The sequence below is a fragment of the Algoriphagus sp. genome (assembly GCF_029254265.1).
GTDB lineage: Bacteria > Bacteroidota > Bacteroidia > Cytophagales > Cyclobacteriaceae > Algoriphagus.
Window position 1 is genome coordinate 57,672 of record NZ_JAQWXX010000099.1, and the last position, 57,671, is coordinate 115,342.

At 39.5% G+C, this 57,671-nt stretch carries 48 protein-coding genes (2 of these 48 cut by a window edge); 22 read left to right on the plus strand and 26 right to left on the minus strand.

Features of this window, described 5'->3' with window-relative positions:
• Positions 1 to 487, plus strand: the 3' portion of a protein-coding gene (locus P8O16_RS15255; RefSeq protein ID WP_300316302.1) for an AMP-binding protein. Its footprint begins 1,196 nt before the window's first position; 487 of the gene's 1,683 nt are visible here — the last part of the coding sequence; its start codon lies off the left edge, out of view; it ends in the stop codon at positions 485 to 487.
• Positions 488 to 615: 128 nt separating this feature from the next.
• On the opposite strand, the gene P8O16_RS15260 is transcribed toward P8O16_RS15255, so the two are convergent.
• Complete coding sequence (locus P8O16_RS15260; RefSeq protein ID WP_300316303.1) at positions 616 to 1,548, minus strand: UDP-glucuronic acid decarboxylase family protein; 933 nt, start codon at positions 1,546 to 1,548, stop codon at positions 616 to 618.
• A gap of 85 nt (positions 1,549 to 1,633) precedes the next feature.
• The gene (locus P8O16_RS15265; RefSeq protein ID WP_300316304.1) at positions 1,634 to 3,418 is read right to left on the minus strand and encodes an acyl-CoA dehydrogenase; all 1,785 of its coding nucleotides are present in this window, start codon (positions 3,416 to 3,418) and stop codon (positions 1,634 to 1,636) included.
• 155 nt (positions 3,419 to 3,573) lie between these two features.
• On the opposite strand from P8O16_RS15265, the gene P8O16_RS15270 reads away from it, so the two are divergent.
• Together P8O16_RS15270 and P8O16_RS20560 are read left to right on the plus strand one after the other, a co-directional pair.
• The gene (locus tag P8O16_RS15270) at positions 3,574 to 4,269 is read left to right on the plus strand and encodes an amidohydrolase family protein (protein WP_300316305.1); all 696 of its coding nucleotides are present in this window, start codon (positions 3,574 to 3,576) and stop codon (positions 4,267 to 4,269) included.
• Positions 4,266 to 4,379: a hypothetical protein gene (locus P8O16_RS20560; protein ID WP_367182820.1), complete on the plus strand. Its 114-nt coding sequence runs from the start codon at positions 4,266 to 4,268 to the stop codon at positions 4,377 to 4,379. Before P8O16_RS15270 ends, P8O16_RS20560 begins: the two co-directional genes overlap by 4 nt.
• 60 nt (positions 4,380 to 4,439) lie before the next feature.
• Here P8O16_RS20560 and P8O16_RS15275 read toward each other — a convergent pair whose 3' ends face one another.
• From P8O16_RS15275 to uxaC, 4 genes are all read right to left on the minus strand, one after another.
• Positions 4,440 to 4,997 carry a sugar O-acetyltransferase gene (locus tag P8O16_RS15275; RefSeq protein ID WP_300316306.1) on the minus strand — a complete coding sequence of 186 codons (558 nt, stop codon included), beginning with the start codon at positions 4,995 to 4,997 and terminating at the stop codon, positions 4,440 to 4,442.
• Positions 4,994 to 6,157: a mannonate dehydratase gene (gene uxuA / locus P8O16_RS15280; RefSeq protein WP_300316350.1), complete on the minus strand. Its 1,164-nt coding sequence runs from the start codon at positions 6,155 to 6,157 to the stop codon at positions 4,994 to 4,996. Before uxuA ends, P8O16_RS15275 begins: the two co-directional genes overlap by 4 nt.
• Before the next feature lie 94 nt (positions 6,158 to 6,251).
• Positions 6,252 to 7,070, minus strand: coding sequence for an SDR family oxidoreductase (locus tag P8O16_RS15285; RefSeq protein WP_300316307.1), 819 nt, complete (start codon positions 7,068 to 7,070; stop codon positions 6,252 to 6,254).
• Positions 7,071 to 7,072: 2 nt separating this feature from the next.
• Positions 7,073 to 8,512, minus strand: a complete 1,440-nt coding sequence (gene uxaC, locus P8O16_RS15290; RefSeq protein WP_300316308.1) for a glucuronate isomerase — start codon at positions 8,510 to 8,512, stop codon at positions 7,073 to 7,075.
• Positions 8,513 to 8,639: 127 nt separating this feature from the next.
• Between uxaC and P8O16_RS15295 the strand changes: the two genes are divergently transcribed.
• Positions 8,640 to 9,704, plus strand: a complete 1,065-nt coding sequence (locus P8O16_RS15295; RefSeq protein ID WP_300316309.1) for a LacI family DNA-binding transcriptional regulator — start codon at positions 8,640 to 8,642, stop codon at positions 9,702 to 9,704.
• A gap of 113 nt (positions 9,705 to 9,817) precedes the next feature.
• On the opposite strand, the gene P8O16_RS15300 is transcribed toward P8O16_RS15295, so the two are convergent.
• From P8O16_RS15300 to P8O16_RS15315, 4 genes are all read right to left on the minus strand, one after another.
• Entirely contained in the window at positions 9,818 to 11,488 is a 1,671-nt protein-coding gene (locus P8O16_RS15300; RefSeq protein WP_300316310.1) for a RagB/SusD family nutrient uptake outer membrane protein, read from the minus strand.
• Positions 11,489 to 11,494: 6 nt separating this feature from the next.
• The gene (locus P8O16_RS15305) at positions 11,495 to 14,512 is read right to left on the minus strand and encodes a TonB-dependent receptor (protein WP_300316311.1); all 3,018 of its coding nucleotides are present in this window, start codon (positions 14,510 to 14,512) and stop codon (positions 11,495 to 11,497) included.
• Positions 14,513 to 14,815: 303 nt separating this feature from the next.
• On the minus strand, positions 14,816 to 16,165 hold the full coding sequence (locus P8O16_RS15310; protein ID WP_300316312.1) for a Gfo/Idh/MocA family oxidoreductase: 1,350 nt from the start codon (positions 16,163 to 16,165) through the stop codon (positions 14,816 to 14,818).
• Positions 16,166 to 16,180: 15 nt separating this feature from the next.
• Entirely contained in the window at positions 16,181 to 17,563 is a 1,383-nt protein-coding gene (locus tag P8O16_RS15315; RefSeq protein ID WP_300316313.1) for a DUF1080 domain-containing protein, read from the minus strand.
• Between the two features lie 360 nt (positions 17,564 to 17,923).
• Here P8O16_RS15315 and P8O16_RS15320 point away from each other — a divergent pair, with 360 nt between their 5' ends.
• Positions 17,924 to 19,087: a class I SAM-dependent RNA methyltransferase gene (locus P8O16_RS15320; protein ID WP_300316314.1), complete on the plus strand. Its 1,164-nt coding sequence runs from the start codon at positions 17,924 to 17,926 to the stop codon at positions 19,085 to 19,087.
• A 63-nt stretch (positions 19,088 to 19,150) separates the two neighbouring features.
• On the opposite strand, the gene P8O16_RS15325 is transcribed toward P8O16_RS15320, so the two are convergent.
• The 9 genes from P8O16_RS15325 to P8O16_RS15365 all read right to left on the minus strand — a co-directional run bounded on the left by P8O16_RS15325 (position 19,151) and on the right by P8O16_RS15365 (position 28,618).
• Positions 19,151 to 20,662, minus strand: coding sequence for a DUF4301 family protein (locus P8O16_RS15325; RefSeq protein ID WP_300316315.1), 1,512 nt, complete (start codon positions 20,660 to 20,662; stop codon positions 19,151 to 19,153).
• 74 nt (positions 20,663 to 20,736) lie between these two features.
• Positions 20,737 to 21,615: a biotin-dependent carboxyltransferase family protein gene (locus P8O16_RS15330; RefSeq protein WP_300316316.1), complete on the minus strand. Its 879-nt coding sequence runs from the start codon at positions 21,613 to 21,615 to the stop codon at positions 20,737 to 20,739.
• Positions 21,608 to 22,306 (minus strand): carboxyltransferase domain-containing protein, encoded by a 699-nt coding sequence (locus tag P8O16_RS15335; RefSeq protein ID WP_300316317.1) that lies wholly within the window; start codon positions 22,304 to 22,306, stop codon positions 21,608 to 21,610. Before P8O16_RS15335 ends, P8O16_RS15330 begins: the two co-directional genes overlap by 8 nt.
• Positions 22,303 to 23,028: a LamB/YcsF family protein gene (locus tag P8O16_RS15340; protein WP_300316318.1), complete on the minus strand. Its 726-nt coding sequence runs from the start codon at positions 23,026 to 23,028 to the stop codon at positions 22,303 to 22,305. The genes P8O16_RS15335 and P8O16_RS15340 overlap by 4 nt, the downstream gene beginning before the upstream one ends.
• A 133-nt stretch (positions 23,029 to 23,161) precedes the next feature.
• Positions 23,162 to 23,581, minus strand: a complete 420-nt coding sequence (locus P8O16_RS15345) for a YdeI/OmpD-associated family protein (protein WP_300316319.1) — start codon at positions 23,579 to 23,581, stop codon at positions 23,162 to 23,164.
• A 94-nt stretch (positions 23,582 to 23,675) separates the two neighbouring features.
• The gene (locus P8O16_RS15350; protein WP_300316320.1) at positions 23,676 to 25,136 is read right to left on the minus strand and encodes a hypothetical protein; all 1,461 of its coding nucleotides are present in this window, start codon (positions 25,134 to 25,136) and stop codon (positions 23,676 to 23,678) included.
• A 97-nt stretch (positions 25,137 to 25,233) separates the two neighbouring features.
• Positions 25,234 to 26,694 (minus strand): hybrid sensor histidine kinase/response regulator, encoded by a 1,461-nt coding sequence (locus P8O16_RS15355; protein WP_300316321.1) that lies wholly within the window; start codon positions 26,692 to 26,694, stop codon positions 25,234 to 25,236.
• Positions 26,691 to 27,137 carry a response regulator gene (locus P8O16_RS15360; RefSeq protein ID WP_300316322.1) on the minus strand — a complete coding sequence of 149 codons (447 nt, stop codon included), beginning with the start codon at positions 27,135 to 27,137 and terminating at the stop codon, positions 26,691 to 26,693. Before P8O16_RS15360 ends, P8O16_RS15355 begins: the two co-directional genes overlap by 4 nt.
• A gap of 47 nt (positions 27,138 to 27,184) precedes the next feature.
• The gene (locus P8O16_RS15365; RefSeq protein ID WP_300316323.1) at positions 27,185 to 28,618 is read right to left on the minus strand and encodes a CHASE3 domain-containing protein; all 1,434 of its coding nucleotides are present in this window, start codon (positions 28,616 to 28,618) and stop codon (positions 27,185 to 27,187) included.
• Between the two features lie 187 nt (positions 28,619 to 28,805).
• Here P8O16_RS15365 and P8O16_RS15370 point away from each other — a divergent pair, with 187 nt between their 5' ends.
• The 6 genes from P8O16_RS15370 to P8O16_RS15395 all read left to right on the plus strand — a co-directional run bounded on the left by P8O16_RS15370 (position 28,806) and on the right by P8O16_RS15395 (position 32,119).
• Entirely contained in the window at positions 28,806 to 28,958 is a 153-nt protein-coding gene (locus tag P8O16_RS15370) for a lmo0937 family membrane protein (RefSeq protein ID WP_300316324.1), read from the plus strand.
• A gap of 59 nt (positions 28,959 to 29,017) precedes the next feature.
• Complete coding sequence (locus tag P8O16_RS15375) at positions 29,018 to 29,203, plus strand: CsbD family protein (RefSeq protein ID WP_300316325.1); 186 nt, start codon at positions 29,018 to 29,020, stop codon at positions 29,201 to 29,203.
• Between the two features lie 14 nt (positions 29,204 to 29,217).
• Positions 29,218 to 29,469, plus strand: a complete 252-nt coding sequence (locus P8O16_RS15380; RefSeq protein WP_300316326.1) for a hypothetical protein — start codon at positions 29,218 to 29,220, stop codon at positions 29,467 to 29,469.
• Positions 29,470 to 29,554: 85 nt separating this feature from the next.
• Positions 29,555 to 29,914 (plus strand): response regulator, encoded by a 360-nt coding sequence (locus P8O16_RS15385; protein WP_300316327.1) that lies wholly within the window; start codon positions 29,555 to 29,557, stop codon positions 29,912 to 29,914.
• 15 nt (positions 29,915 to 29,929) lie between these two features.
• Positions 29,930 to 31,333: a sigma-54 dependent transcriptional regulator gene (locus P8O16_RS15390; protein ID WP_300316328.1), complete on the plus strand. Its 1,404-nt coding sequence runs from the start codon at positions 29,930 to 29,932 to the stop codon at positions 31,331 to 31,333.
• Positions 31,334 to 31,627: 294 nt separating this feature from the next.
• Positions 31,628 to 32,119, plus strand: coding sequence for a DNA starvation/stationary phase protection protein (locus P8O16_RS15395; protein ID WP_300316329.1), 492 nt, complete (start codon positions 31,628 to 31,630; stop codon positions 32,117 to 32,119).
• A gap of 71 nt (positions 32,120 to 32,190) precedes the next feature.
• Here P8O16_RS15395 and P8O16_RS15400 read toward each other — a convergent pair whose 3' ends face one another.
• Positions 32,191 to 33,219 (minus strand): TIM barrel protein, encoded by a 1,029-nt coding sequence (locus tag P8O16_RS15400; RefSeq protein ID WP_300316330.1) that lies wholly within the window; start codon positions 33,217 to 33,219, stop codon positions 32,191 to 32,193.
• Between the two features lie 208 nt (positions 33,220 to 33,427).
• Here P8O16_RS15400 and arfB point away from each other — a divergent pair, with 208 nt between their 5' ends.
• The gene (gene arfB, locus P8O16_RS15405; RefSeq protein ID WP_300316331.1) at positions 33,428 to 33,859 is read left to right on the plus strand and encodes an alternative ribosome rescue aminoacyl-tRNA hydrolase ArfB; all 432 of its coding nucleotides are present in this window, start codon (positions 33,428 to 33,430) and stop codon (positions 33,857 to 33,859) included.
• A 147-nt stretch (positions 33,860 to 34,006) separates the two neighbouring features.
• Here arfB and P8O16_RS15410 read toward each other — a convergent pair whose 3' ends face one another.
• Complete coding sequence (locus tag P8O16_RS15410) at positions 34,007 to 34,732, minus strand: DoxX family protein (protein ID WP_300316332.1); 726 nt, start codon at positions 34,730 to 34,732, stop codon at positions 34,007 to 34,009.
• A gap of 230 nt (positions 34,733 to 34,962) precedes the next feature.
• On the opposite strand from P8O16_RS15410, the gene P8O16_RS15415 reads away from it, so the two are divergent.
• Positions 34,963 to 36,921, plus strand: coding sequence for a TlpA disulfide reductase family protein (locus P8O16_RS15415; protein WP_300316333.1), 1,959 nt, complete (start codon positions 34,963 to 34,965; stop codon positions 36,919 to 36,921).
• A gap of 44 nt (positions 36,922 to 36,965) precedes the next feature.
• On the opposite strand, the gene P8O16_RS15420 is transcribed toward P8O16_RS15415, so the two are convergent.
• The 3 genes from P8O16_RS15420 to P8O16_RS15430 form a co-directional block, all read right to left on the minus strand.
• Positions 36,966 to 37,784 carry a hypothetical protein gene (locus tag P8O16_RS15420; protein WP_300316334.1) on the minus strand — a complete coding sequence of 273 codons (819 nt, stop codon included), beginning with the start codon at positions 37,782 to 37,784 and terminating at the stop codon, positions 36,966 to 36,968.
• A gap of 10 nt (positions 37,785 to 37,794) precedes the next feature.
• Positions 37,795 to 38,406 (minus strand): DUF1080 domain-containing protein, encoded by a 612-nt coding sequence (locus tag P8O16_RS15425; protein ID WP_300316335.1) that lies wholly within the window; start codon positions 38,404 to 38,406, stop codon positions 37,795 to 37,797.
• A gap of 236 nt (positions 38,407 to 38,642) precedes the next feature.
• Complete coding sequence (locus P8O16_RS15430) at positions 38,643 to 39,305, minus strand: metal-dependent transcriptional regulator (protein WP_300316336.1); 663 nt, start codon at positions 39,303 to 39,305, stop codon at positions 38,643 to 38,645.
• A gap of 111 nt (positions 39,306 to 39,416) precedes the next feature.
• On the opposite strand from P8O16_RS15430, the gene P8O16_RS15435 reads away from it, so the two are divergent.
• Positions 39,417 to 41,684, plus strand: a complete 2,268-nt coding sequence (locus P8O16_RS15435; protein WP_300316337.1) for a TonB-dependent receptor — start codon at positions 39,417 to 39,419, stop codon at positions 41,682 to 41,684.
• Between the two features lie 110 nt (positions 41,685 to 41,794).
• Here P8O16_RS15435 and P8O16_RS15440 read toward each other — a convergent pair whose 3' ends face one another.
• On the minus strand, positions 41,795 to 42,916 hold the full coding sequence (locus P8O16_RS15440) for a hypothetical protein (RefSeq protein ID WP_300316338.1): 1,122 nt from the start codon (positions 42,914 to 42,916) through the stop codon (positions 41,795 to 41,797).
• Positions 42,917 to 43,134: 218 nt separating this feature from the next.
• Here P8O16_RS15440 and P8O16_RS15445 point away from each other — a divergent pair, with 218 nt between their 5' ends.
• From P8O16_RS15445 to P8O16_RS15475, 7 genes are all read left to right on the plus strand, one after another.
• A complete protein-coding gene (locus P8O16_RS15445; protein WP_300316339.1) occupies positions 43,135 to 46,368 on the plus strand; it encodes a SusC/RagA family TonB-linked outer membrane protein in 3,234 nt (1,077 codons plus the stop codon).
• Between the two features lie 20 nt (positions 46,369 to 46,388).
• Positions 46,389 to 47,828 carry a SusD/RagB family nutrient-binding outer membrane lipoprotein gene (locus tag P8O16_RS15450; protein WP_300316340.1) on the plus strand — a complete coding sequence of 480 codons (1,440 nt, stop codon included), beginning with the start codon at positions 46,389 to 46,391 and terminating at the stop codon, positions 47,826 to 47,828.
• Between the two features lie 10 nt (positions 47,829 to 47,838).
• Complete coding sequence (locus tag P8O16_RS15455) at positions 47,839 to 48,612, plus strand: DUF4886 domain-containing protein (RefSeq protein WP_300316341.1); 774 nt, start codon at positions 47,839 to 47,841, stop codon at positions 48,610 to 48,612.
• Complete coding sequence (locus tag P8O16_RS15460; RefSeq protein WP_300316342.1) at positions 48,609 to 50,084, plus strand: SLC13 family permease; 1,476 nt, start codon at positions 48,609 to 48,611, stop codon at positions 50,082 to 50,084. Before P8O16_RS15455 ends, P8O16_RS15460 begins: the two co-directional genes overlap by 4 nt.
• Before the next feature lie 40 nt (positions 50,085 to 50,124).
• The gene (locus P8O16_RS15465; RefSeq protein ID WP_300316343.1) at positions 50,125 to 51,912 is read left to right on the plus strand and encodes an Ig-like domain-containing protein; all 1,788 of its coding nucleotides are present in this window, start codon (positions 50,125 to 50,127) and stop codon (positions 51,910 to 51,912) included.
• A 94-nt stretch (positions 51,913 to 52,006) separates the two neighbouring features.
• Positions 52,007 to 53,332, plus strand: a complete 1,326-nt coding sequence (locus tag P8O16_RS15470) for a hypothetical protein (RefSeq protein ID WP_300316344.1) — start codon at positions 52,007 to 52,009, stop codon at positions 53,330 to 53,332.
• Positions 53,333 to 53,456: 124 nt separating this feature from the next.
• Positions 53,457 to 54,512: a tartrate dehydrogenase gene (locus P8O16_RS15475; protein ID WP_300316345.1), complete on the plus strand. Its 1,056-nt coding sequence runs from the start codon at positions 53,457 to 53,459 to the stop codon at positions 54,510 to 54,512.
• A 107-nt stretch (positions 54,513 to 54,619) separates the two neighbouring features.
• Here the strand turns inward: P8O16_RS15475 and P8O16_RS15480 are convergent, their stop codons facing one another.
• Positions 54,620 to 54,742 carry a hypothetical protein gene (locus tag P8O16_RS15480; RefSeq protein ID WP_300316346.1) on the minus strand — a complete coding sequence of 41 codons (123 nt, stop codon included), beginning with the start codon at positions 54,740 to 54,742 and terminating at the stop codon, positions 54,620 to 54,622.
• A gap of 543 nt (positions 54,743 to 55,285) precedes the next feature.
• On the opposite strand from P8O16_RS15480, the gene P8O16_RS15485 reads away from it, so the two are divergent.
• Positions 55,286 to 57,671, plus strand: partial view of a penicillin acylase family protein gene (locus P8O16_RS15485; RefSeq protein WP_300316347.1) — the 5' portion only. The gene runs 17 nt beyond the window's last position; the window shows 2,386 of its 2,403 coding nt (coding positions 1-2,386); the start codon lies at positions 55,286 to 55,288; its stop codon lies beyond the right edge, outside the window.

A 57,671-nucleotide genomic window follows, 5' to 3' on the forward strand; every position in this document is an offset into this window, starting at 1 on the left:
TCTTCCAAATGGAGAACGAGGGGAAATCTGTATTAAAGGTCCGCAGGTCATGAAAGGATATTGGAATCGACCTAAAGACACGGCAGAAGTGATGATGGGAGACTGGTTTAAGTCAGGAGACATTGGGATTATGGATAATGATGGATTTACCAAAATCGTAGATCGAAAAAAAGAAATGATCCTCGTTTCCGGATTCAATGTTTACCCAAATGAGGTGGAAGATGCAATTGCTTCTTGTCCGGGAGTTTTGGAAGTTGGAGTCATTGGCATGCCGGATCCAAAATCCACAGAAAAAGTGGTGGCCTATGTAGTGCCCAAAGATAAGTCACTCACGGATAAGGCTGTAATTGATCACTGTCACGAGCTTTTGACAAATTACAAATGTCCTAGAGAAGTCTACTTTATTGACGAATTACCAAAATCAAATGTGGGTAAAATACTGAGACGAAAAATCAAAGAAGCACATATTGAGAAAATCGGGGCTTAAATCAAAAGCAAGAAAAAAGGTTCAAGTCCGAAGACTTGAACCTTTTTTATGAATGAAAATGAAATTACTTAATTGATTGAAATCGTCGGATATTGGACATCCAACATCTGACTCCTTGCATCGGACATTTATATCACAGTCTCGAAATACGCTATAGTTTTTTCAAGTCCTTCCCGAAGTTCAATTTTGGGTTCCCAATCCAACTCCTTTTTAGCTAAATCAATCACTGGTCTTCGCTGCATTGGATCATCCTGAGGAAGTGGGAGGAAAATTAATTTACTCTTACTATTGGTAAGCTCGATTACCAACTCAGCGAGTTCAAGCATGGTGAATTCACCTGGATTGCCAATGTTTACTGGACCGGTAAAGCCGTCACGACTATTCATCAAGCGATACATTCCTTCTATATTATCATCTACATAACAGAAGGAACGGGTTTGCTTACCATCTCCGTATATAGTGATATCCTGACCTTTTAAGGCTTGTACGATAAAGTTACTCACCACACGGCCATCATTTGGATGCATTCTTGGTCCGTAAGTGTTGAAAATACGCATCACCTTGATCGCAACTTGATGCTGTCGGTAATAATCAAAAAATAGGGTTTCTGCGCATCGCTTTCCTTCATCATAGCAAGCTCGGATACCGAGTGTATTGACACTTCCTTTGTAGGATTCCGGTTGTGGATGAACTTCAGGATCCCCGTAAATCTCAGAAGTACTAGCTTGTAAGATTTTGATTTTCAATCGCTTTGCAAGCCCAAGCATATTCATTGCTCCGATTACAGACGTCTTAGTGGTCTGAACTGGATCAAACTGATAGTGCACAGGAGAAGCTGGGCAAGCAAGATTGTATATTTCATCAACTTCTACATAAAGTGGATGAGTGACATCGTGCCGTAGCAATTCAAAATTCCTATTATCGAGTAAATGATGAATGTTTCTTCGATTACCCGTAAAAAAGTTATCTACGCATAAGACTTCATTTCCTTCTTGTAAAAGACGGTCGCAAAGATGACTTCCTAGGAATCCCCCTCCGCCGCTCACTAATACTCTTTTCATGTTTTAATTGATGTGTTAAAATTACGCGTCGCCAAAAATAAGGAATTGTTTCAAATAAGAGGGATGATCTGAATCTTTCGCTGACTTAAAACCAATCTTCTTCCATTTTTAGGGTTGGGTAATTCGTAGAATTTAATCTTTCAGCAATTGATTTGATTTTTACCAGCTCATATTCCATAAAGTAGTTGGCGGTTTCTATTTTTCCTTGGTAAAAACTCTGATCTATACCTGGTCGAGCTAATTTTTCTCGTGCCGTTCGAGCTTGATTAAGCCACATCCAGCCCACAGTTAAGAATCCACAGAGTTCTAGGAATAGGGTAGCGTCAGCAAGGAAAATTTCAGGTCCCTCTTTTGACTTTCCCAAAAGGGTTGAGGCTACCTGATTTGAAATAGATAAATAGCTATTCAGAGTTTCAGCTAATGCTTCGCAACCGATCGTTAGTTTGGCTGACTTTATACTTTTTAGAATTTCCTGATTGAGGATTTTCCATCCAAGTCCTTCGTGAATCAAGACTTTTCTTCCCAATAAGTCCAAACCATGGATACCCGTAGTCCCCTCATGAATCGGGTGAATCCTTGCCTCCCGATAGTATTGTTCTACCGGAAAATCTGTGGTGTATCCAGCACCCCCTAACACTTGAACAGCGGCCGAGGTACTTTGTAAGCCCATTTCCGAAGGAAAGCTTTTTGCAATAGGAGTTAATAAATCCAGTAATACTTCTAATTTTTGTTTCTTTTCGGGTTCAGATTCTTGACTAATTTGATCTGAAAGCATAGCGCAATAGAGCAATAGTGCCAACGAACCTTCGGTGATACTTTTTTGAAATAAAAGCATGCGCTTGACATCTGCATGGGAAATGATTGGGACCTGTGGTTTACTGAGATCTTTTTCATTTATTTTTCTTCCCTGAGGGCGTTCTTTGGCATAAGCTAAGGAGGCTTGAAATGCTGCTGTCGCAATGGCTACTGCATTCATTCCTACTCCAAGTCTGGCTTCATTCATCATTTGAAACATGTATTTCAATCCATGATTGGCTTCCCCTAAAAGATACCCTTCGCAATTGTCATCCGACCCAAACATCAGATGGGCTATTGGAGCACCTTTATATCCCATCTTATGATATACTCCTTCCGTTAGCACATCATTTGACTGCCCAGAATCAAGTTTCTTTTGCGGAACCACAAAAAGTGAGATTCCTTTTGTACCAGCTGGAGCTCCTTCTATTCTTGCCAGCATCAAATGGATTATGTTCTCCACGGCATCGTGATCTCCGCAGGAAATATAGATTTTCTGGCCTTTGATTTTATAGATTCCAGGCTGATCAGTTGGATAAGCGGTGGAGGAAAGATCTGAAAGTGAACTGCCAGCATCGGGTTCTGTCAGAGCCATTGTTCCCTGCCAAAGGCCTGAATACATGTTTGGTGTAAATTTCTTTACCAAATCCTGATCGCCAAAAGTCCGAATTAGATTGGCTGCTCCAGTGGTCAAAAATGGAAAAACACTGGCTGAATAATTAGCTGCCTGAAGTATGAATCCAGCTGCAATATGAATCATCCATGGTAATTGCTGCCCACCTTCTTCGTAAGAAAATGTGGCATTGATCCAGCCATCATCCCCAAATTGTTTCACAATTTCCTGCATTCCTGGATGGATCTTGATTTTTCCATTTTCCAAAACAGGTTCATTTCGGTCCATTTCGGTAAGCAATGGATATAGATTTTTAGTCGCGATTTGATGTGCAGCATCCAAAACCATCTGGAAGGTTTCTTTGGAGTGGTCTGCGAAGTATGGGAGTTCGGTTAATTGGAGCGAATCAAGATTTTCAAAAAGCTGAAAAAAGAGATCTTTTCGAGAATAAAACTGAGGCATATTTTGAGTTTGGGTGAAATCAAATATCGGATTTTTTGGGTTAATCGAAGAAGCTTCTTAAAGGTAAAATGCAATTGATTGATTTTTTAAAAATAAGATTTAATTCATAGGTGAATTATAATTTGTATCTTCTCGATCGACCATAAAATTTAAATATGATTATAGACGTTCACACACACATTAATAATTACCATGAAGATCGAGTAGTTTCTTTGAAAGATTGTTTAGATAGACTGACTGAAACTATGGATAGTAATCAAGTGGATTATGCGCTTGTACTTACTTCTTATAAAGTCAATGAAAATCGACCCAGCACTCAAAAAGTGGTGGAGGCAATCGCAAACCGCAATAATCTCGGCGTGGTGGCAGGGATTAGCTACCTGAATTATAATCACCGAGACTTACGCGAGATTTCTGATTACCTAGAAGCTGGATTGATCAAAGGATTGAAATTCTATCCTGGATACGAGCCGTTTTATCCGAATGATACCCGGATGAAAGTTATATATGATATGGCTGTTGAATATGACGTTCCGGTTATGTTTCACTCTGGTGATACCTATGCTCCTACGGGTAGAGTAAAATATTCACACCCTATTCATCTGGATGATTTAGCTGTTGATTATCCGGAATTAAAGATTGTGATCTGTCATGTGGGAAATCCTTGGATCAAAGATTGCATGGAAGTCACATACAAAAATAAAAATGTGCATGCTGATTTTTCAGGTTTGGTATTAGGCGATTTTTCGGAAAAATTTGAGCGATTTATGAAAAACGAATTGGAGCAGATGATCATGCAGGTAACCCCAAATATTTATTGTACGGTACTGACTGGCCAATTTCCTCCATGAAATCATATTTGAATTTTATGAAAAATCTGGATTTGCCAGAAGACAAAAAAGAACTGATACTCTGGAAAAATGCTGCTGAGTTATTCAAAATTGATGTCACAAAATTCTGAGAAAAATAAGGTTGTGAATGATTGCTTATTCACTTGATTTTCTTTCAAATGATCAAGTGATTAAGCTTCAATTTTACGGATTATACGAGCTGGATTTCCCGCAATCACCACATCGGAGGGAAAACTTTTGGTTACCACTGAGCCTGCACCGATTACCACTCGATCACCAATAGTAACTCCTGGGCAAATGACCGAAGCCCCTCCAATCCACACATCATTGCCGATTGTGATCGCTTTCCCAAACTCCCAAAGTTCTCCCCTGATTTTAGCGTCTATCGGATGGGTGGCAGCATAAAACTGAACATTTGGAGCTACGAAAACCCGATCCCCAAGTCTTACCGGAGTGACATCAAGGACGACACAGTTGAAATTGAAAAAGACATCATCACCTACATGAATATTACTACCATAATCACAGTAAAAGGGAGGTTCAATCCAGATGTTTTTTCCTGAAGAACCCAAAAGCTTTCTGAGTAATGAAATCCTAAATTCAGAACCTTCAGGATCAGAGTTGTTAAAGGTTTTAATTAGCTTTCTAGCCTTCAGACGTTCTTTTACCAGCTCAGGATCTCCTGCCTGATAAAGTTGGCCAGATAGCATTTTTTCTTTCTCCGTCATTTCTTATTAGAATAAAGCAAACCAGCCTGAACTCCTCTGATTTCTGCTAATCCTTTTAACCGACCAATTGCCGAATATCCTGGGTTTGTTTTCTTTTTCAAATCATCCAACATAAGATGCCCGTGGTCGGGTCGCATCGGTAAGCTTTTACCTCGACGATCTTGTACTTTAAGGATTTCATCGATTACAGCTACCATTGGAACATCACCTTCAAGATGATTGTCTTCAAAGAAATTACCTTCGGCATCCCGTTTAGTACTTCTAAGGTGTATAAAGTGGATATGGTCCCCAAATTCTGCTACCATCGCAGGAAGGTCATTATCTGCTCTTACCCCAAAAGAACCTGTACAAAAAGTCAATCCATTAGAAGGACTTGGCTGATCCCTTAAAATTCTTCTTGCATCTGCAGCGGTACTCATGATCCGAGGTAGTCCAAACAATGGAAAAGGTGGATCATCTGGGTGGATCGCAACTGACACACCTACAGACTCAGCAACAGGCACGATCGAATCTAGAAATTGTCTCAAATGATCCGCAAGCTTAGGGGCATCAATCCCATCATAAGTTGCCAACATTGACTTGAATTCCTCCATAGTATATCCAATCTCTGACCCAGGGAGTCCCTTGAGGATATTATCTATGATCATCTGATGTTTTTCAGGTGTCAAAGACTCAAAATAAGCTTTCAATTCCTGATATTCTGATTCCGATAATTCGGCTTTTGCTTCAGGTCGTTTTAGGATAAAATGGTCGAAAGCCTGAACCGCTTTTTTCTCAAAAAGCAAAGCTTTTACGCCGTTGGCGAGTTCGTATTCCAAATCAGTTCTCGTCCAATCAAGGATAGGCATGAAATTATAACAAACTGTAAAAATCCCCTCAGCTGCTAGATTTCGTATGGTTTCCTGATAGTTTTCTATTTTTTGAAGGTATGCACCTGATCGGGTTTTGATTTCCTCATGGACAGGAACTGATTCCACCACAGACCAAATCAACCCAGCAGCCTCAATCATATCTTTCCGCTTTTTGATTTCTTCTCGAGTCCAAACTTCCCCATTCGGGATATGGTGTAGCGCTGTGACAATTCCAGATGCACCGGCTTGTAAAATGTCGCGAAGGCTGACAGGGTCGTTTGGACCATACCATCGCATCGTTTCTTGCATTTTTATCATGGTACTTGAAAGGTTATTAAAGGTTGAGATAATAGTGAAGGTATTCTATTAAGGATACCGTTGTTCAATATTAGATTTAGTGGAATTAAACTCCAGAATATGCACTAAACCCACCATCTACCGCAATTACGGTTCCCGTCACAAATGTGGAAGCATCAGAGCATAGCCAATGCAAAGCACCCAATAAATCTTCTGGGTTCCCAAAACGATTCATAGGAGTGTGAGAAATGATTTGATATCCCCGCTGAGTCAACCCCCCATCAGGCTCAGTTAATAGGGTTCGATTTTGTTCTGTAAGGAAAAACCCAGGTGCAATAGCATTCACTCTAAAGTCAGGACCATATTTTCCTGCAAATTCAACCGCTAGAAATTTGGTTAAATTATCAATTGCAGCTTTCGAGGAAGCATAGCCCATTACTCTAGTCATAGGTCTTGAGGCTGCCATTGAAGATATATTGATGATATTTCCCCTTCCATTTGCAAGCAACAAAGGCAGTAAGGCTTTGATGGGTAGGACAGTACCTAGGTAATTCAAGTCAATCACTTTTCGAAGGGCATTTGAATCAAGATCCAAGAAAGTTTGATCGGGCCGAATTACTGCTCCAGGCATATTTCCTCCAGCACCGTTAATTAGGATATCGATTGTGCCTTCTTCTGATTCAATTTTATCCTTGAGCTCTTTCAGTTTCGTTTCGTCGGTGACATCCACAGCAAATGCAGAAGCTTTTCCGCCAGCCCGTATGATTTCATCTCGGAGGTTATTGACTTTTTGTGCAGTTCTTCCAACTAGAATTACCATAGCCCCATTATCTGCTAGATAAAGGCACATAGTGCTACCCAAAACTCCTGCGGCTCCGGTAAAAACGATTTTTTTTCCCTTTAAGGAGAAAAGCGAATTAGACATAGTTAGATCTGAAAGTTTTCTGATTTGAAATCAAAATAGTTCTTTGCATTGAAATAGCAAATATCTGAAATCAATTTGCCAAGCCATTTTTCGTCCCAAGGAAGTTCCCCATTGGCGACATCTGTTCCGAAGATATTACAGAGGATTCTACGGAAATATTCGTGTCTCGGAAAGGAAAGGAAGCTTCTGGAATCTGTCAACATTCCAATAAAACAGCTCACTAAGCCCATATTCGAGAGCGTATTTAGCTGTTTTTCCATACCGTCTTTCTGATCCATATACCACCAGCCTGAACCAAACTGGATTTTCCCTTTTACCGAGCCATCATTGAAGTTTCCGATCATCGTGGCAAAAACCTCATTATCCCTTGGGTTTAAATTGTATAAGACGGTTTTGGTCAATTGATCAGTGGTGTCAAGTTCATTCAGGAAGCCTGCCAAAGCCTTTGCCTGGTCAAAATCTCCAATAGAATCAAATCCCGTATCTGGTCCCAATAATTGGAGTGATCTGGAGTTAGTATTTCGTAGCGCACCCAGATGAAACTGTTGTACCCAGCCTTTTGAATGGTACATCTTGGAAAGGGCAACTAGGGTTTTATATTTGAAAAAGTGGATTTCCTCAGGAATAAGCTCTTTTCCCTGCATCAAATGGTTGAAGAGTGTATCAATCGAATATTCATTGCCTTCAAAATGGTATAGTTTCTCTAGGCCATGGTCTGAAAGTCTACACCCGCGGCTGTGAAAGAAATCAACTCTATGTTGGAGTGCTTCAAGAAGCAAATCGAAAGAGTGGATTTTAATCTTTGCAGCATGCTCTAATTTCTCAAGGTAATTCCGATACGTTTTAGGATTTTCTACCGCAAAGGATTTATCTGGACGGAAGGCTGGATACATTCCGATTTCTTGATTTTTTAGGTGAAATTCAGAATGATCTAAAAGTGAATCAGCCGGGTCATCAGTAGAGCAGACAACCTCTACATTCATCTGGGACAACAGACCTAAGGTGGAATATTCATCCTGTCTCAGTTTTTGATTACAGAATGAATAGATCTCTTTAGAATTTCCTTCGTGGAGCTGATCCTCTATATCAAAATAACGTTTCAGTTCCAGATGAGTCCAATGGTAAAGCGGGTTTCTCATGGTGTAGGGTACGGTCATTCCCCATTTTTGAAATTTCTCTTCATCCGAGGCATCTCCCGTGATGTATTTTTCGGAGATGCCTAAGGTCCGCATTGCCCGCCATTTATAATGGTCTCCGGCCAGCCAAACTTTTGAAAGGTTTTCAAATTTTTTATTTTGGTTGATTTCGGAAGGCGAGAGGTGGTTATGGTAATCTATGATCGGAAGATTCTTGGCGTAAGTATGATAAAGAATTTTCGCGTATTCATTATTTAAAAGAAAATCTTCGGTGAGAAAGCTGGTGTTAACAGGGGCTAATGACATAAATCACAATTGAAGGGTATAGGCCAATAAGTTTAAAGTTAAATTTACCCTGATTCGGGGCTAAATTAGGATTAAAATACGGAAACGATTGCGAAATAATGAGAGCTAAATAATCAGAATAAGGTGAATGATTAGTATTTTGGAAGTACCCAAAAAATACCTAAACACTATGGCAGCAGGAATAAGCCTTAAAGAACTTGCTCTGGAGTTGAAATTAGCTCCTTCAACCGTATCCAGAGCATTGAATGATAGTTACGAAATCAGTGAAGAGACCAAGAAGAAGGTTATCCGAATGGCTGAAAAGCTGAATTATCACCCGAATCAGTTTGCGAGAAGCCTTCGTGAAAATAAAAGCAAGACTATTGCTGTGATTATTCCCGAGCGAATCAATAACTTTTTTGCTCAGGTAATGGATGGCATTGAAGAAATAGCTCAGGAACAAGGCTATCACTTACTAGTCTATAATACACATGAGGATGTCGATCGGGAAAAGAAAATCGTAAATCTGCTTTTGAATGGAAGGGCTGATGCTGTGGTGATGTCCGTTTCAAGTCAGACCAGCGATATATCTCATCTTCAAAAATTATATGAAAGGGGCCTCCCGTTACTGTTTTTTGATCGAATCTGCGCCGAGATTCCCACGACAAAGTTCATTACCAATGATTATGAAAGTGCTTATGATGGCACAAAGCATCTGATTCAGCAAGGCTGTAAAAAAATAGCTTTTCTAATGATCAGTAAAGAGCTTTCGATCACGAAGGAACGCTATAGAGGTTACCTTGATGCCATAAATGAAGCTGGACTTACCGCAGAACCTACCATGAGTTTAAACTGCTGTATGTCAGAAGAAGAGAATATTAAGTTGATTTCTGATATGCTTTGGTCAGATAATCGGCCTGATGGAATCATGGCCTCAGTTGAAAAATTGGCATTGGCTACTTACCAGGCGGTCAAACGCACCAAAATCCGGATCCCGGAAGATTTGAAAATTATCAGCTTTTCAAATACCGCAATAGCCGGATTGCTCAATCCTTCATTGACCACTATCACCCAACCCGCTCTGACTATAGGTCAGGAATGTGCCAAATTGCTAATCGGGAAATTGACGAAACCAAAACACTATGATCTGATTAATCAGGTGATTACGATTCCTTCCAAAATCACCATTCGGTCTTCCACCGTAGCAGAGTGAAAAAATCAGGATAGGGTTAAAAAGAAAAGGATTTTCGGATAAACAACAATCAAAAAAAGCTGCTCCAATCAAGAGCAGCTTTTTGTTTGTTTAACCAGATCTATATATGTCAATTAATACCCTGGGTTCTGCGGGAATGCGCTGGAAGTTCCTTCTGCCCGGTCGATTTGATTCTGAGGGATTGGTCTTAACTCATGGAAGTCTTGAATATTCGCAGCTGCTTGTGGATTATAAAGCTTCACTCTTTGCACTAAGATACCCCAACGCTTAAGATCCAGCCATCTGCTTTGCTCACCTAGCAATTCTCTTTCTCTTTCTTCTGTGATAAACTCAAATGTTAAATCAGATTCAGGTATTTCCATAGCGGCTTCTTTGCCAGGGAATGCAGCTCTTCTTCTTACTACATTGATGTTCTCAGTAGCAGCAGCCATTTTCCCTTGACGGAATTGAGATTCAGCAAGCATTAAATAAGTATCAGCTAATCTAAATGCTATATAATCTCTACCTCCTGCAAATTGAGTTCTGTCAGCTCTTCCTGGATCCATATGTTTCTTCATAGGAGGAAATAATCTTTCAGTGTACAATTCAGGAGTTAACACTTGATAAGGATATTTTGCTCTTTCCGAAGCAGGTATATTGTAACCAGGAAGCCACATGGTAGTGTCGCCTTGAGCAAAAGTTACTGTCTCTTTTGACTTATCAAATGTAGTATTGTAAGTACCTGGTCTATTTGAAAGGAAGACACTTACAAATGATTTAGAATAACGGGAATCATTTTCTCTATCAGCGAAAATAGTGTTTAAAGTATAGTCTGTTACTTTATATCTTTTAAATGGTCTTCCATTTTCAGTATCTCTAATCATACCTGGTTGAACATCATATTCCATCAAGAAGAAAACGTGTGCGTTATTTCCTCCACCGTTTGTCAAAGGATCTCTGGTATACTGTGTGGACCAAATTACCTCGTCATTGATTTCATTACCAAATGCGTGAACATCTCCGAAATCCGGTAGAAGGGCTAAACCATAGTTATTAATTACACTTTGCAAAGCAGCTTCAGCTTTACTATAATCGGATGCTTCACCAGCTTCTGAAGTAGCTTTAGTTAGATAAACTCTGCCTAACAAATGCTCTGCAGCAGGTCTTGTGGCTCTACCATAATCACTTGATTTTGCCTTTGCTTCCAAATTTGGAATTGCTTCCTCCAAGTCTTTAATAATCGCTGCATACACAGAAGCTACTGATGCTCTGGTTACTTCTTTTGTAGGCACTGAAGTCTCAGAAAGTTGCAAATCAATACCTCCGAATAATTGCACCATGATAAAATAATGGTGTGCCCGGATAAATTTAGCCTCTGAAATTCTTTGTAAAACAACTTCCTGTGACACTCCAGTCACATCGGCAGATCTGTCGATTACAGCATTGCAAGTATTTATACCTCTGTAAAATTCATCCCAAAGTTCACGTATATGACCATTTTGAGAATCAAATTGATTCGTATAAAAATTCATGAATTTCCAGGATCCATCCGCACCATTAGTATAGGTATCTGTTCCGAAAATCGTTAAATTATTTCCACGCTCAGTTCCGTACCAAGCTCGCATAGTGCTGTAAGCAGCATTGACACCATCATTTAGACCTTTTGGGGTAGTTAGGTAGTCATTACCGATTTGTGATACAACGTCTTCATCAAGAAATCCGCTACAGGAGGCCATCATTGAAATCCCTAGGATTAGGGCGGAAGACTTAGCCCATATGTTAAATTTTATTGCTAATTTTTTCATCTTTGATTAGAATTTTGCATTAATACCAAATGTGAAAGAAGTAACTGCAGGAGAAACGTTCGAATTAACAACTCCACCACCTACACCCTGCTCTCCGTCAATAAATACTTCCGGATCGATACCTTTATGCTCTGATCGATAATTTGCGAAAATGAAAGGCTGTTGAATACTGGTATATATTCTCAGGCTTGTGAAACCAATTTTTTCGACTGCAGCAGGAGTTAAATTATAACCCAAGTTGATGTTTCTGATTTTAATGAAGGTACCATCAAAATATTGCATTGAACTTGCATACTTCGCACTTTCCTGATTTACGTTAGGTCTTGGATAAGAATTGGTAGGGTTATCAGGAGTCCAATAATCAATGTCCAAATTATTATACCTTCCTGCCAGCGAGTTATTACTGGTATGGAACTGAGATCTAAGCATTGATCCAAATCTCCCATAAATGAAGAAAGAGAAGTCAAAGCCTTTGTAAGAGAATCTATTTGTCATACCCATCGCAAAATCAGCTACGGCAGAACCTAAGAATTGTCTATCATCTGCATTGATTTTGCCATCGCCATTAAAATCTTCAACTTTTATCTCTCCTGGTTTACTACCGAAAGCTTTTGCTTGATCTAATTCACTCGTCTGCCAGATTCCGATTTTCTTCAAGTCATAAAATATAGTCAGTGGCTGACCAATAAATCTTCCAGCAGAGATGTCATCACCATTTGGAAGTGAGATGATTTCCTCAGTGTTTTTAGTAAAAATCAAATCTGTGGTCCAAGTGAAATCACCTTTTTCAATATTCAAAGAAGAAAGTGTCAACTCAACGCCTCTATTCTGCGTCTCACCAATGTTTGTTGTAAACCCTCCAAATCCAGTAGAGTTTGGAAGTGGTTGGGGAGCTAACAAGTCAGAGGTGTTGGTAATGTAATATTCCAAAGCTCCAAATATTCTGTTTTCCAATATTGCAAAATCCAAACCTACATTGAATGTAGTAGAGGTTTCCCATCTTAAATCCGGATTTCCAATTGTATTTGGTCTGTATCCAAAAGCTGCAGAATTGTCAAATGCATAACTTGTTCTTCCTAAGAGTGCCTGTGTTTGATAGGGATTTATAGCTTGGTTTCCGATTTCACCATAGGATACTCTTAGCTTCAATTGGTCTATTAAGGAAGAGTTTTGCATGAAGCTTTCCGAATGAATATTCCATCCAACTGCAACCGATGGGAAATAACCAAATCTGTTGTTTTCACCGAATCTGGAACTGCCATCTGCTCTCAAAGTAGCAGTAAGTAAGAATTTATTTTTATAGTCATAGTTCAATCTTCCCATAAAGGACATCAATGACCACTCTACTAAATTGGTATTTGCTCCTGTAATCTGTGAAGCATCACCTAATCTATTGTAGAATTGCGACTCTGCTGGAATTCCTAGTACGGATACCGTTGTCTGTTCAAACTTATTCTGCTGAATAGATTGAAGAGCAGTTAAATTTAAATTATGAACTTCTTTAATTTTTTTATTGTAAGTAAGAATATTTTCTAAGGTGTAGTTGAAAGTGAATTGGTCATTTACACTACCAGTGGCAGCACCACCTCGTCTAGCATTGGTTTGCGAGCCTGTAAACCTACCGTTTCTACTTACTGTGATATCTGGACCGAATACCAATCTGTAATTCAAACCAGGGAGGATTTCATAATTCGCAAAAATACTGTTGAAGATTCTATAGTTTTTTGTTAGATCTTCTTGAGCACCCGGAACAATCTCTGCGAATGGATTGGTTCTTAAACCATCAGAAGTAGGTAAAAAGATGATATTTCCTTCATCATCATATGGCTTGCCTAGCGGGTTTTCAGCTAATGCTCCTCCAAGTGGATTAAAATTTTCTCCATTTCTCTCACTGAATGAAACTAAAGTAGATGTGCCAAATTTGATCTTTTTATTGATTTGATGATCAATATTTGCTCTGAAGGTATATCGGGTAAAATCTTGATTTTTGATAACACCCTTATCGTTAAAGTAGTTGGCAGAAACAAAGAATGTTGTTTTATCAGATCCTCCACTTATACCAATTTGATGACTTTGGATGGCTCCATTTCTTAACAAACCTCCTACATAATCCGTGCTTCTTCCTAAGGCTATACCTTCAAGTTCTACCGGTTCAAATAATGACTCATCTGCAGATGGGGTAGCCGGACCTGCGGGATACTCACCACTCGTGCGACGTGATTCTCTTTTATATTCAGCGAATTCTGCTCCATTGAAAACATCGATTCTTCCAAGTTCTCTATTCAAACCATAATAAGAGTCTAAAGATACGATTGTCTTTCCTTTAGTTCCTCTTTTGGTAGTAATCAAAACAACACCATTAGAACCTCTCGAGCCGTAGATAGCAGTTGCCGATGCATCTTTTAAGACTTCCATAGATGTGATGTCCTGTGGATTGATATCATCCAAACCTCCTACAAGAGGTATTCCATCGACCACATATAGTGGTTCATTTGATGCATTAAATGATCTTCGACCACGAATACGTACCTGAGGTGCTGAGCCTGGCTTAGATCCTGGTTGAGTTACATCGACTCCCGCAGCTCTACCTTGAAGGGCTTGTCTTGCATCTGTGATAGGTAATTCTTGTATTTCCTTGCTGCCTACAGAGGAAATCGCTCCCGTTAGCTGACTTTTCTTGGAAGTTCCATATCCCACGACGATTACTTCATCCAAATCTGCTAAATCCGGCTCTAGGCTAATATTGATTACGGACTGATTACCCACTTCCCGTTCAATCGGGGTATATCCAATAAAAGAGAATACTAAAATTCCGTTTGATGGTGAACTGATTGCATACTGACCATCTAGGTCAGTAGTGGTTCCGGTAGTGGTCCCTTTTACAAGGATGGTTACTCCTGGAAGGGGAGTATCCGTTTCATCAGACACGACTCCTCGTACCTGAACATTTTGAGCCCAAGCGCTTGAGGCGCAGAGCATCAAAAAGACCACCACCAATAGGTGTGTGTAAATTTTTGGACGCATAAATAGATTAGGGTTATTGATAAAATAAATTTATTTATCAAGCAGCTTTAATCATTAAAGTAACAATGACACTTGTGCTACTTGATTTCGTCAAGTTACTGGATAGCAAAATAATTCTCAAGATATTCCATCTATGACCTACGGAATCGATTGCGAGTCTAAAAAAATACCTTCCATCTATTTAGCTTTTAAAAACTCAACTGAATAAATGACTAAAACTTTTCCTGTCAAAAAATGCTAAGTAATAAATAGTCAAAAAAATACCGCTTTAGCAATTTTTCTAAAGCGGTAGATTTTTAATCCTTATACTTTCGGCGGTTCCCAGCCTTTTTCATATTCTCGGGACCAAAGGGCTTTTCCTTTTTCGGAATTTTGAATGTGACCATTTTTAGGATCACAAACCAAGGTTTCTCCTGTACGGTAAGCGATGTTGGCCAAATGACAGAGTAGGGTAGAGACGGCACCTTCCTCGATATTGGAGTTTTGCTTTTCAGTTCCTCTGACAGCATTAAAGAAATTGACAACGTGCATGGTGCTCATATCTCCTCCACCACCAAGCTGAGTTCCTCCTTCATTGCCTCCGCCTAGATTTTCTTTGACTAATTTTCCGCTTCGGTCATATTGCTTATAACCTCCTCGATTCACAAAAACTGTCCCATCTGTTCCATAAATTATGGTGCCTCGGTCAGACCCATAGGTATTGTATGCGTTTCTGCTTTTTCCATCCCATTCGATCACGGAGCCATTTTCGAATTTGAATTGGGCTTCCATTGTATCGTACATCGTCCAACCATCCTGAGGGAAATGACGCTTTGCAGCTTCTACTTCCACCATACTTGGATAATCTACTTGGAGCGCCCATCTAGCCACATCAAGCTCATGGGTGGCATTATTTCCGGTTTCAGCTGTTCCATATTCCCAGCCATACCAGTGCCAGTTGTAATCCCAAGTATCATGAGTATAGGCTCTTCGAGGAGCTGGACCTTGAAATAATTCCCAATCCAATCCTTCAGGTGCAGGTGCTACTTTTGGCAAAGGAACTTCACCTCGACCATTACTATAGAATGCAGTAGCCTTGTAGGCTGTTCCTATTACGCCCGCGTGGATGGCTGCTATTATTTCCCGACTTTCCGGAGCAGATCTCTGTTGGTTTCCCATTTGTACCACTTTCCCGTATTTCTTTTGGAGTGCGATCAACAATTCGCCTTCTCTGGGATTGTGGGAGCAGGGCTTTTCTACATAAACATGCTTTCCACGCTCCAGCGCTAGCCAAGTTCCGGGAGCATGCCAATGATCCGGAGTAGCGATGATCATTGCATCGACATCTTTGTCATCCATCACTTTCATAACATTCTGCTCAAGTTTTGGAGCATAATCGATATGTTTCGCAAAATTCTTTGCAGCTTTTGGCATTTGAGACTCCATGGCATCACAGAGGTACAAGAGATTGACATTACTGGATTTCATGCCGATCGGCTCATAATAAGCACCCAATCTTCTTCCTAATCCTGCTATCGCAACATTGATCCGATCGTTTGCTCCAATAATATTCCCGTAGGATTTTGCTGAAAAGGCCATCGAACCCAATGCTGAGAGTCCAAAGGTCGCAGCGGCGGATTTTTTAATGAATTGTCTTCTGGGGTTATTGCTCATGATAAATTCTATATTTTAGTTTAAGGTCTTGATTTTGATGTTCTTAAAGCTTACTTCATCTCCATGATCTTGAAGCAAGATATGGCCTTCAGCTGCTTCACCAAAATTTTCCCATATTTTGTATTTACTGATCGCTACCAAATCTTTGAATTCTTTGGATCCCCTTTGATATTCAACTACTTTGATGCCATTTAGGTAATGCTCCACTTTGTTGTCAGGATAGACCACAACTCTTCCTTTATTCCATTCGCCTATCGGTTTGATGAATCTTGGCTGCTTATCCGCCTTAATGAGGTCATATAAGGAAGCAAGAGTTCTGTTTCCTTCAATTCCCATCTTCGCATCCGGGTGTTTTTCATCATCCAGTATTTGATATTCCAGACCTATAGCTGAGCCTTTGTTCCCTTCGGTCAAGGTTACAAAGTATTTCAGACCGCTGTTAGCTCCTTCGGTAAGTTTGAAATCAAAAGCCAAGTCAAAGGAGCTGAACATCTCTTCTGTTACGATGTCTCCTGCATTAGTGGATTCGCCTCCATTTGACTTTGCAATAGTCAAAATACCATCATTGATACTCCAGCCAAAGTCTGGGAAAGTATCCTTATAAGCACCTCTCCATCCATCGCTGTTTTGGCCATTGAAAAGCAACCTCCATCCATTTGCTTTTTCATAATCAGTCAATGAGTTTAGGCTATTGTTGACTACGAAAATATCTTTGTTAAATGGTTTAGAGACAAGATTTTCCGTCTGAATTTTTACATTTTTAAATGAGGTCTTTCTTCCAGCATCTTCTGGTTTCTGAATGCTATGCACTTGTAGTCCAACAAAGCCTGTTTTGTCCATGTCATCTACTACATAGGCTACTTCCTGACCGTTTACCCAAGTTTTGATTTCATTACCGATTGCTTCGATTCGATAATGGTTGAATTCACCCATCTTGAAAGCAGATTTTGCATCGGGGTTCAGATCAAGAGGATATAACCAGCCTCTTCTTGCTTCATCATATAATCCACCTGACCAAGCTCTTTCGGAAGGATCTGCTTCTATTTGATAGCCAAATACAAGGCCTTTTCCGTCTCTGGCAGCTGGATCAAATTGCCCTCTGGCCATTATTCCTGAATTGCTGGAAAGATGTTCGATCTTGAGATCAAGCTCCAAAATAAAATCTCCATAAGTTTTCTCCGTGATCAGGAATGTATTTGGAGATCCTGCTACGGCTGACCCTACGATAGTTCCGTCAACTACTTCAAATGTGGCAGTACCTGCTACCGGCTTCCAACCTGTTAGGTCTTTTCCGTTGAATAAGTCTGTCCAGCCATCATCTGTTTTTTGTTCACCGGCACAGCTGAAAAGCAAGATGGATGAGAATATGACCGCTATTAGATTTCGGGTGTGTTTCATTTGTATATTATTTTTTTAGATGTCATATGGAATACCCTTGTTAATCATTCCTCTGTCTGAGAACTTTTCACATGGGCATTTCATATTTTTATAATTGTTTTTTAAGGGTAATCTCGATAGCTATCAGGAGAAATCTCTCAGGCTTATAATCATACCAGTGTGTGATTTTTCAATTCTGCTCGATTTCATAGAAATAAGATATTTTTGTTCATCATAAAATTCAAGATTTAGGGGCATTGCACCAAGGGGAATTCTTTTAAGTTACGCAATCGTTTGCGAGTATTCATTTGAAAAATTTATGAATAATGAAGCATTGGTGAAGAGCGGAAAAGAATCCCTTGATCTTTATTACTTTTGCACATGCTTGATTTTAATCTCAAAGGAAAGGTCTTTATCACCTGCAAAGACCGATCTGTTTCTTACCTAGAAAAGGAAGTTCGTGAACTTGGTTTTGTCCCAGAGGCTGTCAGTCGTACGGGAATAGAGTTGAAGGCATCCATGGAGGAATGTATGGATCTTAACCTTCATCTGCGAACTGCCTCACAAGTGCTTTATGAGATAAAGTCTTTTTACCTTCAAAATGCGGATGATATCTATCGCCGATTCAAAGCTATTCCTTGGGAAGAGTATATGGATGTGGATGGTTATTTTTCGGTAAGCTCTGTAGCAGAAAATGAAAGCATTACCACTCCGCTGATCGTCAATGTCAAGGTAAAGGATGCTATTGTAGATCGATTTCGGGATTTGAAAGGGAGGAGACCTGATTCCGGATCGGACTTCAATGGATTGGTTATACAAGTTTACTGGAAAGAGACACAGGCTTCGGTCTACATAAACACATCTGGCGAAACGCTAGCTAAACATGGTTATCGAAAAATCCCAGGGAAAGCTCCAATGATGGAGGCTTTGGCCGCAGCTACGATCTATGCCACAGAATGGAATACTCGAGTACCTTTTATCAATCCCATGTGTGGATCTGGTACGTTAGCAATAGAAGCTGCTTTGATGGCTACGAATCGCTACCCTGGACTCTTTCGGGATCATTATTCCTTTCAGCATGTAATCGGATATGATGAGCAGGCTTTTTTGGCCAAGAAGAAAAAGCTGGAAGATAAGATTCGGGAAATCCCTGAGTTGATAATTATAGCTTCTGATATTTCCCTTCAGGCAATTGCTTTTGCAAAGGAAAATGCGATCACCGCAGGAGTTGATCACATGATTGATTTTCAGGTTTGTGATTTCGAAGACACAGAAATCCCTGAAGGTCCAAGAGGAGTGATCATGTTCAATCCTGAATATGGAGAGCGTTTAGGAGAAAATGAAGAATTGGAGCTTACCTATAAGCGGATGGGAGATTTTATGAAGCAGAAATGCCCAGGCTATCGTGGTTATATTTTCACCGGAAATATGGAGTTAGCTAAAAAAATCGGGTTGAAAGCAAGCAGAAGAATTGAATTTTGGAATGGTACAATTGATTGCCGATTGCTTCGATACGATATGTACGAGGGGAAAAAGGAGGAATAAATTCAGAAATCTAAAGTCAGAAGTCTGAAATTTTCAAACTTCTGACTTTAGATTTCATACTTTTTATTGGTGTTCGTCCCGAAGAAGATCATTCACTGTTTTTACTGGATTGAAAGTGATCAATGGCACCTCTACAAATAGGGTATTCCAGCCTGACATGGCTCCATTCCAAAGTCCGGGAAGTTCTAAAGCTTTCAACTCACGACCATTTTTAGATTTCTCAGTGATGAATCCCGTTTTCATATCTCGGTATTCCATCAGGTCGAACGATTCTCCTTTATAGTTTCTGGTACCACAAACCAAATCCACAGGATTGAAGTGAGTGGCTGCATTCAAATGAGCAAGAGATTCAGGATCGCTCAAATCGATTTGAGCTGTTTCGAGGATTTGAAGGGATTGTGAACCGTCGGATTCTTTGATCCAGAATGGTCCTCCACCTGGTTCACCGGTGTTTTTCACCATTCCACAGACTCTGATTGGTCTATTTAATTTTGACTTTAAGTAAGCTCCTTGATATTCGATTGAATTAGAATCGAAGTTTTCCGGCAATTTAGCTCCTAACTCATTTGTGAAAACTGATTTTGCCAAGCTTACAGCATCTTTGGAATACGAATTTTCCAGAGTTTTCAAGGCATTAAAGACTTTGGATTGAATTTCCAGCAAGAGCCCTCCAATTGCCATTTTGTAGTTTTTGGTTTCCTCTTTCAATCGATCAGGCACAACATTGTCGATGTTTTTAATAAAGATCAAGTCGGCAGAAATGTCATTTAAATTGTCAAGCAAAGCTCCATGACCAGCTGGTCGGAATAGTATGCTTCCATCTTCTTCCAAGAATGGCTCATTTGAAGAATCTACTGCAATTGTATCGGTAGTTTTTTTCTGAGTGGAATAGCTGATATCAAAAGCTACCCCAGTCTTTTTGGAAAGGTCTGGTAAAATACTGTCAATTTCAGCTTTGGATTTGGGAAGATGTTCCGGTGAGACTGTGAAGTGTATTTTAACTTTATTTCCTTTCCCCAATGCATATTGAACCCCTTCGATCAAATGCTCATGCGCTGGAGTTCTACGCTTATCAGGATAGGAATGAAATCGTAAAAGCCCTTTTGGTAGATTTCCATAGCCCAGACCATCGTCTAATAGGAGTGCTGCCAAAATCTCTTTGTAATTTTTGGTGTCCAGCGCATGCGAAATACTACTTCCCCGACTTTTCAGAACTTCATCTAAATCATCATAGAAAGCAAATTTCTCAATGTTGTTCATGAATTTTTGAACAAAAGAACTTTTGCTCAAATCTCCATCACCATCTAGAAAGGAAAATAAGTCTTTAAACATCCTTGATGCAGCTCCACTTGCTGGGACAAATTTCACCACCTCAATGCTAGCAGCTTGCTTAGGATAAGTAGATATAAATTTATCCAACTCACTGGATTCTAAAACTTTGATTCCGTTTCCGGGAGTTGCAGGGCCAGTGATATTTAAAAAAGGAAATCCATTTTTGAAATTATTGATTTGCTCTGCAGCGATCTCAGGGTTCATTCCCTGCTTGATTATTTGTTCTTCTAGACTTGTATTCATGGTTATTGGGTTTCGAAAAGTTAAACTGTAATATAGCAGTCAAGTGCACTTTACTCAAGGCAAATCGACTTTTTTTATTCTATATTAGGTAAGTTTTTTAATTGAAATTGGATTTGCTGCCCAACCTTTTTCTGAGATACTATTGACAAAGCATCTTCCGAAAACTGTAAAATTCTCGGATAGCCACCGGTAACCTGTGCATCTCGCATCAAAATGATGATTTTACCACCGGAAGTGAGTTGGACTGTTCCTGGATAAACTGGGGCGGTCAATCGTTCGGAAATGGAGTTGGGCAAAAGCTCCTCCAATTGAAAAGCCATTCGATTGGCCAAGGTTGAAATTGTGAACCTAGAATCTAATAGCCGGTTTTGAATTTCTTTCGGAAGCTCTTCAAAGTCAGGTCCTGGATAGACTTCCAAAACCTCATTTTCAAACCATGATGTGTTTTTTTTCGCAGAAGAAAAGGTTGCCTCTCCAAAAGATTGATTCGTGAAAAAAGGGATTTCATCTCCTTTGGTTAGCATCTTAGAAGCCGTGATTCCAAGATAAAGACTTCTGGAAGTTAAAATCTTTTGGGTCTGAAAGCCCTGAGCGATCCCTAAATAGACAATGCTTCCTGATAGGAATTTGCCGATTTCCAATTCATCACCTGGCTGGATCCGAATAACCGTGGAGGAAATTAATTCACCATTTTTCCGAATTTCAGCATTTGCTCCTGCAACCCCAATGGTTGTATAGCTGTCAAAGCGACACTTGAACCCAGGTTGTGGGATTTCTAAAACTGCAGCGTCGGGATCGTTCTTAAGTAGGTGATTGATCCAATTGTAAGAACGACGGTCCATCACTCCTGAGATGGGGATGCCCCATTTAGCGAGCCCGATTCTACCTTGATCCTGGATACTAGTCCCAGGATTTGTTTTTAAAATTTCCAAATAGCCCACGTCCTTAATCATGGCTTTTTATTGGTTTAGGATCAGTGGAAAGCTGCTCAAATTCTTCCCGACTAATCGGGATAAATCGAATCTGTTCACCTGGTTTTGCAAAAACCGGAGGATTTAAATTCTGATCGAAAAGGGTAATGGGTGTTTTGCCAATCACATGCCAGCCTCCGGGACTTTCGGTCGGGTAGATTCCGGTTTGAGATCCTCCAATAGCGACAGATCCGGGTTCGATCTTTCGATCAGGAATACTTTTTCTGGGGAAATGTAAGGCTGGATCCAAGCCATTCAGATACATAAAGCCGGGTAAAAAGCCAAAAAAATGAATTCTATAGGTTTGTTCAGTATGTAAAGTGATTAGTTTTTGGATATCAAGTGATAAGGATTTGGAAAGTGAAATTAAATCTTTACCCAACTCAGGATCATAGCAAACCGGGATTTCCCAAAGTTTGGTTGGTAAGGGTGATAGATCAATACTGGTTTCAACAAAGCACTGCCAAGCCTTAAGATTGGATTGCTTCAGGTCATTTTTTAGTACACAAGAAAGTGTTTGAAACCCCTTTCTGACTTCGATGACTTCGCTCCCGAACTGAGAAAAAATAGCGTTCTCCCAACTTAAGAGATGATTTAGGAGGATGTCATTTGGTTTTTCATCCCAAAACAATTCTATTAAAACCGGACTGATTTGTCGAAGTTTTGGCTTCATTTCCAATACTTTTTTCGCAGAATTGGAAGGAAATCCATCAAACCAGGATTGTCCCCATGGAAGCAAAGCGTTTCAGCTTGAGCGGGTAGTTTTTTACCCGAATGGGTAAGGATTTGCTGATCCAGAATGATCGAATCGAGATGAACTTCGACTTCTTTCAGCGTAGTGAAAAGTGAGTTGGATTCAGATCTCGGCAGCAGTTGGTAATTGTCTTGATAAGCTCGATCTCCAAAAACTTCCAATCGAGTCTTTAGTCCAAATTGCTCCGCCCAAAATAGCATTTGGGAACCGGGAGAAACAAAGATTGGAGTTTGTTTGTGATGACCTGAAAGCCAACGACAGAGGTCTTGAGCTAACAAAGCATTGGACATCGCATCGTTGTAGAGTGCGCCGTGAAATTTGATATGATCTAGATTTATATCTTGATCTCGAGCTACAAGCATAAAAAGAGCAAGTTGCTCTTGGATCGAAGTTTTCAAAATTGAGAACTCCAGTTTCATGGATTTTCTTCCAAAATTAGCCCGATCAGGATAGGAGGGGTGTGCACCTGCTTTAACTTCGTTTTCCTTCGCCAATTTGAGACTTGCCAAAATACTGTTCTCATCTCCAAAATGACCTCCACAAGCAATGCTTGCACAGTCTATTAATGGAAATATTTTTTCCTCTTTTGGAATTCCCTCGCCGAGGTCACAATTGATTTTTGGAGTTTTATAGCTAGCCATAATAGAAAAGAAAATTACAGAATATTTCTAGGATTCAGATTCAAATCCCTTTTCATTGAAAAAATTCAACTCGATTTTGGAAAAAATCCCTGATTTGGAATTTGAAACAACAGGAATTTTAGATTTCTATATGCTATAAATTATTGTAATACTTTATAAGTTCATTCAGTTGTTTGCCGTCTATATTTCCTTTGCTCAAGCGCAAATGATGCATGATTGCTAGGGATTTTTTCATCCGACTGTCCGGGTTTTTGACTTTAGTTACCAAATAGACTAGGCTTCTTTGTTTTCCCGGGGTAAGCGCCCGAAATATGGTATTCGCTTCTTCATCCTGATCTAGCATTACTTGAAATTCTTCTGGTAGCTCATGACCAAACTCGCTAGGATCGCGTTCGATTTTAACATTAACATGATTTCCCTCCTCGATTTCCAATCTAGATCGGAGCTGTTGATTGATCAAAATGTACCAACAGGTTTTAGATTTAAACAAGGCCATGTGATAGGGACCTGTTAAGTCTAGCCAAACCAAAACCCTTCGATTGTTTTCATCCATTAATTTGGGGAGCAATTCATCTGGTACAGAGGAATATGATACTGCCAGTGATTGAAGTCAAACTTGCTTAAGATCCCTTTAAACTCTGTCATCGCTATTGTCTGATGATTCGAATGGCTTGTTCTCCTTCGATCAGATTTACGGTTAGGATAAAATCTGAAACGCTAATTTGCTGAACGCCAAGGTCTTTTATTTCACCCGTGATTGGACTAATCATTTGAATAGAATAGGAACCAGGTTTAATATTCATTTTGATGCGTGAATTGGCTTTTCCTGCGGCTATTAAATAAATCAGATAGCCTCCTGATCCATCATGAAGGGCAGATGAAAGAATCCCGGGTGAACCATAAATTAAATCTTTAGCAGGAGATACTTTCTTCAAATTCAGTGAATGAATAAGTTCGGACAGGATTTTTAATTGACTTCGAAAAGGAGTACTTCCTCCTCCGGGAGCTTCATTGATCCCAGTTCCATTTTCCTTTCCTACAAAAAAGGAATAATCAAGATTATTGTAAAGCCCTCCGCCAGCAAGCATAAATGCCCATGCCTGTCTTCGATAGACCAGATCTTCAGTTCCTGCAAATCCAGATTCGTCAAAGCCGATAACCCGATTGAGATGAAGATTCCATTCAGCTGATTCCGGCCAGTTGTAATGAAAATTCACTATCGAGATATGCTCAGAAACGTCGTAGAGCGGCGCTTTGAAATTGCTGTAATTTTGAGCGATTAGGTGTTTTTTGGGTAGATTCTTTTCCTCTGCAACGATTGTTGCTGCGATTTCCTCTTGCCAGTCCATCGAAAGCTGATCTGCATAATCAACTTTTTCCATCCAGTTTGGACCATCGATTTGATACTTGTTGGCAATGTTCAGAACGGGCTGACCACGATCAGACCAGGGTTCATTTTGAATTTCAAAGAAGAAATTATCGAAGTCATTCAGCTCATTGACTAGCTTTCGAATATATGCTTTTTGAAGTCCCAGAAGTTGCCCGTTTTCTTTGGTGTGTGCTAATTTACGATCGAGTTCCCCTTCTGAACCTATTCTGTTTTTAGGATTTTGAGGATTCATTTCCCAGTGCTCATCGGTATAGATGGAGGAGAAGAGCGTGACTTCTACGATGATATCCAAACTGGCTGCAAGACTCATGAAGTCTGCTAAGCGCTCGAAATAGCTTTGGTTATAGCTGCTCCAATCGTATTTGATTTGCCCATTTTCTGTTGAGCTTTTCCAAGGGATAATTGCTTTTCCAACTGCTGGAGCCAGCGTATTGAACTTAATTCCGAAGCTTGTAGAAGGGATCTCAAAATAACTCCCCATAAAGATTCGTGTATAATTCATGCCTTCACGATGGAGAGTTTCTAGGTAAGTCTTATAGTCGAAATCTCCATTCAGTACTGCACCATAGTGCTCAGCTGAAGTTATTAATGCTAAAGGTTTGCCTTTGAATTCGAAATAGTGAGGGTTTTCTTTTAAAAGTTGAATGGGGCTAGATTGACCAAAACTTAGAGTTTGAAAGAATAGAAGGGAAAGCGAGAGTAAAGCAAAATTTTTCATAGGACAGGTTTATCTAGTCTTCAAATTACCCAAAAAAAACCATTCCTGAATTAGGTTAGAAATTGGTTATAGCTAAGGATAACCAATTAAGAGTCCATTATCGTGGTTCTTCGGGAGTTTGACTCATTTTGAAATTAATAATAAAAGTTGTCCCTCGTCCAACTTCACTTTTTACCCGAATAGATCCCCCGTGACTAAAAATGATGTTTTGAGTATTAGTCAATCCTAATCCAGTTCCTGTGCTTTTGCTTGTGAAGAAAGGTTCGAATAGTCGCTCGAGATTTTCTTTGCTTATTCCCGTTCCATTGTCTTCAATTTCAACCCTACAGAATTTGCTTTTCACAGCGGTAGAAAGTTTCATTTCTCCTTCATTTCTATCAATAGCTTCGACTGCATTTACAATGAGATTGATTAGGGCAATTTTGACTTTTTCGGGGTCTACTTCAATTTTACAGATATCAGGATCGTAGTTTTTGATGATTTTAATCTTTTTCATTTCGATACGATCTTTCACCGTATCCAAAGCTTCATCCAGGAGTGAATTAATTGACTGTGAAGAAATGTCCAATTCCGAAAATCGAGTACTATCCAAAAGTTGGGTAACAAGTTGATTGATCCGCTGACAGTTTCGCTGGATCACTTCGATTAGATCTCCGCTTTCTTTTAAGACTTCTTCCGGGAGTTCCATCTGAAGTTGATCAGCTGATAGCACGATGGTAGTTAAAGGGTTTTTCACCTCATGAGCGAGAAGTCTTGCTATTCTTCCCGTGGAAGAGAATTTTTTAAGATTGTGTTCCTCCTCTTCCTTTGCTTTAATAGCAGATAGATCTTTGATTAGTACTTGAAAAGTATTTGCATTTTGCTTTGCAATATTTACCAATCCTCTGAAGGTATTTCCGGATTTATTGATCAGTGTTGCCTCAAAATCAATGATTTCAAATTTGTTTCGAAGTTTTTCAATCAATTGATTCTTTAGAAATTGCTCTTCAATCAATTCTGTAAAAAAAGGCAGTTTCGATTGTGTTAAAATCTTTTCTTCAAATTCGAATTTAGCAATGGAGCTTGGATTTACTTCCAGAATCAAACTCTCACCATCAATTAATAAGAAGGGATCTGAGGCCCGCTCAAATATTGATCTGAATTTTTCCCCAACGAGGTCGAGATTTTCTTTAATCTGACTATCACGATATGCGAAGCGAAGTGTTCTGTCAAGTGTGGCTGCATCAAACTCGCCCTTGACCAAGTAATCCGAAGCCCCAAGTTGAAGTGCTTCCCGATCTAAATTCCCTACAGCCATTCCCGTCAAGAGAATTACAGCGGCATGGGTCTGACGTAATCTGATTTCTTTGATTAATTCCAACCCGGTTGTTTTTCCCAGACGATAATCCACTAGAAAAATATCAAATCTCTCTAAGATTCTGCTTTGTGCTTCTTCATATGAAAAAGCATGCTCGACCGTGTAGACAGGGTCATCGATTTTTTTCAAAAATGACTCAATCAGAAAAAAATCATCAGGATCATCATCTACATACAAAATTCTAATTTGCTCCTTGCTCATATTTTATTGGGAAGAATAACTGTATTTGACCAATAATTATTGATTTCCTGAGTGATTTTTACCAAATCCTTGAAATTACCAGGCTTTGTGATAAAGCTATTTGTCCCCATTTTATAGGTCATTTGGATGTCTTCATTGAGGCTTGATGTGGTAAAAATAATCACGGGGATTTTTCGGAATATCTCGTGGCTTTTTAATTCCTGAAGTGTGGTCTTTCCATCCTTTCGAGGCATGTTAAGATCTAATAAAATTATATCAGGGACCGGAAATAGGGAATTCTCAGAATTACTGGTCTTATTGAGATAATTGATCAATTCTTCCCCATCATTGACACAGGTAATGTTTTCTTTAGAAAGTGTTTTTTGAAAAGCTTTAATAATCAGTAATTTGTCATCATCATCATCCTCAGCAATCAGAATTTGGATTGATTTTTTAGTTTTCATTATACAGAAGTGTAAAATCAGTTTTTTTGATAGTTGGCTTTGTTACTCTAGGGTTTAGGGAGGATAATTGTGAAAGTTGCTCCTATTTCTGGTTTACCTTCCGCAAGGATTAGTCCATTGTTTTTCTCAATGATTTTCCGTGTTATTGAGAGTCCAATTCCTGTCCCCTCAAACTCACTTTTTCCATGAAGTCTCTGGAAGATAGTGAAAATGGTATCAGCATAGTCCTGATCAAAGCCGATACCATTATCGACAACCTTGATCAAATAATAATTAATGGATTGATCTAGCTGAGAATATTTCTCGATCAATTCTAAAGGAGCATTACTCGCAGTTATAGTGATTTCGGGAGCTAATGCTGCTTGGGAAAACTTCAAGGAGTTGGAAATCAGATTTTGAAAAACCTGTCTCAATTCAGTTTCTTTCCCTTCAATTACGGGTAGATTTTCATACTTGATTTTTGCGTCTTTCTCCTTAATTGATATTTCAAGATCATCTAACACCGAATCTAGAATATCCTCTAAATTAATCATTTTGATCGATTCCATTGAATCCCGGCCTGCTCTGCTATATTCCAAAAGGTCAGTGATTAATTGTCGCATACGGTTTGCTGAGGCAGTGATTCGCTCCATATAGTGCTTTCCTTCTCCTTCCAATTTTTCATCAAACTGCTCCTTGAGTAGATCAGAGAATGAGGTTATTTTCCGAAGTGGCTCTTGAAGATCATGAGAGGCGATGTAAGCAAATTGCTTTAATTCGTTATTTGACTCATTGAGTAATTCTATTTTTTCTTTGAGTGTTTCCTGATAATTTTTGATTTTTTGATCGTTTATTTTTGAAGCCCTGTTATAATGAAATATGGAGAATAAGGTGAGAGCACCCATTAATATGGAGAAGAATGAAATTAATCCAACGATGATTGGCAGTGCTTTAATATTATTGATTAAGATCTCATTTCGTTCAATCAACAGGCGCTCTTCTTCAGCATTGATTTGATCAATAAGGTTTTTTATTGCGAGGTGTCCATTTACCGCATCTTCGACTTTGTCGTTGTTTAAAAACCCATTTAGAGATTTATTTATTTTGTAATATTCTTTAGATCGTTCAAAAACATCCAGTCTTTGCTTTATGAATATATTAAGCTCCTGCAGGTAATTTTGTTGGACCGGATTATCCTCCGTTAGGTTGAGGATGTGATTGAAAACCTCCCTGCCTTTAGTTTTAGAGTTCTCATAGTTCTTTAAAAAATCCTCATTTCCAGTTAATAAATAGCCTCTGATGCTGGTTTCTCGCTCTAGTATTGTCGCATATAATTTATCCGTGCTTTGTAAAACTTCTTCAGTATGAACCAATTCAGCGGTGTAATAATCTATTCTATTTGCAACCCAGAAGGAAATGGCGCTGCCAATTATTACCAAAACAAGTGTAATAATCGAATAGGTTTTTACTTTTTCTAATTTTGGAGCTTTCTCTGCTTTCATAATTCTTGCCCCAATTGGGGAATTTTTTACTCAATTTTCGACTATACTTCAGGTTTTGATTCTGTGATAAATAGCTTAAAAACTCATTTTAGGGGTTTTAGACTTGCTTTTTATTCCTTTTTACTATAAAGGCACAAGCCTTGAACCATAAATATTACAATCAATCAATCCACCTAAATAAAGCACTATGAATTCATTATTGTATTACATCGCAATTATCCTTGTAATAGGATGGCTTATCGGAGTATTTGCTTACAGTGTATCAGGTCTAATACACGTTCTTTTGGTGATAGCAGTGATTGCTGTATTATTCAGATTGATTTCCGGGAGAGGAGTCTGAGGCAAATTACCCGATTAAACTAAATAAATTTTATTATTTTAACTTAAACCAACTATATCATGAACAAGACAGAATTAAAAGGTAACTGGAACGTACTGAAAGGGAAATTAAAGCAAAAATATAGTCAATTGACTGATGACGATCTGAAATTTACCGAAGGCCAAGAAGATGAAGTTTGGGGACGGATCCAGAAAAAGGTCGGCAAGACTAAGTCAGAAATTCAAGAAGAAATTGCCAAACTATAAAAACTAAAACTACCATGAAAAAAGGAAATATAAACTTAACACTCTGGATGAGTGGATTGCTGGCAGGAGTATTAGTTGGTGCTTATTTCTATCGAAATCAAGAACAATTTGCTCCACAACAGAAAAAATTAAAAGGCGTGATAGCAGATCTCAAAAAGACTGCAGGAGATCTTGGAAATAAGGCTTTAAAAGCAAGTCAAGAACAGCTAAAAGCTTCAAAAGATGTAGCTAAAAAGGCCGTAGATTCAGTAAAAAATGCTGGCTAAGCCAGCATTATAAGAGTTGAAGTCCCTTGACTTCAGCTCTTATTTTTAATATTAAACTAATTGTAAGAAGTAAACGGAAATAGAAGTGACCAAAGAAAATTTGATCCTGGTAGTTGATGATGAGGTGGAAATCCGAACAGTATTAGCGAGATTTTTGACTCGTAAAGGGTTTACAGTGCTTTCTGCCGGGACTCTGCAGGAAGGTATTCATATCTTTAGGCAAAAGGCTCCAGGAATGATTTTTTTAGATGTAAACTTACCAGATGGTAATGGTTTGAAAGCATTGAAATCATTTAAAAATGGATTCTCAAAAAAAATTATCATGATGAGTGCTTTCGATAATTTGGAAGTTCGAAATGAAGCGATGAAAAATGGCGCTTTTGATTTTTTGAGTAAGCCCTTCAATATTTCTAAATTAAATGAATTAGTTCAAAATCAGATTTGATAAACAAACTCAACTATGGCCAAGATTCTAGTAATTGACGATAATATTGATATCTGCCAGCTTTTAGAGCGATTTCTGACTAAAAAGGGCTACGATGTCAGCACTACCATTTCTGGAAAAGACGGGTTGGATTTGATTAAATCGAATTTCTATGATTTGATATTTTGCGATTTTAAACTTCGTGACATGGATGGAAGAGATATTCTACGGAAAGTAAGAGAGATCTCACCAGATACTCAAGTAGCCATTATCACTGGATATGCTGATGTCAAGATAGCAGTAGAAGTAATCAAAAACGGAGCATTTGACTATGTCACCAAACCACTTTTTCCAGATGAAATATTAAATCTGATCGAACGAGCTCTAGCTAAAACAGCTGAGAAGAAGGAGGGGAATTCTTCTAATCAATCAGTATCAAAGACTTCCCGGAAAAATCAAAAATCAGGAAACTCATCTTATCTCAAAGGCTCTGGCAATGAATCCAAGCGACTTTACAAAGAGGTAGATCTGGTAGCTCCGACTCAGCTTTCTGTGATTATTTACGGTGAAAGCGGTGCTGGTAAAGAAAATATTGCAAGAACGATTCATGATCAAAGTGAGCGAGCTGGAAAACCATTCGTTGCGATTGATTGTGGGGCGCTGACCAAAGAACTGGCAGGTAGCGAGCTTTGGGGGCATGAAAAAGGAGCTTTTACCGGTGCAAGCTCCGAAAAACCAGGTCAATTTGAACTCGCAAATGGTGGGACAATATTTCTGGATGAAATCTCGAATCTTTCCTATGAAATTCAAGTGGGATTACTTCGCCTGGTGCAGGAACGAAAGCTTCGAAAAATAGGAGGGATGAAGGATCAACCTATCGATGTGCGAATTTTAGTGGCATCAAATGAGGACTTGAGAAAGTCTGTCCAAGAGGGTAAATTCAGGGAGGATCTATATTTCAGATTCAATGAATTCAGTATTACGGTGCCTCCGCTTCGAGACCGGGTTGGTGATATTGAGGCATTTGCGGCACATTTCCTAGAACTCTCCAATGATGAGTTGGGGAAAAAAGTATTTGGATTTGAGCAGGAAGTGATGGATGTATTTATGGAATACCATTGGCCTGGAAATCTTCGTGAAATGCGAAATGTAATTAGACGCGCCACTTTATTGACAGATGGGAATCGAATGACTCTTTCAGCTTTACCGCCCGAATTGGTCTACGCAAGGAAGTTTAACTTTACTGATTCGCATGATTTTCCTGAAGAGAAAACACATAAAAAACCCTCGTTTAATCTGAAAGATGCTGCTGCAGAAGCAGAGGCAGAAGTACTCAGAAAAGTACTTGAAGAAGTCAAATACAACCGAACTCAAGCTGCAAAAAAATTGGGGATAGATCGGAAAACCTTGTTCAATAAAATGAAGCAATACGAAATTTGATTTTAGCTAAAAATTTTCACCTGAGGCAAAAATCCTAGGCAAAACTCCCTTTATCCGGGAGTTTTTTTGTGACTAATTTCAACGGATTGGGGAATTTTTTTCACTTCTCGTTTTCTTCCGCTTTAAGTTTTGATTTTAAAACCCCGATCTGATTTTACAGTATTGAGCAAGCCCCAAATATTCTGATTTATAACCCATTAATAGTAAAATCTTCTTTGGAAGACCTTTTAAGGCATGGGGATTGGACTGAATAAAGTATAGAAAACGATCTAATAAACAATAACAATAACTACTATGGAAACTATAAGCAAAGCAACTTTATCCAATCATTTAAAACTCGATACCAAGGAGATGACACATATCTCCGATAAATTGAACGATCTCTTATCAGACTATCACATCTTCTATCAAAATGTTCGAGGATTTCACTGGAATGTAAAAGGTGAGAATTTCTTTGATCTTCATGTGAGATTTGAGGAATTGTACTCCAAACTTTATGAAAATATCGATGAGCTCGCCGAGCGAATCGTAACGATAGGTTTTGTTCCCATGCATTCCTATTCAGATTACCTCAAGCAAACCATCCATAAAGAAATTACGGATGTAAGTAATGGAGAAGAATGCGTGAAACATGTGATTAATGGTCTTGGGATTTTAGCACATTCTCATCGAGCAGTAGCAAAAATGGCTGATGAAGCCGGAGACATTGCCACCGCTGATTTATTGACTCAGTTTCTAGGGGATTTGGAGAAGCGAATGTGGATGTTTACCATGTTCTCTAAATAAGTTTTAGAAAACAGGTAACAAAAAACCGAAGCGACATGCTTCGGTTTTTTTGGTTTAAATCCAGCTATGATTTACGCTAATGCCTTCTGACAGAATTCAACGCATTTCTGAACTTCTTTTACAGCATCAGAACTTTCCGGAACTTGATATTCCAATTCAATGGTCGCTGGAAATTTATACTTGTTAGTTCTCATGAGTTGAAGTATTTCTACAATCGGAGTATCACCAGTTCCCCAGGCCACATTGCCCTTTCCATTCGCAGGAGTGGTTCTATCCTTGGTGTGCATGCTCAGGATTCTGCTATGCTGTTTTTCGATTAATGGGATAAGATCTGTTTGTCCCGCTGCGATGTAGTGACCTGCATCTAGATTCAGTCCGTTTTTTGGGCTTTGAGTAAGTGCGGTATCCCAGAAAGTAAATGTTTCTTGCTCATGACCATGGTAGCCAACGGCCATACCATATTGCTCACCCATTTTCCCTAGCTTAAGCGTGTGAGCATCATCGGAGGGGTGCTCTAAAGTGACATGAGAAGCACCGAGTGCCTTTGCTGCTTTCATTCCATAGGCGATCTCAGCATCAGTATTATTCTTTCCAAAAGCATTGGGCTTAAATGCATAGATACTTACACCAGCATCTTTGTACATTTTTCGGAATTGTTCAAATTTCTTCATGTCAGCCGTAGCTCTCCAAGCCGCTACTTCTTTCTGGTAAGAATCGCCTTGAGTACGAAGTTCATCCAATTCCTTTTTTTCATCGGCAGTCAGTTCTTCACCTCGACGTGCTTTTCCACCAAGTTGAAACATCCGCATACGATTAATCGGGGATACAGGCATACCAGCAAATGATTCTGCAGGATCACCCATCAGTTCGATGGCACTTAGCCCACTGTCTTTTACGTACTGAAGTGTGGCTTCTGCACTTTGGTCCGGCATAGTTCTGAAGCTATAGGTGATACAACCGATCTGAACTCCGTTTATTAAAGAATTCGGCTTATTGAAATTTCGAATAATAGCGGGTGCTCCTTGGAGCCAAGTTGGGGCTGTGACAAGTCCTGCTGCTCCAAGTGCTGACTTGATGAGAAAATCTCTTCTGGTTTTCATAGGTTATTGGGGTTTGTTAGTGTCGAGTTTTGAATAGTACAAATTAACATATTTCAGAGAAACCGCTTTTAAAATTAGATAAAGGGTCAATTCCGAAGGACAGCTGAGCTATTCAGCTGCATTTATTAACTTTCGGGTAAATACCCCCTTAAATCAAAGGCAGCATTTCAATGATTTTATTCGCTTTCTCATCTTATCCGCTTTTATCATGAGCACTTCCAGTTCTATTAAAAAAAGGATTTTGGAAGGAGTTTTCCTATCTGAATTTCAGTTTCAGACTTCCCGAAGTGGAGGTCCAGGTGGTCAAAATGTCAATAAAGTAGAGACTAAAGTACAGCTTAACTTTGATATTGCTGCATCTCCAAATCTCACTGAGGAGGAGAAAAGCATCCTTTTTAACAAGCTGAAAAATAAGATTACGGAGGCTGGGATTTTGCAGATAACTGCTCAGGAAAAGCGTTCCCAACTCCAGAATAAGGAGATTGTAATCAAGAAATTTGGAGACTTGCTTCGCAAAGCTTTTGAGCAAAAGAAACTACGAAAAGCGACTAAGCCAGGTAAGGGAGCAATTGAGAAACGATTGAAATCCAAAAAAGTCAATGCGGAGAAGAAAGCGAATCGAGGCTGGAAGCGAGAGTAGGCAGTGGGCAGTAAGCAGTTTTTAGTGAGCAGTTGGTAGTTTTCAGTGATCAGCAATTATAAGGATTTTCAATTTTCAGAAGGTTTTAATAAACAGAAGTTGAAAGTGGTCTGTCGACCGTCGACTGTTGTCCAAAAATCCATTCCATTATTCTTTATTTTTCCAAACAGCCTTATGATAAGCATCAAGACTTTCATCTAGGCGTTTTTCTTTCAGATGGATTCCCTCACAAAATGCCTGACATGCAGCGGGATCAACATTGTCCTCACATTGGCTCATACAGTCTTTTAGGCTATTTCTTGGCATGATTTTGAACCCAAAAATCAGGCTACTTACGATAATCACTACCACCAGAAATGCACCCAAAAAAAAGCGAAAGGGGAATTTATTACTGAGCTCTTTGAAAGTGGGAACTTGAAGATCAGATGAATTGGAATTGAAAGGTAATATGTACTTCCATCGGTGATAGTACCAACCCAAAAGGTAAAGTACAGCCAGGGTCATCAAAGGAGAGGTGATCAGGGAGCCTTCGAATCGAACTGCCAGTGAAAGGATGGTAATATTGAGGATAATCGGAAGGTATAGAAGTGCTCCCATCAATGCCGTTCGAGGTATCAGAAGAAGTATTCCCGCAAGCACTTGAGCAATTCCAATAAAAGTATAGTAATAACCGGTATGGTGCAGTGCTTCCAAATAAGCGCCCATTGGATGATAGTTTGGAAGGGAGGTAAATCGCTCACTCAGAATTTTAATCATTCCCGGGAAAATAAACCCATAGGCTAAAATAATGCGGATGAAGATGGCAAAGTACCAAAGCCATTTGTTTTGGCGAGCTTGGGCATGAAGTCGATCTAGGCTTTTTGCAAATGACATAGCGACAATGAATTCTTCAAGAAATCTGTTTTAGCGGGAAGTAATTTAGCAAATTTCTTAAATGAGGTCTCTATTGTTCTTTTGACAGAATCATACCACCGATTTCTAGATTTTTTCAAGAATGTAAAAGCTTGTTAATTTTTAACTAATTCCGGGTTTTTTTTATGTTTAACTATTGACTTATTAAACATTATTTGATTTATTAGTTCAAATTTTAAATCTTTTAGTTTATGATTAGAACGATAAAAGTACTCGCACTCTTCGTTTTACTTCCTTTAGCTTCATTTTCGCAGGAATTGATAAAAACCGAACTCCAGGGCAGGTGGTATGCCTCCGATGGGAGTAATGAGTTCATCCTAGCTGTACAGGATGATTTCGCATTGTTTCAAGGTGAAATCTGGGAGATCACAGAAATAGAATCAAATACATTACAGCTTAGCAAAGCTGACGGAAAAACAGAAATCACCTTTCAGCAAAAAGGATCTGATATTTTTCTGGAATTTGATGGTTTGTCGAATCAGGTGCAATTAGAGAAGAAGGTTAGTACATCGAAGAAACCACGTTCTACCGCATCGATTGCGGGTGATTTTCTGAGAATGGATCAGGTCATGTTGCAAGGTGTCATCATTCCAAAAGGTGAAATGCCAAAGACATTTTCAGTCATCTACAATGATGCCTTTGCAGATGATCAAAAGAAGTTTGTGGCAGATGTAGATGAAAAGGGACGCTTCAAAATCATTTTTCCATTGGAGGTTCCGCAAAGTATCATGATAAGTGCGGGTGATGCTTTTACTACCATACTTTCTAAGCCAGGTGCAAAACAAGGATTGATAATCGAAGAGGCTTCATTTTCAAATTTGGGCCCCGAGTTTTGGTACATTGCCAAGCAGATTGATTTTATGGGGGATTTAGCCTTAGAAAATGAGGAGCACCGACTATTGAATCCAGAGTTCATGAAAATCAGAGCCTATTTCGAAAATGACAGCATGGTCAAGTCACTTGATGCGGATGCTTACCAAGCTTATAGACTCAAGTTGATGGAGCGACATCAAGAGTTTTATTCCAATTACTTTGATTCTGTGGAAGTTAGTCCGATAATTAAAGATTTTAGCTTTAGAAATACTCGAATCAATGCCGCTGATGACATGATGCGGTACATCTGGCTTAGTGGAATGAAACCTGGAGGAGGCCCGATTGAACTGGCAACAGTTTCTGAAGAATATAAAACCAAAGCCTTGAGCCTAGTCAATAATGAGGTAGAAGAAATGATGGCTACAGAATATCCAGGTTTTGTTCGTGAAATAGCCATGTCTTCAGCTCAGGGTGATCGGAAACAATTGATGGATATTTACATTGAAAATATTTATGAATTCCTAAAGTCAGAAAACCTTCCCGATTCTACAATGATTAAAATCGAGGATTGGAAGGCAAGTCAGGCAGACCGGAAATCTCCAAATGGCGGGATGCAAATGAATCCTGAAATTGCAGAACTTTTTAAGAAATATAGTGAGGAATTGATGCCTCTTTTTCATGATGCGAATTGGCAGATTGTAAAAAAGAAGCTGGTTAGTTATAATCCCTTCTTGCGATCAAGTGTAGTGGCTGTTTTTGTGGATCAAAATTTCCTAAGTAGTGGATTGGATGTTCCCGAGAATATTCTCGCTGACTTAGATCAATTGGATCTGAATCCAGAAATAAAGAAAGGGATTCTAGAAGATGTCGCAGACTTCGAAATTCTTAAGAATAAGAAGTTTGTAACTGGTGTGGAGATCTCAGAATCTACTGAAAACATTTTATTTCAAATCAAAGAAAAGCACAAAGGAAAAGTAGTCTATGTGGATGTATGGGCTACTTGGTGTGGGCCTTGTATTTCGGAATTCAGCTATTTGAAGGAACTCAAAAGCCAAGATTTAGAAGATGTGGTGTTTGTCTACCTCTGCGCACAATCTTCAGAGGAAGCCTTTACCACTATGGTAAAAAAGTTTGAGTTGACCGGGGATAATTATTTCTTGAATGCTAAGCAATATCAGGTCTTTGACAAAGAGGTTGAAATAGCCGGTTTCCCGACTTATCTGGTTATCACCAAAGAGGGTAAATTGGTGCGTGAGGGAATTAACAGACCAAGTTCAGGAGATGCATTGGTGAACCAGTTGAAATCATTTTCTAAACAAGGGATCGATCCCGAATAATTGAAAATCAAACTTAAGTTGGAATCAAAAAGGCTAGAAAGAATCTAGTCTTTTTGATTTTTCAATTGATCCTCAATTTGCTTTTTTAACCTTTTGGCGAGGGTATGTTTCGAATCCATTAAAAGTGTTTGGTTTATAAAGATTTCTGCTTTAGTCCATTCCCCCTTTTCAAAGTTTAATACAGCCTCAGTAAATGAAATGGCAGGAGATTGATTACTTGAAAGCTTATTTTTGAGGTCTTTCAAAGCTTCTTCTGCTTTGTCGAAATTTTTTAATTCAGCCCATAATTGGGATTTGTAGCTGATTAAAAATGGGTTGCTTTCTATTCCAATGTTCTCATGCGATTGAATGCTGTCTAAGGCAGCGCCAGCCCCGTAGATGCTATGAATTACTTCAAAGTATTCGGATCGGACAAAGGTTTCTCTTGGATAAATGTGTAAGAAATCTCCGAAATTTTTGAAGGAAGTTTCATAGAAACGAGTCACTTGTTCGGACTTGATCGCTATTCCCCGGTCCTTCGAGTCGATCAATTCCAAGCTTCCCAGATATACTTCCAAGAGTTTGGCTTCCCAAGAAGAATCAGTCTCTATACTTTTGAGTTTGGTATAAATGGAAGCACGCTCACGAGGATCATTACTGATTCTTCCCACTTGTGCCCAGGCCAATTGAAAATCAGGATCAAGCCTCACCGCTTCTCGATAAGATTCCTCAGCTTTGGTCCATTCACCCAAATCCAAAATTTCTTCCCATCCTCGGAGATAAGCTTCTCGAGCCGCATCCGACTTAGTTCCATAGTCAAAAATGGGAGCTTGAGCTAAACTGAGAAAGGGGAGAAGTAGAAAAAATAAGAGGGTCAATTTCACGTCTATAATTTTAATTGTCTCCTGAAAGAGATTGAAATTTCACGTTTCGAAAACGAACCTCCCCAGTTCCCATAGCTTGAAGGGCGATATAACCTTCAGCAAGGCTACTGTCTTTTAAGTCTGCGGTTGGGATATCATTTATCCAAGCTTGAAGATGATCTCCCTGGATTTGAATTTTATAAGTATTCCATTCTCCGATTGTCTCTACATAGTTGAGCGGAGTAGTTCTATTTACAATCGCCCCAGTCCTAAAGTCCTGATTTGGATGTAGATCCCAGATATTGATTTCGTAGCAATCTGTAAAGCTTATCTCCTTGTTTTGACAACGAATATAAATGCCTGAATTGATCGTACTATCTGGTTTGAATTCGAGTTCGAGGATAAAATCAGTGTACCTATTTTCAGTCATTACAAATCCAACGCTGTCCTTTACGGTGCCTATTAATTCACCTTCATTAAATTTCCATTCAGCTCCGCCTAAAATTTGCCAGCCGTCAAAGTTTTCGTTCAACATTTCCTCCTTTTGGTCACAAGATGAAAAACAGAAAAAAATCAAGGCTAGCCCCAAAAGCGTAGAAAAAGGTTTAAATGTTCTTTTTTGATTTAGTGTTTTTAGAAACATAGTAAGGAGCATAAGTTTGAGCTAGAACAAGAAATATTTTTATCTATATACTTCCGCAATTTCAACAATTAACCAAAATATAATTCCTCAACTCCATCTACAACTCTAGCGCGCTTGCCGAGCGGAGTCGAGGTCCTTTGGTTTAACAATCACTGCTGTCAATAAAGCGGATAATCATAATCTTTTAAAAGGTAATTGGTTGAATATCCAGAAACCAAAATATTCTCGGTTTAAAATTATTCACCAATAATTCTCACCAGCAGCTTTTCGCAGACTTTTTCACTTAAGGTTTCTCGTTCGTTTTGCAAATAACTCACTACCATACTTTGGTCGTAGGTTTCTTTGGAGTGAATGGTGATTTGAGTTCCCAGACTCAAATTACGGCTATTCAGGAATTCTAGAAATTCTGTAGAGCTATTGGTTAGAGCAGCCAAAACCACTGTTTGTCCAGCTTCGCAAGTGTCCAAACATACGTAATGGGTTTCTTTGATTCTGCCCATTTTATCAGGAATAGGGGAGCCGTGGGGGTCAATGGTTGGGAAACCTAAGAGTTCATCCATTCGCTCAAAAAACTTTGGCGCATGGATATGCTCCACTTGCTCGGCGATAGCATGTACCTCTTCCCAACCAAAACCCATCTTGTTTACCAAAAACATTTCCGTCAATCGATGTTGACGAATTACTAAGGCAGCGGTTTTTTGCCCCTCAGGGGTCAATTGAACAGGCTTATACTTTTGGTAAATCACCCAACCATTTTTTTGGAGTGTTTTTACCATACTATTTACGGTCGGCATACTGACATTCATCTGATTTGCCAGTTCTGAAATATTGACCTCTCCGGCAGGATTAGCCAGGTTAAAAAGTGCTTTTAGGTAATTTTCTTCGGTTTGAGAAGCCATGCAATCTTGTTTTGAAAATCAAATATGTAAAAATATAAGTAAAATCAATTTTGTTAGATTAATCTAACTTTATACTTTTGTACTATCTAAACATAAAATTTGGATACTCTTATGTCTCGATATTTACTTTTATATTTCTTTCTGTTTCTCTCAACTGCTTTCGCTCAAGCCCAGGCGCTTAAGGGAAAAGTGCTTTCCGGAGAAGAAGGAGTGGAGTTTGTAAATGTCTGGATCAAAGAATTGAATATCGGAGCGGTTACGGATAGCTTGGGGAACTTCTCAATTAAAGTTTCTGAATCCGGTAAGTTTACCGTTCAGGCTTCCAGAGTCGGTTTCCAGACCTCACAGATTCAAATTACTCTTCCGCTAGCAGCTCCATTGATCTTTCAACTTACCGAACTCGATGGTGGCTTGGATGAGGTGGTGGTCAGTGGAACCATGCAGGAGGTATCCAAACTCGATAGTCCTGTCCCCGTGGAAGTCTACTCTGGTAATTTTTTCAAGGCAAATCCTACGCCCTCCATTTTTGAATCGCTTCAAAATGTCAATGGAGTTCGGCCTCAGGTGAATTGCAACATATGCAATACAGGAGATATACACATCAACGGTTTGGAAGGTCCTTATACGATGGTGTTGATCGATGGAATGCCCATTGTCAGCGGACTGGCAACTGTTTATGGGTTAACTGGAATTCCGCAGGCTTTAATCGATCGAATCGAAGTGGTTAAAGGACCGGCGTCTACACTTTATGGTTCGGAAGCCGTTGGCGGCCTGATCAATGTGATCACCAAAAACCCGCTGAATGCACCGCTTTTTTCAGTGGATGGATTTTCAACAGGCTGGGGTGAAGTGAATCTGGATCTTGGGATTCGATCAAGTTTGGGGTCAAAAGTACAATCACTTACAGGGATTTCAGGTTTTTACTATGATAATCCAATAGACAATAATGGGGATGGAATGACTGACTTGACGCTTTCCAAGCGAATTTCCATCTTCCAAAAAATTCAAGTTGACCGACCAAATAACCGGGTTTTCAATATGGCAGCCCGCTATGTATATGAGGATCGCTGGGGTGGGCAGATGAATTGGACGACTGCAGATCGGGGAGGAGATCAGGTTTATGGCGAAAGCATCTATACAAGCCGATGGGAAACTTTTGGGATTTGGCAGTTGCCAAGTTCGGAGAATCTGAATTTTCAATTTTCCGCCAACGGACATTCTCAAAATTCAGTTTACGGCAATACCATTTACATTGCTGATCAATACATTGCTTTTGGGCAATTGACTTGGAATAAAACACTGGGGAAGAATAATTTCCTCCTAGGCACAGCTTATCGATATACGTATTATGACGACAATACTCCTGCAACATCATCTGAATCAGGCGGTATAAATAGGCCTTCAGTCATTCACCTTCCGGGGATTTTTGTGCAGGATGAACTGAAAATCTCTCCAACTCAAAGTTTGTTGCTTGGAGGTAGGTTGGATTTCAATTCTGTTCATGGATCAGTTTTTTCACCGAGAATCAATTACAAAAAGTCATGGAATGATAATACTACAATCCTTCGACTTTCTGCAGGAAATGGCTTTCGTGTAGCCAATGTATTTACAGAGGATCATGCAGCTTTGACCGGTGCGCGAGAAGTAGTGTTCACGGAGGAACTTCGACCGGAAACCAGTTGGAATACCAATGTGAATTTGGTTAAGAAGATCTATACCGATGGAGGTACTTTTATCGGAATCGATGGATCTGCTTTTTACACCTATTTCACCAACCGAATTGTCCCAGATTACGAAACCAACCCGAATCAAATCATCTATGGCAATCTGGACGGCTCTGCTATTTCTCAGGGAGTTTCTTTGAATTTGGATTTTGCCTGGGCTAATGGCTTGACTCTGACGGGTGGAGCAACGCTGATGGATGTGAGTTTGGAGGAAGATGGGATCCGAACCAGGCAATTGCTAACGGAGCGTTTTTCTGGGGTTTGGTCAATTGGTTATGAGTTTTTCAAATCAGGATTAAAAATCGATTACACAGGGAATGTCTACAGCCCCATGAGGTTACCGCTACTTGGCGAGCTAGATGATCGGGATGCTTATTCACCTTGGTTTAGCATTCAGAATATCCAGTTGACCAAGACTTTTGGAGAAAAGTGGGAAGTCTATGGAGGGGTGAAAAACCTGCTGAATTTTACGCCTCCAGCTAATTCCATTGCAAGAGCTTTTGACCCTTTTGATCGGGGAGTAGCTTTTGCCGCTGATGGTACGGTGATTCCTACACCAGAAAATCCAAATGCATTGACTTTCGATCCCACTTATGTTTTTGCCCCAAATCAGGGGAGAAGAGGTTTCTTAGGGGTAAGGTTTATGATTCAATAGGGCTGAATTTTGATTTAGTTTTTTGCCACCAAGGGCACTAAGGACAGAAAGTAATCAGAGGAGATCAAATTCTATTTTCCAAAGGGGTTAATGAGGAGGCTGGGATATAGTTATTCAGGGCGACACTTGTTTTTAATGTATTGGTCTTTTAGCACGTATGATTTTGTGTAGTCCAACGAGACTCTACCCGTGGTAAGTTGGCAATCAAAATTCATTTCGCTTCCCTCTTTGATTTCATGAAAATTTAAATCTGGTGTGATGGCTTCCCCGCAAGAAATTGGCCTTGAGAAATCCTCCAGTCGATTGGTAATGATTTTTTGGACTTCCTTAGAAATCTCATCGACTATTTCAGAGCTTCCAAGCTGAGATTCAAGTTCCTCATTGCTCACAAACTCAATATCTCTACCGATTACTTTACCTGTCCTCAGAATCTGCGTGGTGTCTATCTGAAATTCGTTTCTGAAAAAGGTGTGGACGTAGGCTACTCGAATGAAATTCTTTTGCTTAGAAAGGTCCATCTTTTTGTATTCCTCGGTTAATTCAGTTCCATTTGCCGCCAGGAAAGAATCTATGGGAGATTCGCTGGTGTCATACCAAATTTCATGCTTTTGATATTCATAGCCTTCTAAGACATCGCCTGTACTACTCTTTTCGGGCATGCATCGTGCATACATGATTACCTCAGTTGCGGCATAGTGGAAGCCGCTTCGCTCTCTAAAAAATGGAACTTTGTAGCTATCGCCTAATTCCCATTTTCCTTGATACTTATAGCAGGCAAAATTACAGTCGCTCGGAAGGTTAATCAGTTTTGTATAAGGATTAACGTATTCCGTTTCAAAACTCCACTTGAGCATTTCATACCTAACACTTGATAATGAACTGCTTTTATCATCATGAATTTTTTGATTAATAAAATATCCTATAAAAGCACTGATCAGGATTAATAAAACGCCAATTGCATAATATCTTCTTTTGGATTTTCCTGTTCGGACTGACTTAATCTCTTCTTCCAATTTAAGAAGTAGCAAAATACGATCGGCATTTTGATTGGCCCTGGCATATTCACCTTCAGTTGCTGATTCGTTGATAAGCCTCGAAAACTGAGCATCACTGTATCCCAATTCACGGGATATTTTTGAATTGGGCGCTTTTTCAAACTTTTTCTGCTCCTCATCAAAGCCTCCGTAGAGTTTTTTTAGCTTAAATACGAATTCATTGTATGTACTTTTCATTCAATTCAAGTATTTGATTATTAGGGTTTTATTCGTTGAAATTCGTTGAAATAGCATAAAAATTAATATAATTTGATGAAATAATACTTTATCAGATTAATTAATGTAGGATTGCTTCAGGCTTACTCAATTTGATTGATAAGACTATTAATGATAACCCAACCGATGCTTATACTAAACGAAGTTAAGCATATTAACCTATCAAAACATTTAGTAATATGAAAAGACTGTATCTGACCAGTGCCTTTATCTTGTGTACCTTGGGTAATTATCTTCTTGCCCAAACAACAATAAAAGGAAAAATAAGTGATCGAAGTAATCAACCTCTGATAGGAGCTACGATTCTCGAAAAAGGCACTTCAAATGGAGTTGTTACTGATCTAAATGGAGATTATTCAATTTCAGTTGCAGATCCATCATCGGTACTCCAAATTAGTTACATAGGCTTTCTTTCCAAGGAAGTAATCGTCGGTAATAGTACGATTATCAACATTACAATGGAAGAAGAAGGAAAGGAACTCGAGGAGTTCGTTGTTACTGCTTTGGGATATGAAGAAGCAAAAGATGAATTAGGGTACGCCACTTCGAAAGTAGGAGATAAGGTAATTAAAGGTGCCGCGGAAACATCTGTTCTTAATTCATTATCCGGAAAAGCATCAGGTGTTCGGATTTCGAGAAATTCGGGAGATCCTGGATCAGGGGCTTACATTCAGATTAGAGGAATATCATCCTTGAATGGAAGTTCCCAGCCATTAGTTGTTTTGGATGGTATCCCGATCAGCAATGATTCAAGAGGAAACAATAACAATTTCGCAGTCCAGTCTAGACTAAATGATATCAATCCAAACGATATTGAAAGTATCTCCATATTAAAAGGTGCCTCTGCAGCTGCACTGTGGGGAACACAAGCATTGGGTGGTGTGATTTACATCACTACAAAAAGTGGAAAGTTGAATCAGAAAATGCAGGTAACATTTAATTCGACTGTTTCTATTGACCAAATCAACGCTAAGTACCCAGTCCAAAGTGTTTTTGGGCAAGGATCAAATGGGAGATATAGCAGCACTGCAACAAATTCATGGGGTGATAAAATAGCTGACAGATCAGGAGAACCCGATGCAGTAAATACGAATGGGGCATTTTTTGTGGACCAAAACGGCTCTACTTACTACCCAGTTACTTCCAAAAATTCCAGAGAAATATATGATGAGAGTAATTTTGATCAAGTATTTCGAACTGGCCGCTTCCTTGAAAACAACTTAAGTATTCAATCCGGAAATGAATTTAGCACGGTTTATTTCAGTGTGGGAGATTTCATTCAGGAAGGAATAGTTCGAAACAGTGATTATCGTAGGACCACAGCGGCACTAAAAACCAATACAAAAATGAACAAGTACCTCGAAATAGGTACGAGTTTCAAGTATACCAAAACGAATTCTAACGCAATCAGACGATCTACCAGCAATAATGGTCTCTATTTAGGTTTTCTAAGAACTCCAGCTGATTTCGATATTTCAGGTTACAGAGGGGATTATTATCCTTCAAGTACTGCTGCGGCAATTCCAAATAGGCATAGATCATATAGAAACCAACTAGGTGCAAATGTGGATGCCGGATTTAATAACCCACTCTGGACTATTAGGGAGCAAGATAATAGGTCTACTGTAGATCGATTTATTGCAAGCGTAAATTTGACAGTTAAGCCAACCACTTGGTTGGATTTAATTGCACGAGTTGGACTGGACAATTATGGAGATAAGGGAAATGAGTTTTATACTCCAGGATCAGTATCCACTTTTGTGAACGGACGAATGACCAAGAATTTTGTGAGCAATAGCGTGTTTAACATGGACTATATCGCTAAAGCGAAAAAAGTATTCAATTCGAATTTTGATGGGGATATATTGGTTGGATTCAACTACAACCAACAGCAGCGTAGCGTAGAAGGAACAACAATCGAAAATTTTATAATCTTCACTGATGTTGCAGATGGTATTTTAGATGTCAATAACGCACTTCCAGAAAATAGATCTCCCATCTCTTCCTTTGGTAGGGAACGAACAGCCGCTGTATATTCTGCTGCCAATCTCTCGGCATACGGTCAGCTTTTTATAAATGCAACAATAAGATCAGAATGGGCTTCGACACTAGGATTAAATTCTAATCAAGCCTTTCTCTTCCCATCTACTTCGGTTGCATGGCAATTCAGTAAACTACAAGGCTTGGAATCAAATGCTTTTTCTTTTGGAAAGTTAAGAGCTTCCTATGCTGAAGTTGGCGTTCAGCCAGGCAGATATAATACCTTCCCAGAATATGTATCACCTACCTATTCTGATCAATTGGGTGGATCGCTTAATACTGGGCTTTTTGGTCTCGGTGGCTTTGCCCCCAGCCAAAACTTGGGAAATCTATCGCTTAAACCCGAGCGAAAAAGAGAATTTGAAATTGGAGCAGATTTGCGATTTATCCGAGATAAGTTGTCTTTCAGTGGAACCTATTATTTCAACAGAACCACAGATGCTCTTCTTGCATTCCCGATTGCTAATTCAAGAGGCTATGATGAATTGTTTTCTAATGCAGCTTCTCTGGAGAATAGAGGTCTTGAATTAGAATTAGGTTATAATATCTATCGCAATGCTGATTGGAATATAGATTTGAAAGCACTTTATTTCAAGAATCAGAATGAAGTCACAGACTTATCAGGTATTGAATCTGTCCAATTAGAAACGGGATTGAGTGGTGTGAATAACAGAGCTGTCGTTGGATATCAACACGGAGTACTTTGGGGACCCCGAACATTAAGAGATGATGCCGGTCAAGTAGTTTTTGATGCAAATGGTTTCCCGCTCAGAGATAATGTGGAGGGTGTGATCGGAGATCCTAATCCAGATTGGCAGGGATCGCTAATAGGGGGGGTTACTTATAAAAACTTATCCCTTTCCTTCCTTTTTGAAACCTTCCAAGGCGCTGATATTTTTGCCGGTACCAAATCTGCATTGGTTGATTATGGAAGATGGGGATCAACTGCAAATGAGGTAACTGGAAATCAAAACTTATTGACCTATGGCGGTCAGGTGATTCCGGCAGGAACTTCTTTTCGGGGAGAAATAAAGAACTTCGGTGCTGGACCAGTTGCGCTTACTCAACAATGGTATAATGGCCCTGGGGCATTTTTTAATGGTGGAAACCACGAATTATACATAGAAGATGGATCATGGACCAGGCTAAGGGAGTTGACTCTGAGCTATTCTTTAAATCCGGAATGGTTGAATAAGAGAGGAATTGATCGTCTTGAAATAAGTGGTACTGGAAGGAATCTATTCTTATGGACTGAATTTGAAGGGAACGATCCTGATACAAACGTATCAGGGGTAAGTTCATCAAGAGGGATTGATTATTTCAATAATCCAAGCACCAAATCCTATGTATTTTCTTTAACACTTACTTTTTAAACATAAAACAGTTAGAAATTATGAAAAAAGGAATATTTATATCATTTGTATCAGCCTTACTGATCAGTTGTGGTGGATTAGTTGAAGATTTAAATCAGAACCCAAATAATCCCACTTCAGCACCTTATCAATTCGCCCTTACGGCGACTGAGGTCGGAAATATTATTTTGCATACTGGTGAGCCAACTCGAAAAGCAGGGATATTTGCAGGTCAATACACTGGAATAGAACGGCAACATCTCGGATACTCAGATTATAATCTTGTATCAAGTGACTTCAACAGTCATTGGAATACTGTTTATAGCAGTATCGTAAGAAATGCTTTAGTGACCCAAGATTTGGCGGCAGAGCAAGGTATAGAAGGTATCACTGCTGGAATAACTCAGGTTTTAAGAGCTATGGCTTTAGGGACGGCTTCATCACTTTGGGGTGATATTCCCTTTGACGAGGCGGGCCAACTTGAATTTGAAAACCCTGCATTTGAGGATCAACTCACTGTTTATTCAAAGACTCAAGCCTTGTTAGATGAGGCGATTACAAATCTTTCCACTGGTACTGGTCGTCCATTAGCTTCAGCAGATATTTATTTTAATGGGGATCCAACTGCATGGATTCAAGTAGCCTATACGCTAAAAGCAAGATTCTATTTACAGGCTAAAAATTATCCTGCTGCTTATACAGCCGCATTAAAAGGGATAGGCTCAGATGGATCAAGTCGGGCAACCAACAATTTGAGTTCGATACATGGGTCGGCTGTTGATAATGCTAATTTAAATTATCAGTTTTTCGCGATTGCTAGCCGTAGAAATGATCTTGTGACTTCAGACTTTTTTGCAAGTTTGATTGATTCCAATTCTGGCAGAAGCCCAATTCCAGCAAATTATAGAGGTCATTCAAAAACCGATGAAACAGCTCGATATGACTATTTGCTACAGACCACTTCGGTTGGAATTCAACCCAATACAAAGTTCAATGGATTTGCCCAGATAGATGGTGTTGGAGCTATGGTTACCTATGCGGAGAATTTGTTGATTTTGGCAGAGGCGGGTGCAAGAGCTGATTTCAATACTGGGCTAGGCCATTTGAATGAGTTTCGTGCTTACATGTCAACTGGAGGCTATTTGGCTAGTCCAAACCTTGGTAATGTGAAATATGAGGCCTTTGTTGCGGAAGACTTCAATCCAAATGGAATAGAAAATCCAAATGGAAGCCTTAGTGCGAATGAGGCATTACTTCGAGAGATTTTGGAAGAGCGATATGTTACCTTATTCGGTCAAATTGAAGTCTTCAATGATGTTAGAAGAACGATAGGGGAGACTGCTGTACGGGTGCCTGTAAACCCTAATATTGGATCAGAATTGCCACAACGATTTTTGTATCCGCAATCTGAGATCGATGCCAATTTGAGTACTCCAACTCCGATCCCAGTCCTATTTCAGCCTACAGCGGTAAATAAATAATTTAGATATCATGACATTTAAAAAATTATTTACGCTCGTTTTAGCGGTATCCCTATTGATACTGGCTCCTCCTGTTTCATTTTCGCAGGAATCTCCGGAAGAACCTCTTCGAGTGCTTTTTGTGGGAAACAGTTTTACGTATTTCTATAATCTGCCACAAGTAGTAGCAGCCATGGCAGAATCTCAGGGTAAAGAGATCATCACTCGTCAATCAACTGTTGGTGGATCAAATCTGGGACAGCATTGGCGAAAAGAAAAAGGCACTAAAACTATGGGCCTTTTGGAAACGGAAAATTGGGATTATGTGGTCTTCAATAACCATAGTACCAGTCCGATTGATAGTCAGGAAGAGTTTGATGAGTATGGGAAAAAATTTGCAGAATTGGTAAAGTCCAAAGGTGCTCAGCCTGTATTTATGCAGACCTGGGCTTATAAGTCAAACCCATTAATGCAGCCGGCAATTACTGCTACCTACGGGAATTTAGCAGAAGAAACGGGCTCTTTATTGGTTCCTGGCGGTATGCTATTTCAACAAGTACGGCAATGGAGACCAGACATGAATATGTTCTTTGACGACAAGCATCCTTCATCTAATGCTACGTACCTTCTAGGATTAGCTTTTTATCGGTTTTTCACTAATGATTCTTTAGAAAAGATTCCTGCTAGAATAACTACCATTGACAAGGATGGAGAGCTACTTTATCTCCTTTTTGTACCCAATGAAGACGCTGATTTCTTGAAGCAAATAGTCGTTGAAGCTAATATAAAATCAGTGGTGAAATGAATTGGAAGAATAAATTAATTCCAATTTTATTAGGACCGGCACTCTTTATTTTGATGGAGGTTTTGGGTCCACCAAGCTCTATGAACATGGCTGCATATCAGGTTCTATGCGTCACTGCTTGGGTCGCTGTTTGGTGGATTACAGAAGCTATTCCCATTGCCGTGACAGCCTTGCTTCCTATTGTCTTATTTCCACTCACCGGCGCTTTGAGTTTGGGTGCGACTACAGCGTCATTTGGACATAAATACATCTTTCTTTACTTGGGAGGTTTCCTTTTGGCAATTGCTATTGAAAAATGGAATCTACACAAACGAATCGCGTTGAATATCATCAATTTGATAGGATCGAATATCAATACTATTATTTTGGGATTCATGGTAGCCACAGGATTTATGTCAATGTGGATATCAAACACTGCAACCTCAGTAATGATGCTTCCGATTGGAATGGCAGTGGTAACCCAATTCAAAAGAAAAGACGATGGTGAAACTTCCGACGGGCTATTTGTTGGAAAAGCACTTATGCTGGCAATTGCCTACAGCGCTTCCATTGGTGGATTTGCTTCGCTTATAGGCACTCCTCCTAATCTTGTTTTAGCGGGAGTTTTGGAAGAGACGTACGGGGTGAAAATAAGCTTCATGCAATGGATGAAGATTGGCTTGCCAATCTCAGCTATTCTTATGATGGTTTGTTGGGTTTACCTTACACGATTTGCTTTCAAATTTGAACAGAAAGAATTCCCTGGAGGGAGGAAAGAGATCAAGTCTATGCTCGCCAAATTAGGCAAAATGAGTTCTGAAGAAAAGACTGTTATGGTGGTATTTGCAGTCACTGCAATCCTTTGGATGACTAGATCTTTGATAGAAAAGGTAGTGCCTGTAATAGATGATACCATTATTGCTATGATTGCAGGAATTTCACTATTTATCATTCCAGCTAAAAATAACACCAGAATCATTGATTGGAATGAATGTACTCAAATTCCATGGGGTATCATTCTCTTATTTGGTGGAGGAATGGCTTTGGCCGAAGGGTTTTCAGAAACTGGGTTAGCACAGTGGATTGCCCTTCAAATGACTCAAATGCAAGGGCTTCACTTAATTATCCTAATATTAGTTTTGGTAGCTTCAGTTAATTTCTTAACCGAAATAACCTCCAATTTGGCTACCACTGCTATGCTGCTTCCTGTACTGGCTCCGATGGCATTCGCATTTGATTTGCATCCATTTAGTATCATGGTAGCGGTCACTATATCTGCCTCTTGTGCATTTATGCTTCCAGTGGCGACACCACCAAATGCAGTTGTATTCGGATCTGGGTATTTAAGGATTCCTGACATGATTCGTGCGGGGATTTGGATGAACCTTATCTCAATTATTATAATCTCCTTATTCGCTTATTATTTGTTGCCGATCTTTTGGGGTTTTGTACCTGATAAATTTCCTGAAGCGTTTAATCTAATCACTAAATAATATGAAGCATATCTCTAATAGAATAATAAACCCTATTCCTATGAAAACTAAAAATCAACCTCAATTTTTGCGATGGCTGATATTCGCAATGATTCCAATATTAATCTTAGTGTCTTGCCGTGAAGATGAAGAAGGGTTTGCTATCACGAATGACCTTAGAGTTCTTTTCGTATCTGTCAATGGCGACCGATCTGATAGCGGAATTACTGGCGTTCCTGTTAATTCTTCTGTTCAATTGGTTTTTTCTCATGGTTTGAATAAAACTGAATTTGAAAAAGCACTTAGCATCTCTCCAGATTTAGACTATTCTCTTGAATATGATGAAACGTCTTCATTTGTAACAATCACGCCTGATGTACGACTTGAATATGATATTCCTTATACTATCACTCTTCCAAGAGGAACCTATGGTGCAAAAGGGGAATCATCTATAGTTGATTTCAATTATCAATTAAGTACGGGCGAATTTGTACCACCAACGATTTCTCTTTCTGCGGATAAACTCAACTTTTTTGAAGGGGAAACGGTTACAGTAACCACTTCATTAAGTGAAGTTGCTTTTGTAGATGTGAAATTTGATCTGGAATTCACAGGATCAGCGCAAGGTGGAGGAGTTGATTATTCGTCGAGTGCCTCTAGTATTACAATTGCTGCTGGCCAGACGGAAGCAACATTTACACTTACCTCGAATGAGGGGGATGCAATCGAAGGTACAGAGGATATAATTATATCATTAGCAAACGTTTTAAACGGAACCTACAAACCCATTGAGGCATTTACTATTGCCTTGGCAGATAGAGCTCCAAGTATTGAGCTAAAGGGTGTGATGCATCTGAAGACGTCCTCTGGGGGTAATGGAGTTAGAGCTGTTCACTTGAATGTGTTAAAGGATATCGCAGATTTAAGTACTTATGGGGTAGAGGTAAATTCCAACGGTTCAACTGCAGCTATCGACCCTGCGAATCTTGATTATTATTTCCCTGCGATTGCAGTATCTGCGGGAGATCAAATACTACTTGTACGGGATGCTGATGCAGCAAATGCAGCAGCCTATTTTGATGGATGCTTTAGCGAGTTTGATCATGTTTTCGAGACAAGCAGAATGACCCATAATGGAAATGACGCGATCCTTTTGTATAGTGATGGAGTTTCTATTGATACCTTTGGAGAGTTTGGCGTAAATGGAACAGGGCAAGATTGGGAATATACAGGCTCATGGGGATATAAGCTAGGGACCAAATGGATCTATGGAACAGTTGATTGTGCGAGCAACGTGGATACTGGTACCACACAGAATTCAGCTTGTGTATATCCTATGTGCTCCAAAGGATTGGAATTTCTGGGTATCATGTCGCTTCAGCCTTCAGTTGGTAGAATTAGAGCTTACCATCTAAGAGCACTTCAGGATATTTCAGATCTAAGTATCTATGGAGCTGGGATTGCCTCAAATGGGCAGGCAACTTCAGATGGTGTTGAAATAGCTTTTCCTTCTATTTCGGTTAAAGAAGGAGAAAACATATTGATCATTCGAGATCTTGATGTGGCCAATGCAGCTAATTATTTCGGAAATTGTTACAATGGTTTTGAGCATATTGTGACATCTGGAGGAGTTTCTTCGAATGGTGATGATACTATTGAACTATTTAAAAATAATATGCTCATTGAAACCTACGGTGAACTTGGTGTAGATGGAACAGGAATGCTTTGGGATTACACTGATTCATGGGCCTACAAAGTAAATGGAACATGGAATTACGCCGGTGCTGGTTGTTCAGTTGGCGCTGCTAGTAATTCTAGCTCAAGTTGCCCATACGGTTTTTGTCAATAAACATTAATACCTAAATATCAGAGAAGGGGCTTACCTCTTCTCTGATTTTAATTTATATATGAACAAGCGATCCTATTTTAGTTACCTACTTTTCATGTGTTTTCTCTTTAGCTGTGGCTCAGACGAGACACCAATGCCAAAGACGATTAACATCCTTTCTGCTACTCTTAACGGTGCAGATCTTTCTACTTCAAATCTTGAAGTGTTGCCGGAAGCTAAATTGGTATTCGTTTTTTCATCTGCTATTGATGCGAATAATTTCAGGTCTTCGTTTTCCTGGAGGTCTTCAGCTGGGGAAGTGAATTATATGATTGATCTCTCTAACGCATCTACTAAAGTTACTATAGATGCGGTATTAAACTATTCAACTAATTATACGGTCACGCTTTCACAAAACCCCATTGGATTGAATGGAGAAATACTAGCGGCCTCGAAAAGTTATGAGTTGTCCACCGCAGCAGATAATGTCATTCGATCGATGGCTCCATGTACTTCCACAGCAGATTGTTTGAGAAATACAGAGCTACAAGGAAGCACAGGAAAGGGGACTTTTGAGTTTTACAGCAACTATCCCATTTATGAGGAAAAAGCAGTTTGGGAAAACTTAACACATGCAGTTATTGTAGTTCATGGAGCTAGTCATGATCCGGAGAATTATTATTCTTACATGACAAATAGCTTGCAATCCGAATCTTTATCCGATAAAACCATACTCATTGCACCTTTTTTCAGAAGTAGTTCCACAGGATCTTCCGATGATTTTTATTGGCCAAGTACCAACTGGAGAAGAGGAAACCTTTCCTCAAACTCAAATAAAATAAGCTCATTTGAAGCAATTGATTTCTTGATTGACCAACTTGGAGATAAGGCTCGTTTTCCCGTTTTAAAGAAAATAATAATAACAGGTCATTCCTCTGGTGCAGCGTTCACCCATGTTTTTTCTGCGTCTAATAAATCTGAGGAAAATCATCCGGCAATTGAATTTGAGTATGTGGTTGCCAATTCTCAATTCTTCTATTACCCTGATGGGCAACGAATAAATGAATCAAGTAATCAATTATACACTCCAGCTGATTGCTCTGCTTATACTATTTGGCCATTGGGGTATAATTCAACACCACCTTTTTTGACAGGAGTTAGTTCCAGTGCTTTCAATACAAAATTCGTAGATCGTAAGGTTACCTATCTTTTGGGCAATGGAAGTCAGTCAGACCCGACGCTGAATATTGTGGATTGTGAAAATACAGTTCAGGGTTCAAGCAGGTATAAAAGAGGAGAAAACATGTTTAGTTATATGGAGCTGTCTTATCCTGGCACACACCAGCATAAGAAGGTAATTGTAAACGGAATAGGTCATGACGGTGAAGGAATGTACCAGAGTCCTGAGTTTAAGACCTTATTAACAGACCTTGTAAAATAATAAAATGAAATCGAGCATGACTAAAAAGTCACACACTGGTATGTCCCGATATTTATCGGGAAGGCCTTGCGAGATTCCTCCCGATAGCTATCGGGATGACCACTGAAAAACAAATTATAAACAGATGAAACACAAAATTTCAGTGATTCCGGGTGATGGAATTGGCAATGAAGTTATTCCAGCTTCTTTGGAGGTATTGGATGCTTTGAGTGCCAAATTTGACTTTGAATTCGAATATGTTCACTATGATTACTCATGTGAGCGGTATAAGAAATCAGGTAAAATGATGCCTGATGATGGAATTAGTAAATTAAGCGATTCTGAGGCGATTTTTCTCGGTGCAGTCGGCTATCCGGGAGTTCCAGATGATGTTTCATTGTGGGGTTTGTTGATTCCTATTCGTAGATCTTTTCAACAGTACATTAATATTCGGCCGGTCAGATTATTGAAGGGGATTCAATCTCCTCTTAGGAATCCTGGGAATATTGATTTCTTGATAGTACGGGAAAATAATGAAGGAGAATATTCAAGTGTAGGAGGAAAAATTCATGAAGGCACTCCATTTGAAACTGTTATTCAAGAATCCATATTCACAAAAATGGGAGTGGATAGGGTAATGGAATATGCCTTTGAATTAGCGAGAAAAAGAGGAGGAAAATTGGCTAGTGCTACAAAATCAAATGGTATAATTCATACGATGAAGTATTGGGACGAAAGGTTTGTGGAAATAGGAAAACGATATCCAGAAGTCGAGCAATCCAAGTTTCATATAGATATACTTTGTGCACAATTTGTCCAGCATCCTGACTGGTTTGATGTGGTGGTTGCAAGTAATTTGTTTGGTGATATTTTGTCTGATCTTGGTCCTGCTGTGGTTGGGGGACTCGGAATTGCGCCGGGAGCCAATCTCAATCCAGAAAGACTGTTTCCTAGTATGTTTGAGCCTGTACATGGTAGTGCTCCAGATATTGCCGGTAAAAACATTGCGAATCCTATAGCAAGCTTTTGGACTGCTCAAATGATGTTGGATCACTTGGGAGAAAAAGAGGCAGCTGAGTTGCTGATGCAAACAATTGAAAAACTCACATTTGAAGGAAAGGTATTAACAAGAGACTTAGGGGGGACAGCATCTACTACTGATGTTACTCGGGAAATATTGAGATTAATCGATTCCGCTTAAACCCGAAATTTCAATTTTGGAAAGTAAATTAAAGTGCTGGAGGCTGGAAACGGATTTTTTACCTCAAAGGCGCAAAGATTTTCCCTGAGGACACAAAGAGGGAAATTCTAAAATTGGAAGATTTGAAATACTTGTCCGCCATGGCGGATTGAAAAATTACTCAAATTCCAACCTTGCAACAGCGTCGTAGGTGCGAAAGTCATTCCGACCGCAGGGAGTATTGTGTTCATGGCTTTGGAGTCATTGCGACCGCAGGGAGAAATCTGTTTTAAATAAAAGTCTGAGATTTCTCAGTCGGGGAGGAACCTAAGATTTTTTAACCACAAAGCCGCAAAGGATTTTAAACCGCATAGACACATAAAAACATAGCTTTTGAATTTTTTAGGAATTGAAAAATTGAAAGATTTGAAATACTTGTCCGCCGTGGCGGATTGAAAAATTACTTCCACGCTAGCTAAAAACCAGCTCTATAGGACCGTAATATGGGTAGCCTCGGCCCCGATAGTTATCTAGGTCAACCCGAGGTAAAAATGATTCCAACCACATTCCCCTCCTGATCAGGATTTAATTTTGGAAAAGGTATGCAAGTTCGTTAGGCTGGAAGTGGATTTTAATTCCGGATTAAAAATCCTATGATCGTGATTCGACTCAAGGCTAAAGGCACATCTCATATAATTTCATAAATTGATTGAGGCTTTTTTTGATATACAGGGGTGAAGCCTCATGATCCATCATCAACTCAAGTCACAGAAGAATAAATAAATCTGGAATTTATGACATTAAAACTTTCAAGAATATTGCTCACTGTTTTGCTGGCAATCAGTATTCTAGGTTGTGAGTCCAATAATGAAGAAAAATTACTTATTGACGGTTTGCAGGAATCTGTCGAAATAATTAGAGATGAATGGGGAATCAATCATATCTATGCGAATAATCAGCATGATTTATTTTTTGCTCAGGGATATGCTGCCGCAAAAGACCGGCTTTTTCAATTTGAAATCTGGAGACGTCAAGCCACCGGAACAGTAGCAGAAATTCTAGGGGAAAGTGAATTGAAACGGGATATCGGCACGAGACTCTTTAAATACCGAGGGGATTTAACAGAAGAAATGAATCACTATCACGAGGACGGTGAAGAAATCATTAACGCCTATACACAAGGTGTAAATGCCTATATAGAAGAGATCTTGACCACTCCGGATCAGCTTCCAATCGAATTTAAAATTCTCAATATCGTTCCGGAAAAATGGACCTCAGATGTAGTCATTTCAAGACACCAAGGTCTTTTGGGTAATATCGAGAATGAATTAGAGATAGCACAAGCTGTGGCGAAATTAGGTGTTGAAAAGGTCAAAGATTTAAATTGGTTTCATCCAAAAGATCCGGATCTCAACATTGACCCAATCATCGATCAAGAGCTACTTTCCGATAATATTTTAGAATTATATAAAGCCTATCGAAAGCCAGTTAAGTTCAAGAAAAGTGATGTTCTTCCAGAGTATAGAAACTCAAAAAGTGAAAACCCGATCGCTTCAGTGATTGAAGAGAATGATGCGGCTTTTTCTATAGGTAGTAATAACTGGGTGGTAAGTGGTGCACTAATGGAAGATGGCAATACCTATATGGCCAATGATCCGCACAGAACAATCGCCATTCCCTCACTTCGGTATATGGTCCATTTAGTAGCCCCAGGATGGAATGTAATTGGTGGGGGTGAACCAGAAATCCCAGGAATATCTATCGGTCACAATGAATATGGTGCATGGGGGCTTACCATCTTCAGTACCGATGGAGAAGACTTGTATGTGTACGAATTAAATCCAGAGAATAAAAACCAGTACCTGTATAATGGAAACTGGGAAGATATGAATGTCATCACGGAGACAATCAAAGTAAAAGGTCAAGAGGATGTAATTGTAGATCTTTCCTACACTCGTCATGGCCCGGTTACCTATGTAGATTCTGTAAACAATAAAGCGTATGCCGTTCGTTGTGCATGGCTGGAACCTGGCGGTTCGCCCTATTTGGCCTCATTACGTATGGATCAGGCAAAAACTTGGGAGGAGTTCCGTGAAGCCTGCAACTACAGTCATATTCCCGGTGAAAATATGATTTGGGCAGATAAAAAAGGAAATATTGGCTGGCAGTCAGTTGGCATAGCACCCATTCGCAAAAATTTTAGCGGTCTTGTTCCTGTGCCGGGTGATGGTAGATATGAATGGGACGGCTATTTACCTATTATTCAAAAACCAAATATTCTAAACCCATCGAAAGGTTACTTTTCCACGGCTAATCAGAATGTGACGCCCCCGGATTATGAGCATTGGGATGCGATTGGGTTTTCCTGGGCAGATCCTTTTCGGGGAGACCGAATTGAAGAAGTGCTTGGTGCTGGCAACAAATTAAACATGGAGGGAATGAAAGCTTTGCAGGTTGATTATCAATCTATTCCCGCCAGAAGGCTGGTTCCTTTTCTATTAGACTTGTCTCTTACGGGTAAATCGGCTGAAGCAAGGGACAAACTTCGTGGTTGGGATTTTACATTAGATCCAAATTCGATCGAAGCCGCTATTTATGTGGCATGGGAAAACGAGATAAGAAGTCTTGCTGCTTCAAGATTTATTGCAGAGTCTGGAAAGGGTATAATCAGAAGCATTCAAATGCAAAAGATAATGGACTGGATTATTGCTCCTGACGGCAGATTTGGGCCAAACCCTAATCAAGGGAGAGATCAATTTCTTGGGGATGCATTTGAAAATGGTATAGCCTACCTAGAAGAAACGCTTGGTGAGGATATGAATCATTGGCAATATGGTCAGGAGAAATTCAAGCATACCTATATGGCTCATGCTTTGGGAGAATTGGTAAATGAAGAGCTCAAAGCCAAATTGGACCTTGGTCCCTTGCCTCGAGGCGGCAATTCATATACTCCAGGTTCAACAGGCGGTAACAATAGACAAAGCTCAGGCGCCTCTTTTCGCATGATCGTGAATACAGGAAATTGGGATGCTGCTGTTGGTACCAATGGACCCGGGCAGTCCGGAAATCCAGAAAGCCCTTTTTATAGCAACTTATTCGAACCGTGGGCAAAGGATCAATACTTCCCTGTGTATTATTCTCGTGATAAGATAGATTCTGTTGCGGCTGATCGAATCCTAT

Coding starts and splice junctions, on each gene's coding strand:
- P8O16_RS15260 (WP_300316303.1), bottom strand. CDS start 1,548: ATGAAAAGAGTATTAGTGAGCGGCGGAGGGGGATTCCTAGGAAGTCAT.
- P8O16_RS15265 (WP_300316304.1), bottom strand. CDS start 3,418: ATGCCTCAGTTTTATTCTCGAAAAGATCTCTTTTTTCAGCTTTTTGAA.
- P8O16_RS15270 (WP_300316305.1), top strand. CDS start 3,574: ATGATTATAGACGTTCACACACACATTAATAATTACCATGAAGATCGA.
- P8O16_RS20560 (WP_367182820.1), top strand. CDS start 4,266: ATGAAATCATATTTGAATTTTATGAAAAATCTGGATTTGCCAGAAGAC.
- P8O16_RS15275 (WP_300316306.1), bottom strand. CDS start 4,997: ATGACGGAGAAAGAAAAAATGCTATCTGGCCAACTTTATCAGGCAGGA.
- uxuA (WP_300316350.1), bottom strand. CDS start 6,157: ATGCAAGAAACGATGCGATGGTATGGTCCAAACGACCCTGTCAGCCTT.
- P8O16_RS15285 (WP_300316307.1), bottom strand. CDS start 7,070: ATGTCTAATTCGCTTTTCTCCTTAAAGGGAAAAAAAATCGTTTTTACC.
- uxaC (WP_300316308.1), bottom strand. CDS start 8,512: ATGTCATTAGCCCCTGTTAACACCAGCTTTCTCACCGAAGATTTTCTT.
- P8O16_RS15295 (WP_300316309.1), top strand. CDS start 8,640: ATGATTAGTATTTTGGAAGTACCCAAAAAATACCTAAACACTATGGCA.
- P8O16_RS15300 (WP_300316310.1), bottom strand. CDS start 11,488: ATGAAAAAATTAGCAATAAAATTTAACATATGGGCTAAGTCTTCCGCC.
- P8O16_RS15305 (WP_300316311.1), bottom strand. CDS start 14,512: ATGCGTCCAAAAATTTACACACACCTATTGGTGGTGGTCTTTTTGATG.
- P8O16_RS15310 (WP_300316312.1), bottom strand. CDS start 16,165: ATGAGCAATAACCCCAGAAGACAATTCATTAAAAAATCCGCCGCTGCG.
- P8O16_RS15315 (WP_300316313.1), bottom strand. CDS start 17,563: ATGAAACACACCCGAAATCTAATAGCGGTCATATTCTCATCCATCTTG.
- P8O16_RS15320 (WP_300316314.1), top strand. CDS start 17,924: ATGCTTGATTTTAATCTCAAAGGAAAGGTCTTTATCACCTGCAAAGAC.
- P8O16_RS15325 (WP_300316315.1), bottom strand. CDS start 20,662: ATGAATACAAGTCTAGAAGAACAAATAATCAAGCAGGGAATGAACCCT.
- P8O16_RS15330 (WP_300316316.1), bottom strand. CDS start 21,615: ATGATTAAGGACGTGGGCTATTTGGAAATTTTAAAAACAAATCCTGGG.
- P8O16_RS15335 (WP_300316317.1), bottom strand. CDS start 22,306: ATGAAGCCAAAACTTCGACAAATCAGTCCGGTTTTAATAGAATTGTTT.
- P8O16_RS15340 (WP_300316318.1), bottom strand. CDS start 23,028: ATGGCTAGCTATAAAACTCCAAAAATCAATTGTGACCTCGGCGAGGGA.
- P8O16_RS15345 (WP_300316319.1), bottom strand. CDS start 23,581: ATGGATGAAAACAATCGAAGGGTTTTGGTTTGGCTAGACTTAACAGGT.
- P8O16_RS15350 (WP_300316320.1), bottom strand. CDS start 25,136: ATGAAAAATTTTGCTTTACTCTCGCTTTCCCTTCTATTCTTTCAAACT.
- P8O16_RS15355 (WP_300316321.1), bottom strand. CDS start 26,694: ATGAGCAAGGAGCAAATTAGAATTTTGTATGTAGATGATGATCCTGAT.
- P8O16_RS15360 (WP_300316322.1), bottom strand. CDS start 27,137: ATGAAAACTAAAAAATCAATCCAAATTCTGATTGCTGAGGATGATGAT.
- P8O16_RS15365 (WP_300316323.1), bottom strand. CDS start 28,618: ATGAAAGCAGAGAAAGCTCCAAAATTAGAAAAAGTAAAAACCTATTCG.
- P8O16_RS15370 (WP_300316324.1), top strand. CDS start 28,806: ATGAATTCATTATTGTATTACATCGCAATTATCCTTGTAATAGGATGG.
- P8O16_RS15375 (WP_300316325.1), top strand. CDS start 29,018: ATGAACAAGACAGAATTAAAAGGTAACTGGAACGTACTGAAAGGGAAA.
- P8O16_RS15380 (WP_300316326.1), top strand. CDS start 29,218: ATGAAAAAAGGAAATATAAACTTAACACTCTGGATGAGTGGATTGCTG.
- P8O16_RS15390 (WP_300316328.1), top strand. CDS start 29,930: ATGGCCAAGATTCTAGTAATTGACGATAATATTGATATCTGCCAGCTT.
- P8O16_RS15395 (WP_300316329.1), top strand. CDS start 31,628: ATGGAAACTATAAGCAAAGCAACTTTATCCAATCATTTAAAACTCGAT.
- P8O16_RS15400 (WP_300316330.1), bottom strand. CDS start 33,219: ATGAAAACCAGAAGAGATTTTCTCATCAAGTCAGCACTTGGAGCAGCA.
- arfB (WP_300316331.1), top strand. CDS start 33,428: ATGAGCACTTCCAGTTCTATTAAAAAAAGGATTTTGGAAGGAGTTTTC.
- P8O16_RS15410 (WP_300316332.1), bottom strand. CDS start 34,732: ATGTCATTTGCAAAAAGCCTAGATCGACTTCATGCCCAAGCTCGCCAA.
- P8O16_RS15415 (WP_300316333.1), top strand. CDS start 34,963: ATGATTAGAACGATAAAAGTACTCGCACTCTTCGTTTTACTTCCTTTA.
- P8O16_RS15425 (WP_300316335.1), bottom strand. CDS start 38,406: ATGTTTCTAAAAACACTAAATCAAAAAAGAACATTTAAACCTTTTTCT.
- P8O16_RS15430 (WP_300316336.1), bottom strand. CDS start 39,305: ATGGCTTCTCAAACCGAAGAAAATTACCTAAAAGCACTTTTTAACCTG.
- P8O16_RS15435 (WP_300316337.1), top strand. CDS start 39,417: ATGTCTCGATATTTACTTTTATATTTCTTTCTGTTTCTCTCAACTGCT.
- P8O16_RS15440 (WP_300316338.1), bottom strand. CDS start 42,916: ATGAAAAGTACATACAATGAATTCGTATTTAAGCTAAAAAAACTCTAC.
- P8O16_RS15445 (WP_300316339.1), top strand. CDS start 43,135: ATGAAAAGACTGTATCTGACCAGTGCCTTTATCTTGTGTACCTTGGGT.
- P8O16_RS15450 (WP_300316340.1), top strand. CDS start 46,389: ATGAAAAAAGGAATATTTATATCATTTGTATCAGCCTTACTGATCAGT.
- P8O16_RS15455 (WP_300316341.1), top strand. CDS start 47,839: ATGACATTTAAAAAATTATTTACGCTCGTTTTAGCGGTATCCCTATTG.
- P8O16_RS15460 (WP_300316342.1), top strand. CDS start 48,609: ATGAATTGGAAGAATAAATTAATTCCAATTTTATTAGGACCGGCACTC.
- P8O16_RS15465 (WP_300316343.1), top strand. CDS start 50,125: ATGAAAACTAAAAATCAACCTCAATTTTTGCGATGGCTGATATTCGCA.
- P8O16_RS15470 (WP_300316344.1), top strand. CDS start 52,007: ATGTGTTTTCTCTTTAGCTGTGGCTCAGACGAGACACCAATGCCAAAG.
- P8O16_RS15475 (WP_300316345.1), top strand. CDS start 53,457: ATGAAACACAAAATTTCAGTGATTCCGGGTGATGGAATTGGCAATGAA.
- P8O16_RS15480 (WP_300316346.1), bottom strand. CDS start 54,742: ATGAACACAATACTCCCTGCGGTCGGAATGACTTTCGCACCTACGACG.